Origin of the sequence: Micromonospora sp. B006, from assembly GCF_003408515.1 — a bacterium.
GTDB classification, from domain to species: domain Bacteria; phylum Actinomycetota; class Actinomycetes; order Mycobacteriales; family Micromonosporaceae; genus Micromonospora; species Micromonospora echinospora_A.
Window position 1 is genome coordinate 6,607,714 of sequence record NZ_CP030865.1, and the last position, 56,470, is coordinate 6,664,183.

Annotated in this window: 53 protein-coding genes and 3 pseudogenes (2 of these 56 running past the window's edge); 28 read left to right on the forward strand and 28 right to left on the reverse strand. The window is 74.2% G+C overall.

Annotated features, from left to right (window positions below; genetic code table 11):
- Positions 1–230 carry the 3' end of a pirin family protein gene (locus MicB006_RS29570; RefSeq protein WP_116511971.1) on the forward strand. It extends 742 nt beyond the left edge of the window, so only the last 230 of its 972 coding nucleotides appear in the window; its start codon lies beyond the left edge, outside the window; its stop codon occupies positions 228–230.
- 44 nt (positions 231–274) lie between these two features.
- Positions 275–943: a hypothetical protein gene (locus tag MicB006_RS29575; protein WP_116510540.1), complete on the forward strand. Its 669-nt coding sequence runs from the start codon at positions 275–277 to the stop codon at positions 941–943.
- 359 nt (positions 944–1,302) lie between these two features.
- Here the strand turns inward: MicB006_RS29575 and MicB006_RS29580 are convergent, their stop codons facing one another.
- Positions 1,303–1,572: a DUF2795 domain-containing protein gene (locus MicB006_RS29580; RefSeq protein ID WP_073829779.1), complete on the reverse strand. Its 270-nt coding sequence runs from the start codon at positions 1,570–1,572 to the stop codon at positions 1,303–1,305.
- A gap of 166 nt (positions 1,573–1,738) precedes the next feature.
- On the opposite strand from MicB006_RS29580, the gene MicB006_RS29585 reads away from it, so the two are divergent.
- Positions 1,739–2,146, forward strand: a complete 408-nt coding sequence (locus MicB006_RS29585; protein ID WP_116510542.1) for a DUF2267 domain-containing protein — start codon at positions 1,739–1,741, stop codon at positions 2,144–2,146.
- A gap of 15 nt (positions 2,147–2,161) precedes the next feature.
- On the opposite strand, the gene MicB006_RS29590 is transcribed toward MicB006_RS29585, so the two are convergent.
- Positions 2,162–3,337, reverse strand: coding sequence for a CaiB/BaiF CoA-transferase family protein (locus MicB006_RS29590; protein WP_116510544.1), 1,176 nt, complete (start codon positions 3,335–3,337; stop codon positions 2,162–2,164).
- A 246-nt stretch (positions 3,338–3,583) separates the two neighbouring features.
- Between MicB006_RS29590 and MicB006_RS29595 the strand changes: the two genes are divergently transcribed.
- From MicB006_RS29595 to MicB006_RS32550, 4 genes are read left to right on the forward strand one after another with little or no spacing between them, the layout of a single operon-like run.
- Positions 3,584–4,618 (forward strand): TerC family protein, encoded by a 1,035-nt coding sequence (locus tag MicB006_RS29595; protein ID WP_116510546.1) that lies wholly within the window; start codon positions 3,584–3,586, stop codon positions 4,616–4,618.
- Positions 4,619–4,668: 50 nt separating this feature from the next.
- Positions 4,669–5,268 carry a sulfite oxidase-like oxidoreductase gene (locus tag MicB006_RS29600; RefSeq protein ID WP_116510547.1) on the forward strand — a complete coding sequence of 200 codons (600 nt, stop codon included), beginning with the start codon at positions 4,669–4,671 and terminating at the stop codon, positions 5,266–5,268.
- Between the two features lie 40 nt (positions 5,269–5,308).
- Entirely contained in the window at positions 5,309–6,028 is a 720-nt protein-coding gene (locus MicB006_RS29605; RefSeq protein WP_192900350.1) for a ferredoxin reductase, read from the forward strand.
- Between the two features lie 17 nt (positions 6,029–6,045).
- Positions 6,046–6,339 (forward strand): DUF6510 family protein, encoded by a 294-nt coding sequence (locus tag MicB006_RS32550; RefSeq protein WP_225980862.1) that lies wholly within the window; start codon positions 6,046–6,048, stop codon positions 6,337–6,339.
- 75 nt (positions 6,340–6,414) lie between these two features.
- Here the strand turns inward: MicB006_RS32550 and MicB006_RS29610 are convergent.
- Positions 6,415–7,995: pseudogene (locus MicB006_RS29610) on the reverse strand (glycosyltransferase family 2 protein); the annotation flags it as partial.
- A gap of 167 nt (positions 7,996–8,162) precedes the next feature.
- Entirely contained in the window at positions 8,163–8,819 is a 657-nt protein-coding gene (locus MicB006_RS29615) for a C39 family peptidase (protein ID WP_116510549.1), read from the reverse strand.
- Between the two features lie 1,024 nt (positions 8,820–9,843).
- Between MicB006_RS29615 and MicB006_RS29625 the strand changes: the two genes are divergently transcribed.
- Entirely contained in the window at positions 9,844–10,377 is a 534-nt protein-coding gene (locus MicB006_RS29625) for a GNAT family N-acetyltransferase (RefSeq protein ID WP_116511973.1), read from the forward strand.
- Between the two features lie 62 nt (positions 10,378–10,439).
- On the opposite strand, the gene MicB006_RS29630 is transcribed toward MicB006_RS29625, so the two are convergent.
- A complete protein-coding gene (locus tag MicB006_RS29630) occupies positions 10,440–11,885 on the reverse strand; it encodes a M20/M25/M40 family metallo-hydrolase (RefSeq protein WP_116510557.1) in 1,446 nt (481 codons plus the stop codon).
- A gap of 100 nt (positions 11,886–11,985) precedes the next feature.
- On the opposite strand from MicB006_RS29630, the gene MicB006_RS29635 reads away from it, so the two are divergent.
- Complete coding sequence (locus tag MicB006_RS29635; RefSeq protein WP_116510559.1) at positions 11,986–13,284, forward strand: NAD(P)/FAD-dependent oxidoreductase; 1,299 nt, start codon at positions 11,986–11,988, stop codon at positions 13,282–13,284.
- A gap of 27 nt (positions 13,285–13,311) precedes the next feature.
- On the opposite strand, the gene MicB006_RS29640 is transcribed toward MicB006_RS29635, so the two are convergent.
- The 3 genes from MicB006_RS29640 to MicB006_RS29650 are packed head-to-tail and all read right to left on the reverse strand — an operon-like array spanning position 13,312 to position 16,262.
- Positions 13,312–14,394, reverse strand: a complete 1,083-nt coding sequence (locus MicB006_RS29640; protein WP_116510561.1) for an AI-2E family transporter — start codon at positions 14,392–14,394, stop codon at positions 13,312–13,314.
- Positions 14,395–14,433: 39 nt separating this feature from the next.
- Positions 14,434–15,264: a spermidine synthase gene (locus tag MicB006_RS29645; protein ID WP_116510563.1), complete on the reverse strand. Its 831-nt coding sequence runs from the start codon at positions 15,262–15,264 to the stop codon at positions 14,434–14,436.
- 26 nt (positions 15,265–15,290) lie between these two features.
- Positions 15,291–16,262, reverse strand: coding sequence for a DUF2267 domain-containing protein (locus tag MicB006_RS29650; protein ID WP_073829768.1), 972 nt, complete (start codon positions 16,260–16,262; stop codon positions 15,291–15,293).
- 183 nt (positions 16,263–16,445) lie between these two features.
- Here MicB006_RS29650 and MicB006_RS29655 point away from each other — a divergent pair, with 183 nt between their 5' ends.
- Entirely contained in the window at positions 16,446–16,757 is a 312-nt protein-coding gene (locus MicB006_RS29655; RefSeq protein ID WP_116510565.1) for a hypothetical protein, read from the forward strand.
- Between the two features lie 72 nt (positions 16,758–16,829).
- Here MicB006_RS29655 and MicB006_RS29660 read toward each other — a convergent pair whose 3' ends face one another.
- The gene (locus MicB006_RS29660; protein WP_225980569.1) at positions 16,830–17,177 is read right to left on the reverse strand and encodes an STAS domain-containing protein; all 348 of its coding nucleotides are present in this window, start codon (positions 17,175–17,177) and stop codon (positions 16,830–16,832) included.
- Positions 17,178–17,220: 43 nt separating this feature from the next.
- Entirely contained in the window at positions 17,221–17,565 is a 345-nt protein-coding gene (locus tag MicB006_RS29665) for an STAS domain-containing protein (RefSeq protein ID WP_116510568.1), read from the reverse strand.
- Positions 17,566–17,823: 258 nt separating this feature from the next.
- Here MicB006_RS29665 and MicB006_RS29670 point away from each other — a divergent pair, with 258 nt between their 5' ends.
- The 5 genes from MicB006_RS29670 to MicB006_RS29690 all read left to right on the forward strand — a co-directional run bounded on the left by MicB006_RS29670 (position 17,824) and on the right by MicB006_RS29690 (position 22,160).
- Positions 17,824–19,584: a PP2C family protein-serine/threonine phosphatase gene (locus MicB006_RS29670; RefSeq protein ID WP_116510570.1), complete on the forward strand. Its 1,761-nt coding sequence runs from the start codon at positions 17,824–17,826 to the stop codon at positions 19,582–19,584.
- Entirely contained in the window at positions 19,581–20,627 is a 1,047-nt protein-coding gene (locus MicB006_RS29675; RefSeq protein WP_116510572.1) for a B12-binding domain-containing protein, read from the forward strand. Before MicB006_RS29670 ends, MicB006_RS29675 begins: the two co-directional genes overlap by 4 nt.
- A gap of 76 nt (positions 20,628–20,703) precedes the next feature.
- Entirely contained in the window at positions 20,704–21,051 is a 348-nt protein-coding gene (locus MicB006_RS29680; RefSeq protein WP_116510574.1) for an STAS domain-containing protein, read from the forward strand.
- Between the two features lie 71 nt (positions 21,052–21,122).
- The gene (locus tag MicB006_RS29685; RefSeq protein ID WP_116510576.1) at positions 21,123–21,569 is read left to right on the forward strand and encodes a response regulator; all 447 of its coding nucleotides are present in this window, start codon (positions 21,123–21,125) and stop codon (positions 21,567–21,569) included.
- 117 nt (positions 21,570–21,686) lie between these two features.
- Complete coding sequence (locus tag MicB006_RS29690; RefSeq protein ID WP_116510578.1) at positions 21,687–22,160, forward strand: ATPase; 474 nt, start codon at positions 21,687–21,689, stop codon at positions 22,158–22,160.
- A gap of 10 nt (positions 22,161–22,170) precedes the next feature.
- Here the strand turns inward: MicB006_RS29690 and MicB006_RS29695 are convergent, their stop codons facing one another.
- A complete protein-coding gene (locus tag MicB006_RS29695) occupies positions 22,171–23,010 on the reverse strand; it encodes a hypothetical protein (RefSeq protein WP_192900160.1) in 840 nt (279 codons plus the stop codon).
- Between the two features lie 300 nt (positions 23,011–23,310).
- A complete protein-coding gene (locus MicB006_RS32555) occupies positions 23,311–23,838 on the reverse strand; it encodes a hypothetical protein (RefSeq protein WP_225980570.1) in 528 nt (175 codons plus the stop codon).
- Between MicB006_RS32555 and MicB006_RS32875 the strand changes: the two are divergent.
- Positions 23,740–24,313 (forward strand): annotated as a pseudogene (locus tag MicB006_RS32875) (endonuclease/exonuclease/phosphatase family protein). The gene MicB006_RS32555 and the pseudogene MicB006_RS32875 sit on opposite strands and share 99 nt — an antisense overlap.
- Positions 24,314–24,317: 4 nt before the next feature.
- Here the strand turns inward: MicB006_RS32875 and MicB006_RS29705 are convergent.
- On the reverse strand, positions 24,318–24,746 hold the full coding sequence (locus MicB006_RS29705; protein WP_013285994.1) for an OsmC family protein: 429 nt from the start codon (positions 24,744–24,746) through the stop codon (positions 24,318–24,320).
- 80 nt (positions 24,747–24,826) lie between these two features.
- Complete coding sequence (locus MicB006_RS29710; protein WP_116510582.1) at positions 24,827–25,774, reverse strand: serine/threonine-protein kinase; 948 nt, start codon at positions 25,772–25,774, stop codon at positions 24,827–24,829.
- A 130-nt stretch (positions 25,775–25,904) separates the two neighbouring features.
- Between MicB006_RS29710 and MicB006_RS29715 the strand changes: the two genes are divergently transcribed.
- Positions 25,905–26,129, forward strand: coding sequence for a hypothetical protein (locus tag MicB006_RS29715; protein WP_073829757.1), 225 nt, complete (start codon positions 25,905–25,907; stop codon positions 26,127–26,129).
- A gap of 3 nt (positions 26,130–26,132) precedes the next feature.
- Here the strand turns inward: MicB006_RS29715 and MicB006_RS29720 are convergent, their stop codons facing one another.
- Together MicB006_RS29720 and MicB006_RS29725 are read right to left on the reverse strand one after the other, a co-directional pair.
- Positions 26,133–26,930 carry an alpha/beta fold hydrolase gene (locus tag MicB006_RS29720; RefSeq protein WP_116510583.1) on the reverse strand — a complete coding sequence of 266 codons (798 nt, stop codon included), beginning with the start codon at positions 26,928–26,930 and terminating at the stop codon, positions 26,133–26,135.
- Entirely contained in the window at positions 26,927–27,820 is an 894-nt protein-coding gene (locus MicB006_RS29725) for an SDR family oxidoreductase (RefSeq protein WP_116510585.1), read from the reverse strand. Before MicB006_RS29725 ends, MicB006_RS29720 begins: the two co-directional genes overlap by 4 nt.
- A gap of 136 nt (positions 27,821–27,956) precedes the next feature.
- On the opposite strand from MicB006_RS29725, the gene MicB006_RS29730 reads away from it, so the two are divergent.
- The 5 genes from MicB006_RS29730 (at position 27,957) to MicB006_RS29750 (ending at position 34,734) form a co-directional block, all read left to right on the forward strand.
- Positions 27,957–28,703, forward strand: a complete 747-nt coding sequence (locus MicB006_RS29730) for a response regulator transcription factor (RefSeq protein ID WP_073829754.1) — start codon at positions 27,957–27,959, stop codon at positions 28,701–28,703.
- Positions 28,681–30,213 (forward strand): HAMP domain-containing sensor histidine kinase, encoded by a 1,533-nt coding sequence (locus tag MicB006_RS29735; protein ID WP_116510586.1) that lies wholly within the window; start codon positions 28,681–28,683, stop codon positions 30,211–30,213. The genes MicB006_RS29730 and MicB006_RS29735 overlap by 23 nt, the downstream gene beginning before the upstream one ends.
- Positions 30,214–30,258: 45 nt before the next feature.
- Complete coding sequence (locus MicB006_RS29740) at positions 30,259–32,682, forward strand: glycosyltransferase family 39 protein (RefSeq protein ID WP_116510588.1); 2,424 nt, start codon at positions 30,259–30,261, stop codon at positions 32,680–32,682.
- Positions 32,683–32,685: 3 nt separating this feature from the next.
- The gene (locus MicB006_RS29745) at positions 32,686–33,909 is read left to right on the forward strand and encodes a dolichyl-phosphate beta-glucosyltransferase (protein ID WP_116510590.1); all 1,224 of its coding nucleotides are present in this window, start codon (positions 32,686–32,688) and stop codon (positions 33,907–33,909) included.
- A gap of 99 nt (positions 33,910–34,008) precedes the next feature.
- Entirely contained in the window at positions 34,009–34,734 is a 726-nt protein-coding gene (locus MicB006_RS29750) for a helix-turn-helix transcriptional regulator (protein ID WP_116510592.1), read from the forward strand.
- An 11-nt stretch (positions 34,735–34,745) separates the two neighbouring features.
- Here MicB006_RS29750 and MicB006_RS29755 read toward each other — a convergent pair.
- Positions 34,746–35,148 (reverse strand): annotated as a pseudogene (locus MicB006_RS29755) (VOC family protein).
- 180 nt (positions 35,149–35,328) lie between these two features.
- Between MicB006_RS29755 and MicB006_RS32120 the strand changes: the two are divergent.
- From MicB006_RS32120 to MicB006_RS29770, 4 genes are all read left to right on the forward strand, one after another.
- Positions 35,329–35,487, forward strand: coding sequence for a hypothetical protein (locus MicB006_RS32120; RefSeq protein ID WP_184685639.1), 159 nt, complete (start codon positions 35,329–35,331; stop codon positions 35,485–35,487).
- Positions 35,484–36,899 carry a methyltransferase domain-containing protein gene (locus tag MicB006_RS29760; protein ID WP_116510593.1) on the forward strand — a complete coding sequence of 472 codons (1,416 nt, stop codon included), beginning with the start codon at positions 35,484–35,486 and terminating at the stop codon, positions 36,897–36,899. Before MicB006_RS32120 ends, MicB006_RS29760 begins: the two co-directional genes overlap by 4 nt.
- Entirely contained in the window at positions 36,892–38,955 is a 2,064-nt protein-coding gene (locus tag MicB006_RS29765; protein WP_116510595.1) for a sulfatase-like hydrolase/transferase, read from the forward strand. Before MicB006_RS29760 ends, MicB006_RS29765 begins: the two co-directional genes overlap by 8 nt.
- Positions 38,956–39,131: 176 nt before the next feature.
- Entirely contained in the window at positions 39,132–40,415 is a 1,284-nt protein-coding gene (locus MicB006_RS29770) for a citrate synthase (protein ID WP_116510596.1), read from the forward strand.
- Positions 40,416–40,593: 178 nt separating this feature from the next.
- Here the strand turns inward: MicB006_RS29770 and MicB006_RS29775 are convergent, their stop codons facing one another.
- The 11 genes from MicB006_RS29775 to MicB006_RS29820 form a co-directional block, all read right to left on the reverse strand.
- Complete coding sequence (locus MicB006_RS29775; protein WP_116510597.1) at positions 40,594–41,991, reverse strand: glycosyltransferase family 4 protein; 1,398 nt, start codon at positions 41,989–41,991, stop codon at positions 40,594–40,596.
- 60 nt (positions 41,992–42,051) lie between these two features.
- On the reverse strand, positions 42,052–42,177 hold the full coding sequence (locus tag MicB006_RS32650; RefSeq protein WP_255419514.1) for a hypothetical protein: 126 nt from the start codon (positions 42,175–42,177) through the stop codon (positions 42,052–42,054).
- An 83-nt stretch (positions 42,178–42,260) separates the two neighbouring features.
- Positions 42,261–44,210: a TOMM precursor leader peptide-binding protein gene (locus tag MicB006_RS29780; RefSeq protein WP_152037916.1), complete on the reverse strand. Its 1,950-nt coding sequence runs from the start codon at positions 44,208–44,210 to the stop codon at positions 42,261–42,263.
- Positions 44,207–46,117 (reverse strand): hypothetical protein, encoded by a 1,911-nt coding sequence (locus MicB006_RS31910; RefSeq protein WP_161565978.1) that lies wholly within the window; start codon positions 46,115–46,117, stop codon positions 44,207–44,209. The genes MicB006_RS29780 and MicB006_RS31910 overlap by 4 nt, the downstream gene beginning before the upstream one ends.
- Positions 46,114–46,995, reverse strand: a complete 882-nt coding sequence (locus MicB006_RS29790) for a TauD/TfdA family dioxygenase (RefSeq protein WP_116510600.1) — start codon at positions 46,993–46,995, stop codon at positions 46,114–46,116. The genes MicB006_RS31910 and MicB006_RS29790 overlap by 4 nt, the downstream gene beginning before the upstream one ends.
- The gene (locus MicB006_RS29795) at positions 46,988–48,601 is read right to left on the reverse strand and encodes a hypothetical protein (RefSeq protein ID WP_116510601.1); all 1,614 of its coding nucleotides are present in this window, start codon (positions 48,599–48,601) and stop codon (positions 46,988–46,990) included. The genes MicB006_RS29790 and MicB006_RS29795 overlap by 8 nt, the downstream gene beginning before the upstream one ends.
- 1 nt (position 48,602) lies before the next feature.
- A complete protein-coding gene (locus tag MicB006_RS29800; protein WP_225980572.1) occupies positions 48,603–49,391 on the reverse strand; it encodes an ABC transporter permease in 789 nt (262 codons plus the stop codon).
- 7 nt (positions 49,392–49,398) lie between these two features.
- Entirely contained in the window at positions 49,399–50,193 is a 795-nt protein-coding gene (locus MicB006_RS29805; RefSeq protein WP_116510602.1) for an ABC-2 family transporter protein, read from the reverse strand.
- Positions 50,190–51,197, reverse strand: a complete 1,008-nt coding sequence (locus MicB006_RS29810; RefSeq protein ID WP_116510604.1) for an ATP-binding cassette domain-containing protein — start codon at positions 51,195–51,197, stop codon at positions 50,190–50,192. Before MicB006_RS29810 ends, MicB006_RS29805 begins: the two co-directional genes overlap by 4 nt.
- Before the next feature lie 18 nt (positions 51,198–51,215).
- The gene (locus MicB006_RS29815; protein WP_116510605.1) at positions 51,216–52,568 is read right to left on the reverse strand and encodes a glycosyltransferase family 2 protein; all 1,353 of its coding nucleotides are present in this window, start codon (positions 52,566–52,568) and stop codon (positions 51,216–51,218) included.
- 94 nt (positions 52,569–52,662) lie between these two features.
- Positions 52,663–52,881 carry a hypothetical protein gene (locus MicB006_RS29820; RefSeq protein WP_073829738.1) on the reverse strand — a complete coding sequence of 73 codons (219 nt, stop codon included), beginning with the start codon at positions 52,879–52,881 and terminating at the stop codon, positions 52,663–52,665.
- Positions 52,882–53,425: 544 nt separating this feature from the next.
- Between MicB006_RS29820 and glgX the strand changes: the two genes are divergently transcribed.
- Together glgX and treY are read left to right on the forward strand one after the other, a co-directional pair.
- Positions 53,426–55,546: a glycogen debranching protein GlgX gene (glgX, locus tag MicB006_RS29825; RefSeq protein ID WP_116510607.1), complete on the forward strand. Its 2,121-nt coding sequence runs from the start codon at positions 53,426–53,428 to the stop codon at positions 55,544–55,546.
- Between the two features lie 3 nt (positions 55,547–55,549).
- Positions 55,550–56,470, forward strand: partial view of a malto-oligosyltrehalose synthase gene (gene treY / locus MicB006_RS29830; protein ID WP_116510608.1) — the 5' portion only. 1,380 nt of this gene lie beyond the right edge of the window; 921 of the gene's 2,301 nt are visible here — the first part of the coding sequence; the start codon lies at positions 55,550–55,552; the stop codon falls past the right edge of the window.

Below are 56,470 nucleotides of genomic sequence, written 5' to 3' on the forward strand. Positions count from 1 at the left end.
CGGGCACCCGGCTGCTGCTGCTCGGCGGCACCCCGTTCGACGAGCCGCTGGTGATGTGGTGGAACTTCGTGGGCCGCTCGCACGAGGAGGTCGTGGCCGCCCGGGAGGACTGGATGGCCGGTCGCCGCTTCGGCGTGGTCGCCGACGACGCGGCGCCGCCGCTGCCCGCGCCCGCGCTGCCCACCACCCGGCTCAAGGCTCGCGACCGCAGTGGCGGCGTACGCGGCTGACCGTCGTACCCGAATGCCGGGCCGTCGCCTGGGTAGTCGGCGGTATGCCGACAAAATCCGCCGTCCGCGACGTCGCGGACAAGAAGCGGCTCGCCCGCCGGCTCGCCGGGGACGGCCGCGGGTTCGCCGAGAGCTTCGGGTTCCGGGTGACGAACAACCCGGCCCAGTTGTTCCAGGTCCTCTACCTGTCCGTCCTGCTGGCCCGCCGGGGCGACTTCCACCGCGCGGTCGACGCGGCCACGGCGCTGCGGGACGCCGGCTGGGACACGGCGGCGCGGATGGCCCGGTCCCGCCACGAGGACCGGGTACGCGTGCTGCGCGCCGCCGGTCTCCGCGGCGACCTGGCCGGGCTCGCCGACACGCTCGGGGACCTGGCCCGCACGCTCGTCGACACGTACCGGGGCGACCTGCGTCGGCTGCGTACCGCCGCGCGCCAGGACCCGGCGGGGGAGCGGCGGTTGCTGATCGCTCTGCCCGGAGTGGACGACGAGGTGTGCGACCTGTTCCTGCGCGAGGCGCAGGCGCTGTGGCGCGAGGCGGCGCCGGTGGCCGACCGGCGAGCGCTCGCGGCGGCCCGCCGGCTCGGCCTGGGCCGCACCGCCGGCGACCTCGCGGGGTTGGCCGGCAGCGGCGAGTCGGAACGACTGTCGTGGCTGGTCGGAGCGCTGGCGCGAGTGGACCTGGAGCGCCGGTACGCCGAGGTGACCGCCTGAGCGCGGGCGTGCGCCCGGCCACAGTTTCGCGATTCTCACCCGTTCGGCTGATGTTGCGTCGTATGATGATCGTGGCAGCGATGCCCGCCCGGTTCGGGCGAACATCTCACCGCTCTGCGGTCGCGACCCGGTTCGGGCGTGAACCGCTGGGGAAAGGTGCTGCGTGGCGCCCCAGGTCGCGGTTCGTGACTTGGGGCGCTCGCCTGTCCCGGGCCTGCCGCACCACCGCGCACGAACGAACCGGTCGCGCGACCGCCCACCTGCGACGTCACGCGCCACCGTCCGCGTGCGACGGTCGCGCTCGGGCCGGGCACGCCGAGGCCGGCGGCCGTGTCGCCCGCCGGCTCTCCCCGCGGTGCTCAGATGCCGCGCAGGTGCTGCGAGACGCGCGGGTGGTCGTCCCGGGCCTGCGCCGCGCGCTGCGAGCGGCTCACCTCGGGCGCCGCGTCGATGCCGGCCGAGCGGGCCACCTCGGTGCCGTTGGCGTAGTCCACCGGGGGCAGCGCGCGCAACGCCCGCAACACGTCCGGCGGCGCGCCCTCCCGCTCCGCCTCGCGGATGACGTCGTCCTTCCCGGCCGGATAGTCCAGCGCGGACAGGTACTCCAGGACGTCCGAGTAACTCGCCATCAGTCGGGCTCCTCGCGGCAGTAGTTGGGGTCACGACCGGGCGGCGGTTACCCGTCGCGCCGCCGCTCACGCCCGCCGCCGCGGAAAACGTGCCGCCCGTGGCGGAGCCGTTTCCGCGGCGCCGTGGCGGGTAGCCGCGCTGGGCGCACCGAAGGGGGTACCACCGATGCACTACCTGACCTTCGTGGGCCGGGTCGCCCGGCTCACCGGCACCAGCGAGGACCGGGCCGCCACGCTCATCGCGGCCACGCTGGAGACGTTCGCGCAGCGGCTGACCGGTGGCGAGGTGCTGGACCTGGCCGCGCAACTGCCGAAACCGCTGCAGGGGTTGCTCAGCCCGTACCCGCGTGACGAGGCGGCCGACCGGTTCGGCGCCGCCGAGTTCGTCGCCCGGGTCGCCCGCCGCGCCGACTGCGACGAGAACACCGCCCGGGACGCGGTCCGCGCGGTGTTCACCACGCTGCGCGAGGCGATCGGCGGCGGCGAGTTCCAGGACGTCGTGGTCCAGTTTCCCCGCGACTACCGCGACATGGTGGAACCGGCGCTCGCTCCGGCGGCCACGCACCGGCGCTGACCCGGCCGGCAGCGATCAGGCGATCACACCGGCGGCGCGCAGCGCGGCGATCCGGCCGGCGTCCACCCCGGCGGCCTCGGCGAGCACCTCGTCGGTGTGCTCGCCCGGCCTCGGCGGCGGCCGCCGCACACTGGTCGGGGTGGCCGAGAAGCGCGGCGCGGGCGCGGGCTGGGTGACCCCGTCCGGCGCGACGAAGGCGTCCCGGGCGCGCAGGTGCGGATGATCCGGCGCCTCGGCCCAGTCGAGCACCGGCGCCACGCAGGCGTCCGTGCCGGCCAGCAGCTCCGTCCACTCGTCGCGGGTGCGGGTGCGGAACAGCCGCGCCCAGGCAGCCCGCAACGCCGGCCAGTTCGCCGGGTCGTCCCGGTCCAGCGCGCCGCCGTCCGGCGCGTCGTCGCCGTTCAGCGGGAAACCGGTGAGCCGGACCAGTTCGGCGTAGAACTGCGGCTCCAGCGCGCCGACCGCCACGTACCGCCCGTCGGCGCACTCGTACGTGTCGTAGAAGGGCGCGCCGCCGTCGAGCAGGTTCACCCCGCGCGGGTCCTGCCACAGTCCGATGCCACGCAGCGCGTGGATCTGGGTCGCCAGCACCGACACGCCGTCCACGATGGCGGCGTCGACGACCTGGCCGGGCGCGCCGCCGCGCACCGCGTGCAGCGCCGCGACCACGCCGAGGGCCAGCATCATGCCGCCGCCGCCGAAGTCGCCGAGCAGGTTCATCGGCGGCACCGGACGCTCACCGGCCCGGCCCACCCCGTGCAGCGCGCCGGTCAGCGCCAGGTAGTCGATGTCGTGCCCGGCGCTGTGGGCGAGCGGGCCGTCCTGCCCCCAGCCGGTCATCCGCCCGTACACCAGCTTGGGGTTGACGGCGAGGCAGTCGTCCGGGCCGAGGCCGAGCCGCTCGGTGACCCCGGGGCGGAAGCCCTCCACCAGCGCGTCCGCCCCGGCGACGAGCGCCAGCACCAGGTCGCGGCCCGCGGGCTGCTTCAGGTCCACCGCGACCGAGCGGCGGTTGCGGTTCAGCAGGTCGCCCGGGAAGGCGCCGAAGCCGCCGCCGCCGAGCCGGTCGACCCGCACCACGTCCGCGCCGAGGTCGGCCAGCATCATCGCCGCGAACGGCCCGGGCCCGATCCCGGCCAGCTCGATCACCCGTACGCCGGTCAGCGGTCCCTGATTGGTCACCCGCGTCACCCTAGGGGCCGCGATGACCTGGCGCCATGCCCGTCGTCCCCGGCACAGCTGTTGACCAGGGCAAGCATCTGTGTCCCGACTTGGCGTCCGGTCCGGCGGTGACCTAGCCTTGTGCAGGCGAGGGGAGTACTTCCCACGAATCATTCCGGTCAGTACGGCAAGCCGCCGAGGCGAGCCCCGGGTGGTTGCCCACGAAAACGTGGGTGAAGGAGACCTCGAACATGACACGGTGTTCGAGGAGGTTCCATGCCCGAATTGTCCCCCCTGGCTGCGTCCGAGCTGTCGTCGGTCGGTACGCCCACGCTCTGGGCGGTGACGATCGTCGGCGTGCTCGCGCTGCTGGTGCTGGATTTCCTGGTCACCCGCAAGCCGCACGAGGTCTCCATGCGCGAGGCCCTCGGCTGGTCGGCCTTCTACATCGCGCTGCCCCTGGCCTTCGGCGCCTGGATCTGGTCGCGCTGGGGCAGCCAGCAGGGCATCGAGTACCTCACCGGTTACCTGGTCGAGAAGTCGCTGTCGGTCGACAACCTGTTCGTCTTCATGCTGCTGCTCGCCGCGTTCGCCGTGCCCTCCGTGCTGGCCCAGCGGGTGCTGCTCTACGGCATCGCGGGCGCCCTGGTGCTGCGCGGCGTGTTCATCGCGCTCGGCGCCGCCGCGCTCAAGACGCTCGACTTCGCCTTCCTGCTCTTCGCGCTCATCCTCATCGCCACCGCGGTGAAGCTGCTGCGCGACGCCCTCAGCGGGCACGAGCAGGAGGTCGACATCAACAAGATGCGGTCGGTGCGACTGCTGCGCAAGGTCATGCCGGTGGTCGACGACTACCACGGCACCCGCATGACGATCACGCAGAACGGCCGCCGGGCGCTCACCCCGTTCGCGCTCGTCGTCGTCGCGGTGCTGGCCACCGACATCGTGTTCGCCGTCGACTCGGTGCCCGCCGTCTACGGCATCACCGAGGACCCGTACCTGGTCTTCGCCACGAACGCCTTCGCGCTGCTGGGCCTGCGGGCGCTCTACTTCGTGCTGCACGCCGCGCTGAGCCGGCTCGTGCACCTCAGCTACGGCCTGGCCGTCATCCTGGCGTTCATCGGCCTCAAGCTCGGCCTGCACTGGGCGCACGGCATCTGGGAGGGCGTGCCGGAGATCCCGACGCTCGCCTCGCTCGGCGTGATCATCGGCGTCCTGGTGATCGTCACCATCACCAGCCTCCGGGCCACCCGGGACAGCGGCGACGGCAAGCGCACAGTCGTGCACGAGGTGCAGGGCGGAGGCGGCGCCTGACTCGGTGGGAACCGCTGCCCCGGCACGGCCGGCGGTGGTACGACTGACGGGTGGGAATCGTCTCGCCGGGCTTTCAGGGCCGGCCCCGTTCGTCCGCCTCCGACCTGCCGCCGGGGCAGTACCTCACCGAGGACTTTCCCGTGCTCTCCGCCGGCCCGACGCCGCGGGTGCCGCTGGACACCTGGGAGTTCGTGCTGACCAGTGAGACCGGCGCCGAGTACCGCTGGTCCTGGGACGAGATGATGAGCCTGCCGCAGGACACGCCGACTGTGGACCTGCACTGCGTCACCCGCTGGTCCAAGCTCGGCACCGCCTGGCAGGGCGTCTCCCTGGACACGCTGCTCGACGGCGTCGACACCACCGCCCGGTACGCGCTCGCGCACTCCTACGGCGGCTACACCACGAACCTGCCGCTGGACGACCTGCGCGGCGGGCGCGCCTGGGTGGTGCACACGTACGACGGGGGGCCGCTGCCGGCCGAGCACGGCGGCCCGGCGCGGCTGCTCGTGCCGCACCTGTACCTGTGGAAGTCGGCGAAGTGGGTGCACGGCATCCGGCTGCTCGTCGACGACCGGCCCGGCTTCTGGGAGACCGCCGGCTACCACGACTACGGCGACCCGTGGCGCGAGCAGCGCTACCAGGGCGACTGAGTTGACGGCGCAGGCGCAGGGCCGCCGCGTCGCGCCGCTGATGTGGCGGGTGGCCCGGCTCGCCGAGCGGCGGATCGAGACGCCCACCGCGCAGACGCTGGTGCTGGACGTGCCCGGCTGGCCCGGGCACCTGCCCGGACAGCACGTCGACCTGCGCCTGACCGCCGAGGACGGCTACCAGGCCGCCCGGTCGTACTCGCTGGCCGGTCCCGCCGACGGCGAGCGGATCGAGGTCACAGTGCAGCGGGTGCCCGACGGGGAGGTGTCGCCGTACCTGACCGACACCTACGCCGAGGGCGACCCGATCGAGGTCCGCGGGCCGGTCGGCGGCTGGTTCGTCTGGCGTACCGACGAGACCGCGCCGGTGCTGCTGGTCGGCGGCGGCTCCGGCGTCGTGCCGCTGATGGCGATGATCCGCGCGCGCCGGGCCGCCGGCAGCCGCACCCCGTTCCGGCTCGTCTACTCGGTGCGCACCCCGGACGACGTGATCTACGCCGACGAGCTGCGCCGCCGCGCCCGCGACGACCAGGGTCTGGACGTCGCGTACGTCTACACCCGCACCGCGCCCGACGGCTGGCGCGGCGAGCCGCACCGGATCGGCCTGGCCGACGTGAACAGCCACGGCTGGCCGCCCGACCTGGAGCCGCTCTGCTACGTCTGCGGCCCCACCGGATTCGTGGAGACCGTGGCCGACCTGCTGGTGGGGCTCGGTCACCCGACCCGGCGCGTGCGGACCGAACGGTTCGGCCCGACCGGCTGACGACCCGAGGAGAGCGGATGACCGACCTGTCCTACCTGGATGGCAACATGCTCGACGGGCCGTTGCGCGAGTTGTTCGCCGTCGACCTGAGCGCCACCACCGGGCGCTGCGACAACTGCGGCATGACCGGCCCGATGGCCGGGCTGCACGTCTACTCGCACGCCCCGGGCCTGGTCGGGCGCTGTCCCACCTGCTCCGGAGTGATGGTGCGCCTGGTTCGCGCGCCGCAGCGGGCCTGGCTGGACCTGCGCGGCACCACGTACCTCCAGGTGCCCATGCCGGCCGAGCCGGGCTTCCGCGCCGCGCCCTGACGTCTGCGTCGTGGCCGGGCCACACCCCGACTCCTGCGCTGCGCTCGGGCTGCGCCCCGACTCCTGCGCCGCGGCCGGGCCGCGCCGCCGCAGCCGCCCGACGAGCTGCCCGACGGTCACCGGCACCACGGACAGGACGAGCTGACCGTTGCGCGCGTCGACGGTTGCCGCCACCGCGTACAGCCGGGCGCCGTGCCGCAGCAGGCGGGGCCGTCCGAGGGCGAGCCCCGGCGCGCGCACCGCGGCGCCGCCGCGCCCGTGGTCGCCGTCCACCTCGGCGCGTACCGGATGACGCCGGCCCCCGGCGGAGCTCGCGGCCAGGAGCCGATCGAGGGGGAACTCCGTGCGGACCGTGCGGCCGGTCGGGTCGCCGGCGTCGACCCGGGTGGCGCCCACGACCGGACCGGCCAGCAGCCGCACCGGCCCGGCCTCCGCGGCGAACCGGGGGTACGGGCTGCGCGCCGTCACCGCGAGAGTGTGCCCGTCGGCCCAGCTCACGTCGACGGCGTCCAGTCGTGCCAGCCAGTCTGCGCGTACGTCGGTGACGTCGGTCCAGCCGGCCGGCGCGCCCGGGTAGCCGGCGTGCCACCGGTCCCCGTCGAACACCGTCGCCGGCACCCCCCGGTCGGTGTCCTGCGCGATGACGGCCAGCAGCTCGTCGACCCCGCCCGCGGTCACCGCGCCCAGGCGCAGCCGGGCCTCGATGCCGAGCCGGTCCCGCAGGCCGCCGGTGACGTGCCGCCGCACCAGCCGGGCGACAGTGTCGTGCACCCGCTCCTGCGCCGCCCGGTCCAGGTGCCGGAAGTCGTCGCCGACCAGGTTCGCCAGCTCCAGCCCGACGTGGCGGCACAGCACCGCGTCCCGGCGCGGGCCGGCGGGGATCAGGTCGGCGACGAACGCGAACAGCCGCTCCACGCTGACCAGGCGCTGCTCGACCCGGCTGTGGTAGGTGATGTTGCGGGCGTCCAGGCGGCGTACCGCGTGGTAGTAGTCGTAGTCGCCCAGCACCGAGACCCGCCGGGCGTGGTAGCAGGCGGCCAGCGTGAACGGCTGGTCGCTGAGGACCGGCATGTCCTCCGGGAAGCGCAGCCCGAGCCGGTCGACCAGTTCGCGGCGGAACAGCTTCGTGTTCGCCAGCGACCAGGGCAGCGCCGAGTCGAACAGGCTCACGTCGACCGCGTTGCCGCCGGCGAACACGTCCGAGAAGACGTGCCGGCCGTTGACGCCCACCACCTTGCCGAGCACCACGTCCGAGCCGTACCGGTCGGCGGCGGCGACCAGACGTTCGAGGGCCTCCGGGCCGAGCCGGTCGTCGGAGCCGAGGAAGAAGACGTACCGGCCGGTGGCCAGGTCCAGTCCCCGGTTGCAGGGCGCGGCCGGTCCACCGGAGTTGGCCTGGTGCGCCACCCGTACCGTGCCCGGGTAGCGCGCGGCGTACCGGTCCAGCAGGCGGCCGCTGCCGTCGGTGGAGCCGTCGTCCACCGCCACGATCTCCATCCGGTCCGGCCCGATCGTCTGCCGCAGCAGCGAGTCGAGGCACTGGCGCAGGTAGCGCAGCGTGTTGTAGACCGGCACGACGACGCTCACGTCGGGGCGGCTCGTCGCGGGTGGGCGGTGCGTGGTCGGTGGGCGGTGCGTCGCCTCCTCGGCTGCCACTGCTGCTCCTTCGCGCTCGCTCGGACGATCCCGGCGCGACCCAGCGTGGTGGAGCGACCCGTCCGAGTGACGACACCCGCGTGACGGCGAGGTGGCCGGAAGGCAGCCGTTGGATACGCGCGAAAGGGCCCGACCCCGTGGTGGGGGTCGGGCCCTTCGTCATCGGGTCAGGAGCTGTAGCCGCGGCTGGCGATCCAGCGGGCGAGCTCGTCGACGTCCATCCGGTAGGAGGCCTGGGTCGGGTTGGCCGAGTCGGCGATCGTCACGATCTTCCCGCCGTCGCGGTAGCCCACCACGCTGATGTAGTGGCCGCCCTCGAAGGAGTGGGCGTTGCCGTCGGTGTCGGTGGCGGTGCCGGCGATGTTGGCCACCACGGCACGGCCGTCGTCGACGGTCTTGACCACGTCGGCGCGCAGCTTGTCGACCTTGTCGCGGTCGCGGGCCTTGTCCACGGGGATCTCGGTGGACTTGTAGACGTCCTTGCCGGTCTCCTTGTTCAGGATCGGGGTGATGTCGTTGATGGAGTTGGTGCCGGCCTCGGTGGTGCCCATCTCCTTGGCCATGGCGTGCACGTCGATGTTCTTGCCCTGCACGCTCAGCGCGTTACGGGCGGCGGCGGGGCCGCAGAAGTAGAAGTTGGGCTGCGCCTCGTAGCGCACGTCCAGCTCCCGCTCGCCGTGGCCGCTCTTGCGGTCAGCCACCAGGCTCGTGGTGCCGGTGGTGGGGGCGGCGTGGGCGGCGATGGCGGGGCCGGCGATGCCACCGGCGGTGGCGGCGATACCGGCAGCGGTCAGGACGGTCTTGCGCAGCAGAGTGGTAGCCATGATGGTTGCCTCCCTGAAGTGGGGGATACGCGGCGGGGGTGCCTCCGCGAGGGGGGAAAGTTTTGGGGGTGCCCGTGGAAGGGCTGGCACGCGGGCGGCCCGGAAGGGGCCTGCTCTGCGCGGCTCGGGGGATGTAACGACCCGCGGCCGGGGATGATTCCCACCGGCCGTGGCTGCCAGCCGGGGCGACCGGCGGCGTGGGCCTGGGGGATGTAACGATGTCCGGGCCGGGGCCATTCCCGGGGACGGCGGCGTGCCCGTCGCTCGGGGGGTGTAACGACGTCCGGGCCGGGCCGATTCCCTGACCTGGCGACCCGCTCGCGCGGGCTGGTGTTCGGCGCTCGTCCCGGTGCCCCGGGGGTCAGCCATGTACAACGCCCCGCGCCCGCCACCGATTCCACCCTGACGGTGGCACCGACCACAGCCCCGCCACCACAGCGAACCAGACAGCGACCGCCAAACGACCCGCCCCGCACATCGCGGACGGGTCCGCTAGCTTCGACCGCCTGCAAGATCGACCACACGCGCGATCTTGCACCTTGTTGCCCGACAAGCCTCGCAAAAGGTGCAGGTCTCGGGCACTAACTGCAAGATCGCGTGGGCGTGGGCGTGGGCGTGGGCGTGGGCGTGGGCGTGGGCGTGGGCGTGGCGGCTTGGGCCTGGCGGCTTGGGCGTGGGCCTGTCGGCCTGGGCTTGGGCGTTGGCGAGGCCGCGGCGTGGATGTGGGCGAGGGTCAGGGGCGCGGCCGGATGGGCGTGTGGGTCGGAGTGGGTGCTTGGCCGAGCGCGTAGGCGTGGGTGTGAGTGTTGGCGGGCGCCCTGGCGGCCCGTCGTGCCGATGGGGTGGACTGGCGGTCTTGCTGATCGGGACGAGACCGTGGTGGGGGCGAGATCTTGGTACGAAATGGCCCCTATGGGGGCGCTTTCCTTCCAAGATCTCTCGGGGTCCTGAAAAGTGGGACGGTGCTCCCGGTGAGTAGGACGGCGGGCGGCGGGACCGACCCGGATGGGGCGGGGTGGGGGCGGTGGCCGAGAGTGGAGCGGTGCGATATCTGCGCAGCGACGGCCGCGTCGCCATCCGCCGTCCCCGCCCCGCCGACGAGGCGGAATTCGTCGCCGCCGCCCGGCGCAGCCGCGACCTGCACCATCCGTGGCTGTCTGCGCCGGACGACGCGCAGCGGTACGCGGCGTACCTGCGCAAGATCCGGCGGCGGGACAGCTCCGGGTTCCTGTTCTGCGACCGGGAGAGCGGTGAGATCGCCGGGTACGCGAACATCAGCGGCATCGTGCTGGGCGCGCTGCGCGGCGGCTACCTCGGGTACGCGGCGTTCCGGCCGTACGCCGGGACCGGACACGCCTCGGCCGGAGTGCGGCTGGTGGTCGGGTACGCGTTCGGGCCGCTGGGGCTGCACCGGCTGGAGGCGAACATCCAGCCCGGCAACGAGCCGTCGAAGCGGCTGGCGCGCCGGCTCGGCTTCCGGCTGGAGGGCTTCTCCCCGGACTACCTGTTCATCGACGGCGCGTGGCGCGACCACGAACGCTGGGCGATCACCGCCTGACGACCGAGCCGCCGGACGCCGGACCCGCGAGGGCCCGGCGCCCGGGAGCATGACCGGGCAGCTCAGCTACCCGGCTTCGGGAACGCGACCGGGCTGCGGTGCCCGGCCCGGTCCACCGCCCGTACGCCGAAGAACACGTTGTCCTTGGACAGGTCGATGGTCACCTCGGTGACGTCGCCGACCGGCAGCACCTTCTGCCACTGGTCGGCGGTGGTCTCGCGCCACACCACCTCGTACCCGGCCAGGTCCGGCTCCGCGCCGCGCTGCCACCGCAGTGTGGTGTCGTTTGTCAGGTTCGTGGTCACCACCGTCACGTTCTTCGGCGTGCCCGGCGCCTGGGCCAGTGACCACAGCGTCGCGGCGTTCACCCGGGCCACCCGGGTGATGTAGTCGAAGTCGCAGAACTCCGGCAGGTCGCCGTACTGCACGCCGTCGACGACGCGCACGTCCTGGTGCTGGTGGGCGAAGTCTTCGTTGGGCTCGGTGAACCGGCCGGCCGGCCATCCCTCGCGCAGGAACGAGATGTGGTCGCTGCCGCGCAGGTAGCGGTCCCGCCGGTAGATGACCCGCACGTCCATGCCGGTGGCGGAGTTCTCGGCGACGTCGGTGACGAACCGGGCGAGCTGCCGGGACGGGGAGTCGTTCTCGCCGCCGACGGACTGCCGCACGCTCGCCTCGGCGGGGGTCTCGGCGGTCGGCACGCCCTCGGCGAACAACCGCACGGTACGCGGGTCGCGGGTGCCGTCGTCGGCGGTGCTGCTGCCGACGATGTCGTTGCTGAACATGGCCTGTACGTCGACGCCGGCCGCCTTCAACTGCGACGCCAGGTACGCCGAGCCGTACAGGCCCTGCTCCTCGGCGGCGACGGCGGCGAGCACGATGGTGGCCTCGGTGCGCCGGGTGGACAGCACCCGGGCCAGTTCCATCACCACCGCCACGCCGGAGGCGTCGTCGTCGGCGCCGGGCGCGTCGCTGACCGCGTCCATCACGTCGGTGGCCCGGGAGTCGTAGTGGCCGGTGATGACGTACACCCGCTCGGGCGTGACGTCGCCGCGCAGGGTGGCCACCACGTTGGTGATGGTGGTCGCGGTGGGGATGCGGGAGGCGGGTTGCTGCACGTACGACTGCAGTTCGACGCTCATCCGGCCGCCCGACGCGGCGGCGTACCCGGACAGTTGGGCGTAAATCCAGTCGCGGGCGGCGCCGATGCCGCGTACCGGATCGGTCTGGCTGGACAGGGTGTGGCGGGTGCCGAACGCGGCGAGCCGGCGCACGGTGGCCTCGATCCGGCGTCTGTCGATCTCGCGCAGCAGCGCGGTCAGCTCGCGGCCCGGCCGCTGCGGGCGGGCCGGGCGGCCCGGGCCCGGGGGAGCGCCGGTCGCGGCGGCGGCCGGGGCGGCGGCCAGCGGGGTGGTGACGGCGGCGGCGGTGGCCGCGGCGGAGGCGGTGAGGAAGGTACGCCGGCTTGACCTCGTGGGCCTGTCCTCGGCGTTCTCGTGGTTTCCCATCCCGGCATCCTCGCGCCGATCACGAGGAATGTCCATATAGTCGCCGATGGATGGATCATGGGTACGTTTGTCGCAGGTCTGCCCGGGAACGGCAGCAGGCATGACGAAACCACGGGTGGTGATCGTGGGGGCCGGGTTCGCCGGGTACCACGCGGCCAAGACGTTGCGCCGACTGGCCCGCGACCGGGCCGAGATCGTCCTGCTGAACACGACCGACTACTTCCTCTACCTGCCGCTGCTGCCCGAGGTGGCGGCCGGCGTGGTGGAGCCGACCCGGATCGCCGTCCCGCTGACCGGCACGCTCGACGGCGTCCGCGTGGTGATCGGCGAAGCGGACCGGGTCGACCTGCAGAACCGGTGGGTCGGTTACCGCTCCGTCGAGGGCGACCACGGGCAGATCGCGTACGACCGGCTGGTGCTCAGCGTCGGCAGCGTCAATAAGCTGCTGCCGATCCCCGGCGTGACCGAGTACGCCCACGGCTTCCGCGGGCTGCCCGAGGCGCTGTTCCTGCACGACCACGTGGTCCGGCAGATCGAGCTGGCCGAGCTGACCGACGACCCGGCCGAGCAGCGGGCCCGCTCCACGTTCGTGGTGGTCGGTGCCGGCTACACCGGTACGGAGGTGGCCGCGCACGGGCAGCTGTTCACCGACCGGCTGATGGCGCAGCGGCCGCACCTGAAGGTCCGGCCGCGCTGGATGCTGCTCGACGTCGCGCCCCGGGTGCTGCCCGAACTGGACCGGCGGATGTCGGCCGCCGCCGACCGGGTGCTGCGCAAGCGCGGCGTTGACGTGCGGATGGGCACCTCGGTCGCCGAGGCCACCCCGGACGGGGTGATGCTCACCGACGGCGAGTACGTCCCGACGTGCAGCCTCGTCTGGTGCGTCGGCGTACGCCCCGACCCGTTCGTGGCCGACCTGGGGCTGCGCACCGAGAAGGGCCGGCTGGTGGTCGACGAGTACCTCAACGTGCCCGGCTTCCCGGAGGTGTTCGCCTGCGGCGACGCCGCCGCCGTGCCCGACCCGACCCGCCCGGGACAGGTGTGCGCGATGACCGCGCAGCACGCCCAGCGGCAGGGCAAGCTGGCCGCGCACAACATCGCCGCGTCCTACGGGCAGGGCGCGCGCAAGTCGTACAAGCACCACGACCTGGGCTGGGTCGTCGACCTGGGCGGCAAGGACGCGGCGGCGAACCCGCTGAAGGTGCCGCTGGCAGGGCTGCCCGCAAAGGCCGTTACCCGGGGCTACCACCTGCTGGCGATGCCGGGTAACCGGCCCCGGGTCGCGGCGGACTGGGCGCTCGACGCGACGCTGCCCCGCCCGGCCGTGCAGCTGGGCCTGGTGCCGGCCAACGCGGTGCCGCTGGAGAGCGAGTCCCCGGAACTGGCCCGCCGCCGCTGAGCGCCGCACGCACCCGCCGGCCGGCCCTCACCCGCCGGCCGGCGGCCGTTCCGCCGGTTCGCCGTCGGCGGGCTGCGGCAGGGCCTGCCGCCCGGCCGGCACGAACTCGCGCAGCAGCACCTGCACGATGCCGGCCGCCGGGATCGCCAGCAGCGCGCCCACCAGCCCGGCCAGCTCGACCGCCAGCAGGACGCTGACCAGCACCGTCAACGGGTTCAGCCGGACCGCGCGGGCCATGATGACCGGCTGCAGCAGATGGTTCTCCACCTGCTGGTAGACCACGAAGAAGACCAGCACCACGACGCCGGCGGTGGGGGAGTGCAGGAACCCCGCGCCGGTCGCGGCGATCGCACCGAGCGTGGCGCCGACGAGCGGGATCAGGTCGAACACGGCGACCGTCAGCGCGATCACCGCGGCGAACGGCACACCGAGCAGGAACAGCACGAGGAACGTCAGAAGGCCGCAGATCACGCTGATCAGCAGGTTGCCGCTCAGGTAGCCGGTGACGATCCGGGACGAGTCGCGCCCGATGCGCCGCAGCCGCGCCGCCGGGCCGCCGCCGGTCAGCCGCAGCGTGGCGGCCACGATCCTCGGCGCCTCCAGGACCATCAGGTACGCCAACACCACCACGGTGACCAGGGCGGCGACCGCCTGGACGACGCTGCGGACCACCCCGACTGTCGGGTCGCCGAGCCGGGCGCCGAACCGGCGGAGCTGACCGGGTTCGGCGTACCGGAGCAGGTGGAAGCGCTCCAGCAGCCGCCCGAGCGGCCCCTGCCCGGCCTGCGCCTCGCGTACCAGCTCCGGCGCCCGGTCGGCGAACCGGCCCACCTCGTCCACCAGCGGCACCACGATCAGCGCGCCCATGGCGGCGAACAGCGCGAACGCGGCCAGGAAGACCAGCAGCGTGGCGAGCGCGCGGCGGCGTACCCGACGTTCCAGACGGTCCACGAGCGGTTTGAGGGCGACCGCGAAGAACACCGCCACCAGCCCCCACACCAGCACCCGCCGGGTGGCCCAGACCAGCGCCAGCCCGACCACTGTGGCGAGGACCAGACCGATCACGATCAGCGTCCGGCGCGCGGTGGACCGGTCCGTGGCGGCGCTCATCCGGCGCGGCTACCCGCGACGCCGGTGCGGAAACCCGGCTCAGCCCAGGTCGGCGTCGGTGACCGGGAGGGCGCCGGCGGCGAACTCGTCGAGAGTCGCGGCGTGCAGCACGGTTCCGGGCACCGGATCGGCGGCGACGCGGTTGGCGAGCCGGACCACCGGCAGCCGCCCGGCGGCGGGCGACGCGGCCAGCACCACGTTGCCGTACCGCCGTCCGCGCAGCATGCGCCGGTCGGCCACCAGGCAGACGTCGGCGAACACCGCCCGCAGCGTGGCCACCTGTCCCCGGGTGTGCGCCAGCGGCGGCAGGTCGGTGAGGTTGATCAGATAGAGGCCGTCCGGGCGCAGCACCCGGGCCACCTGCGCCGCGAACTCGAGCGCCGCCACCTGCGGTGGCATCCGGGCCGCCCGGTACACGTCGGCCACCACCACGTCGTACGCCCCGGACGGCGCCTCGGTGACCGCCTCCCGGGCGTCGCCGACCGCCACCACCACCTCCGGCGGCAGCGGCGGCAGCTTGCGCCGGACCAGCTCGACCACGCCCGGGTCCCGCTCGATCACCCGCTGCGCCGTGCCGGGCCGGGTGGCGGCGAGCCAGCGCGGCAGCGTGAGCGCGCCCCCGCCGAGGTGCAGCGCGGTCAGCGCCACGCCCCGAGGGGCGGCCAGGTCGATCCCGGCGGCGATCCGCCGCACGTACTCGAAGTGCAGGTACCGGGCGTCGGCGACGTCCACGTACGACTGCTCGACGCCGTCGGCCAGCAGCGTGCGCCCGGACGGGCGGGCCGGGTCCACCACGATCTCCAGCGCCTCGGCGTCGCGTTCCACGGCGGGACACGCTACCTCGCGGCCACGGGCGGCCCCGGCCCGCATGGGACCGGGGCCGTTCCGCCGCCGGGTCAGCCGGCCGCCATTCCGGCGCCGGCCTCGTCGATCGCCGCGTCCACCCGGTGCGCGAGGTCCACGTCCGCCGCGGTCACGCCGTCTACCTGCTGCGTGCGGACCGTGAGCACGGCGTTGTCCGGGTCCGGCCGCCCGATCTGCGGCGCCCGTCCGGCCTCGGCCTTGAGCTGGTCCAGCCGGTCGAGCACCCGGTCCAGGTTGCCGCCGGGCAACTCGATCGTGCGCACCAGCGACCGCCGATCGCTGGACCAGTAGGGCAGCGAGGCCAGCGCGTCACGCAGCTCCGCCTCGGTCAGCGGCGCGGTGGCCGAGGACGCGCCCACCAGGCCGCCGCCGAAGTCGGTCGGCCCGAGCAGGTCGCGCAACTCGTCCGGTACGCGCAGCGACTCGACCAGCTCCGCGTCGGCCTCGGCGAGCGCGGCGAGCGTCGCCTCGGCCTGGTAACGCGCCTGCTCCGGAGTGAGGCGGCTGTAGCGGCCGACCTCGGCCAGGAAGCCGGGCAGGTCGCGGCGGGGTTCCATGCCGTAGACCGGCACCACGTCGTGCAGGGTCAGCGGCACCGCCTCCAGCAGCCGCTCCCGTTCCGCCTCGTCCAGCGCCTGGGCCAGGGCCAGCACGGTGCCCTCCGCCGCGACCTTGGCCGTGGTGAAGTCCACCCCCGCGCGTCGGCTCACGTCGTCGACGAGGTCCCGGTAGCTCATCGAGATCCCGGGTGACGGCGCCGGGTCCGGCAGCGGGCGCTGCTGCTCCGCGACGGCGACCGGCGGCGGCGCGGGACCGCCGCGCGTGGTGTCCGGCTTGTGCCGTCCGGCCGGCGGCGGACCGGACCGGTCGTGCTGGTCCAGCGAGGTGACCTGCTTGGACGCGCTCAGGCTGGCGCCGGTCTGGCTGGGCCGTAGCCCTCGTTCGCGGGCCTGACGGGCCAGGGCCCGGCGGCGCTGGTTGTCGCCCTCCATCTGCTTGCGCATCGTCGCACCTCGTTCCTGGTCGGTTGCGCTTGCGCCGACCGCGTTCCCGGCGCTGCCGGGAAGCTAACGGGGGCCGACCCGGGCGGAGGCTTCACTCGCTGCGGGTGAGGAGCGCTCACCCCGGCGGGCGGCAGGATCGGATGGACCGGACAACTTCCGACGCACGCGGAAGGGCAGGTCGACATGAAACGGATCGTGGAGATCGTCCCCGCCCGCCCCGGGTGGTACGCCCGCTGGCGGATCGGCCCGGACGTCACCCGCTGCTACCCGGTGACCCTCTGGGCGCTGCTGGAGCACCACGACGGCACCGGGCGTGAGGTGATCGGCGTCGACTGCGTCGGGCAGTGGCCCGGCGCGGACGACGACGGGGATACCGGAGACTTCGTCCGTTACCTGTTCCAGACGCCCGATTCCGGCGCGCCGGAGGACGCCGAGGCCCCGCTCGCGGAGCCGCGCGACAGCGGTCCGCATCGGCAGGCCGCGCCCGCCGCCTGAGCCATCCTCCCGGCCCCCGGCCCCTGGTCCCAGGGCCGGGGGCCACCCCTTCCCGGAACGCCGCGCGGGCGGTCAGCCCACCTCGCGGGCGCTGCCGGTGACGCCGCGAGGCGGGGCGGCCAGCAGCTCGGCCAGGCCGGTGCGGTCCAGCAGATGCCGGATCTGGGCGTTCGTGTTCCGCAGGTGGACCGCGCCGGTGCCGGAGCGGTGGATCACCACGAGCGCGCTCAGCCCGGAGGAGTCGCAGAGGACCACGCCGGCGAAGTCGAGCTCCACCTCCTGGTAGCCGTCGCGGCGAAGCTGCGCCACCGCCTCGACGAGTTCCGGGGCGGTGTCGAAGTCCAGCTCACCGGCCAGCCGCACCCGGGCGGCGCCGGCGTCGAGCCGGTCCGCCTCGATGGTCAGCATCTGCGAGGGCACGCGTCCATGTTCCCAGCCGGGCACCGGCGGGAAACCCCCGGGGTCACGCGGAGGCGGCCGAATCCACGGCCGGCCACCCGGGCTGGTCGTCCACCGGGGAACGGTCGAGCAGGCCGGTGACGCCGGTCAGGTCGAGAATGGTCTCCAGGAACCGCGGCACCGCGCGAAGCTCGATGCGGGTGCCGGCCTGCTGGCCCTCCCGCCAGGCGTGCACGATCACGGACAGGCCGGTGCTGTCCAGGAACAGCAGGTCGGCGAAGTCGAACACGAGCGTCGCGGGACGCCCGGCGAGCAGCCGGTCGACCTCCGCGCGCAGCGGCGCCGCCGTGGCGTAGGCCAGGTCGCCGCCGACGCCGAGCACCGGGACGGCGGGGTCGGAACGATCCACGGAGATGCTCAGCGGGGTCGCCTCGGGCCGTCTGCGTTGAGGAACCACCATCACGCCTTTCCGCACGCTGCCGGTCGGGCAGGGATGCCTGGATCGTAACAACAGCGGCACCGCTCCGCTGGGCGTGCGCGAGCCGCCCGAGCAGCGTCGGTGGGGTGGCGGTCGTGGCATACCGGCGTAGTGTGGGGTGAAGCGATATGGCTACAGGCGCCGTGCGGGCGCCCCGGGGGTGCCGACGAGGAGAGTGGGGCTCAGCTGGTGACTGCTGCCGACGTCAGGGGTACCGACCCGGGCGACGGACGGATCTCCACGCCGAGTGCCGCACGGGCTCCGGCATGGTCCGCCGCCGCTGCGGCGACGACCGCCCTGCCGCCGCTGGCAGCCGACCGCGGCCCCGCCGTCCCGGACTGGTCCGAGGTCGTCGAGCACTTCCGGGAGGGCCTTGTCGTCTGCGACGCCGACGGCGTCGTGCGGCACGTCAGCCCGGTCGCGGAGCGCCTGGTCCCCGAGGTGAGCGCCGGCGAGCTGCTCGTCGCGGCGGGGGTGGACGCGCTGCGCGGCGACGGACCGGCCGAGTTCACCCACCATGGGCGGCGGCTGCGCGTACGGCCGGTCGCGCTGTCCGGTCACCGGCGCTGCTGGTACGTCGAGGACGTCACCGAGAGCGTCAGCCGGGCCGACGCGCTGCTCGCCGAGCGGGCCCGCTCGGCGTTCCTCGCCGTGGTCGGCGAGAAGCTCGGCAACCCGCTGCACCCCGACCGGGCGGCCGCCGCGGTGGTCCGCCTCGCCGTGCCGACGACGGCCGACGTGGCGGTCCTGGTGCTCGCTCCCCGCTCCGGCCGGTCCCGGTGGTGGCGGGCGGTACGCGCGGACGACCAGGCGCCAGTGGTGGACAGCGGCATGCTGCCCGCCCCGGCGCTGCCCGCGGCCATCGAGGCCGGCCTGTCCGGCGCCGAGCCGCACGAGATGGACTGGCTGGTCGAGCAGGCGGCCGAGGCGGGCTGGCTGCCCGGTCTGGACACCGCCGGCGCCGTCGCCCGGGTGGTGCCGCTGCCCGGCCGGGAGGCGCCGGCCGGCGCGCTGCTGGTGGCCCGTCGCGCGGACCGCTGGTACGACGAGGCCGACGTGGACCTGATCCGCGCGTTCGCGGCACGGGCCGGCGCGGCGCTGACCACCGCCCTGCTCTACCGCGACCAGGCCGAGGTCGCCGACACGCTGCAGGCCAGCCTGCTGCCGGTCGAGCCGGCACCCGCGGCCGGCGTGCAGTGGGGCACCGCGTACCGGCCCGCGCAGGCCGGTCTGCGCATCGGCGGCGACTTCTACGGTTCGCACCAGCTCACCGACGGCGGGTCGGTCTTCTTCCTCGGTGACGTGTCGGGCAAGGGCGTGGAGGCGGCCGTCTTCACCGGCCAGCTGCGCCAGTGCCTGCAGGCGCTGCACCGGGTCGAGACCCAGCCCGGGCGGCTGCTGAAGCTGCTCAACGACGCTCTGCTGGAGACCACCCAGGCGCACGGGCAGGGCCGGTTCGCCACCATGGTGCTCGGCGTGGCGCGCCCGCACCGCGACGGCGGCCAGACCCTGACCCTGGCCGGTGGCGGGCACCTGCCACCGCTGGTGCTGCGGGAGTCCGGTGACGTCGAGGTGGTGCCGTTGCGCGGCATGCTGATCGGCGTGGTGCCCGATCCCCGCATCGGCGAGGTCACCGTGCGCCTGGCGCCGGGGGAGACTTGCCTGTTCTACAGCGACGGGGTGACCGAGGCGCGGGGCGGCCTGCGCGGCGACGAGCAGTTCGGCGCCGAGCGGCTGTTCAACGCCGTGGCCGGCTGCCACCGGATGCCGGCGCCCGCGCTGGCCGAGCGGGTCGAGCAGGTGACCTGCGACTGGCTCGGGCACGGCGACCACGACGACATCGCGGTGCTGGCGCTGCGGGCGACCGGCCCGGCCGGGCGTACGCCCCGGCACCTGCACGCGGTGCCGGAACCGGCCGCGGCCGAGCGAACGAGGGAGGGGTCCGCGTGACAGTGCCGGTTGTCGAGGCCGATCCGGGTCACGCCTTCGCCCGTTACCTGCAGTGCCTGGCCGAGGCCGACGAGGCCGCCGCCGTGGCGGTGGCCAGAGAGCTGCTGGACGCCGGTGTGCCCGCCGAGCGGGTGCTGCTCGATCTGGTCGCCCCGGCGCAGGCCGAGGTGGGCGAACTGTGGGCGCGCAACGAGTGGAGCGTCGCCGAGGAGCACGCCGCCACGCACATCAGCGAGCGGGTGGTGGCGGCGGTGGCCGCGTACGCCGATCCCCGGCCGACCCGCGGACGGATCGTGATGGCCTGCATGGACGGCGAGTGGCACGCGCTGCCGGCCCGGCTGGTGGCCGAGGTGCTGCGGCTGCGCGGCTGGCAGGTCGTCTTCCTCGGCGCGAGTGTGCCCGCCGCCCACCTGGTCTCCTACCTGCACCGCTACGACGCGGAGGCGGTGGCGCTCGCCTGTGCCCTGCCGATGCGGCTGCCGCACGCGCATCGGATGGTGGAGGCGTGCCGCCGCTCCGACGTGCCGGTGGTGGTGGGTGGCCGGGGCTTCGGCGAGGACGGCCGCTGGGCGCGCGTGCTGGGTGTGCCGTGGGCACCGGACGCGCCGGCCGCGGCCGACCTGGTCGCCGACGAGCGGGCGCTGCGCGAGGTGCCGCCTGCCCGGCTGGACCACCTGGCCGACGACGAGTACGCCAGCCTGGTCAAGCGGCGCGGTGAGCTGATCGACAGCGCCCTGGCCGACCTGCGGGAGCGGGTGCCGTCGCTGGCTGGCTACACCCCGGCGCAGCTCGACTCCACGATCAGCGACCTGGGCTACATCGTGGACTTCCTGGCCGCCGCGCTCTATGTGGACGACGGGACGCTGTTCACCGCGTTCGTCGAGTGGCTGGTGGAGATCCTGGTCAGCCGCGGGGTGCCGGCCGGGGCGGTGGGTCTGACCCTGGAGCACTATGGACAGCAGCTGCGCGACTTCCCGCGCGCGGCCGGTTTCCTCGACCGGTCCCGGGCTCTGGTCGGCGGCCTGTCGGCGGCGGGCCGCTGACGGCGTCCGGGTGGGCCGTCCCATATACTTGCACTACTGCAAGGGTTTGCCTGCGGTGGGAGCGAGGGGGACCGTTGTGACGTTCACCGTCACGTACGCCCGGCGGGACGAGGGCGACGCCTGCCTCCGGCTGGCCGGTGAGCTCGACCTGAGCACGGCCCCCGAGCTGAACTCGGCGATCGACCGGCTGGTCGCCGAGGGGCGGCGTGAGCTGCTGCTCGACCTCGCCGAGCTGACGTTCTGCGACTCGACAGGCATCGCCGCCTTCGTCCGCGGGGACAACATCGTCGCCGCCGACGGCGGCTGGCTGCGCCTGACCGGGGCGACCGGCCGGGTGGCCCGGGTGCTCCAGGTGACCGGGCTGGCCGAGGTGCTCCGACACCCCCGTGACACCGTCGACCCGGCCGCGCCGGTCGCCTCCTGATCCGATACATTTCCCCGCCAGCAACCGGCCGCCCGGCCGGCCGCCCTCCTCGAGACAAGCAGGTAGAACGCATGGGTCAGACCAGCCCGAGCCCGGTTCGCATCCTGGTCGTGGACGACGATCCGGGTGACGTCCTGATGATCGAGGAGGCGCTCGCCGACTCCGACGTCGACAAGGTCATCGACGTGGTCGCCGACGGCCAGGAGGCGATGGAGTTCCTCCGTCGCGAGGGCCGGCACGCCGAGGCGCAGCGCCCGGACGTGATCCTGCTCGACCTGAACATGCCCCGGATGGACGGGCGGCAGGTGCTCGGCGAGGTCAAGGGTGACGAGAGCCTGCGGACCATCCCGATCGTGGTGCTCACCACCTCCAACGCCGACACCGACGTGGTCAGCAGTTACACGTTGCAGGCCAACGCGTACGTGACCAAGCCGATCGACCTGGACGACTTCAACGACGTGGTACGCCGCATCGACGAGTTCTTCGGACGGGTGGTCGTGCTCCCGAAGCACCCGTAGGGGCGGGAAGTCCGGGCGTCCGCAATCTGAACATTTTGCGCGAATGGCCGCCCTCGGCGGTGCCCGGACCGCAGGATCGGCAGTGGGGACGAACACCGGCTGCCTGGGGGGCGACGCATGAGGTTCTCGGTGGTGGAGACCGGATACGACAGGCGTCAGGTGGATTCCTGCCTCGACGAGCTCAGCCTCCGGCTGGGGCGGCTGGCGGCGCGGGCGGAGGGCGCCGCCGGGGCCGGCCGGGAGTGGGACCAGATCCGGTCGGACGCCCTGCACCTGTGCGACTTCCTGCACCGGCGGGCCGCGGCGATCGAGGGCCCGGGGACGGCCGGACCGTCGGCGGCCGAGCGGGAGGCCGCCGAGCTGCTGGCCACGGCCCGCGCCGAGCTGGAGGCCGCGCGCCAGGAGGCCCGCCGGTTGCGGGAGGAGGCGTACGCCGAGGCCCTGCGGGCCCGCCGCGAGTTCGAGGCGGCCCTGCTGGCACGACGTCGCCGCGAGTCCCGGGTCGACGAGATCCTGGCCGGCGCGCGCGGGGAGCGGGTGCCGGTGGACACCCCGACCGCCGCCGCGGCCGTGCGGCCCGGTGCCGCCTGACCGGTCCGGGTCAGGTCAGCGCCGCCACCACTGTCGCGGCCCGGTCCTCGTGCCGGGCGTACGCGTCCGGGAACGCGGACACCTGCACCGCCTGGGCGGCGGCGGTGACGCTCATGTCCGCCCAGCCGGGCACCTCGCGCAGGGCGGTGTAGAAGGCGCGGGCCGCGTACGCCGGCCGCATGAGCTGGGCGACGGTGCCCCAGCCGCTGCTGGGACGCTGCTGGAACAGCCCGACCGAGTCGTGGTCGGAGCCGCTGCCCTGGTGCGGGTGGTCGAAGGATGCCGGGAGCACGTTGCTGGCCAGGTTGTACAGGTTGCTCTCCTGCATCGCGGTGGCCACGGCCACGACGAGCGCCCGGCGGGGCATCTTCATGTCCCGCCCCACGTCCACGATGACCTTCGCGTTGTTCATCTGCCGCTGATCCAGCCCGGCGACCGGCCGCGGGTTCTTCGGGCGGGCGGGCTTGCGCGGCGGCTTCTTGGCCGACGCCGTCGGGCTCGGCGTGACGGCCGGGGCGGGCAGCGCCGGTGCGGCGACGGCCGGTGGCGCGAGGCGGGTGAAGTCGCGGGAGGCCCGCAGGTCGGCGGCGGCCCGGTCGGCGACCGCCTCGTGCACGTCCAGCCGCGCGGGCCCGGTCTCGCCGACGCCTGCCACGCCGATCAGGCCGAGGCAGCAGGTGACGCCGGTGGCCACGGCGATCCGGCCCGGTACGGAGCGGGCCGGGCCGCGCCGGGGCGGCTCCGGGGCGCGGTGACGCCCCACTCTCCGTTCGGCTGATGCCGGGTCAATCGTTCGGCGAACCGGGCGGTTGGCGGGCAACGGCTGATGATCGGGGTGGTCGGGATGCACCCGCCGAGGCTAGAAAGCTTCCGGGCCTTTGCCATCGGGGTGATTGGTGGCATGCGCCACAATCTGCCGGATTCGTGGTCGGCATTCCACGCGGTGGATCAGGAAAGGAGTGAACCGCGCGTACCCGGAAGATGCCTCATGTCGGTTTAAGCCGTGGGAACCGGTCGAAGGTGCGGGCGTGCGACGCCGCGACCCGGCCTCCACCGTTCGGCGGACGGTGGGCTGGTCGACCGGCCCGCCCGGCGCGGCGGTCCACCGACGGGCGGCATCGACCACGCCTGATGACGCGGTTGTCGTGGATCATGGCGAGGCCCCGGCGCGGTGACCCGGGCGCTCGATACGATCTCCACGGTGACCGAGCAGCAGGCCGACGAGCGCGCCCCCGGAGAGCCGCCCGGCTCCCGGAGACGGCGCGGCCTCGTCGTCATCGCCTGCGCCGTGCTGCTCGCGGCGCTCCTCGGCGGGCACCGGGCGGTGCCGAACGTGCGTGGGCTGGGCAGCCTGCTGGACAGCGCCGTCCCGCTGCTCGGCCTCGGCGTACCCCTGCTCGCGCTCGTGGCGCTGCTGCGCCGCTCCCGCCCGGCGCTGCTGGCGGTGCTGCTGCCGGCGCTGGTCTGGGCCGGCCTGTACGGGCGCGCCTGGCTGCCCCCGGCGGCCGGCGCGGCCGGTGCCTCGGTGCGGGTGGTCAGCCAGAACCTGCGCGTGGGCAACCCCGACCCGGCCGCCAGCGTGGGCGCGCTCGCGGGTGACGGTCCGGACCTGATCGGGCTCCAGGAGGTCGCCGACGGCGACCGCGTGGCGTCGGTCCTCACCGACCGGTACCCGCACCGCGCGGTGGTGTCGACGGTGGCGCTGTGGAGCCGGTGGCCGATCCGGGAGGCGCACGGCGTCGACACCGGGCTGGGCTGGGAGCGCGCGCTGCGCGCCGTGGTGGCCGCCCCCCCGGGGCGACCTGACCGTGTACGTCGTCCACCTCGGCTCCGCGCGCGCCGGGCACACCGCCACCCGGGACCAGACCGTCGCCGCGCTGGCCGACGCCGTGCGCGCCGACCCCGCCGAGCGGCTGGTGGTGCTCGGCGACCTGAACACCGCCACCACCGACCGGGTCTTCGACCCGCTGACCCGGCTGCTGCGCGACGCGCAGGCCGAGGCCGGGCAGGGATTCGGCTTCACCTGGCCGGCGGAGCTGCCGGTGACCCGCCCGGACCACGTCCTCTACCGGGGACTCACCCCCACCACGGCCGGGGTGCTGCGCACCCCCGACAGCGACCACCGGGCGGTGACCGCCGGCTTCCAGTGGTGAGCGCTCAGTGCCGGCCGTTCTCCGCCGGGGTCACAGTGAGCCGGTGCCGGCTCGGATCGCCGCTGGAGAACGGCCAGAGCCGGTCGGCGTACGCGACCAGGTCGGCCAGCTGATCCCGGGTCAGTCCCGCCGAGGAGATCTCGGCGTGCACGTCGGCCCGGTAACGGCCGTCGTCGTCCCGGCCCAGCTTCGCCTCGGCGGTCACCTGCACTGTGTGCGCCTCGTCGGTGATCTCCCCGGCCGCCTCCACCGCCGCGTGGTGCAGGCAGGAGGCGAACGCCGCGGCCAGGAGCTGCTCCGGCGTCAGACCGGTGCAGTGCGGCGCCAGCGGGGACGCCAGGGCGGAGGAGAGCCCGCCGTCATCGGTGCGTACGTGACCGCCCGCCGCGGTCGCCGTGGCCGTCTCGGCCAGCCAGGAACTCGGATCCGGCATCGCGTTCCTCCCGTCACTCACCGGACCGCGTTCCCGGACCCCGAGCAGCGAAACCGCGCCCGGTCAGGCAGTACGCGCGCTCAGCGGATCCGGCCGCTGGTCGCGGCGTCGACGGCCATCGCCTCGGCGGCCTCGGCGGCCGCCCGGCTGGTCCACGGCGACACCGGCTCCGTGCGCTGCCGGGGCAGCATCGCGCTCATCGGCACGTACACCCGGGCGTCCACCGCCTCGGCCAGCAGCAGCGCGGCCATCGGGCTGGTCGGCCGGGCCGCCGGGTCGGCGTCGAGGCAGGTGCGGCACAGCTCGGCCACCTCGGGCGGCAACCCGGGCACGTCGGGCAGCGGCCGGGGCGTCCGGCGACCCGGCGACCCGAGCAGCTGGGTGGTGCTGTCCGCCTCGTACGGCAGGTGACCGGTGAGGCAGTAGTAGAGCAGCACGCCGAGGGCGTACATGTCGGCGGCCGGGGTGGCGGGCTGCCGGTCGAGCTGCTCCGGCGCCAGATAGGCGGGCGTGCCCACGACGACGCCGTCCGGAGTGTGGTCCGGCGCGCCGGCCGCGGTGGCGATGCCGAAGTCGAGCACCTTCACCCCGCACGGGGTGAGGATCACGTTCGCGGGCTTCACGTCCCGGTGCACGATGCCGTGCGCGTGCGCGGCCGCGAGCGCGGCGCACACCTCGGCGCAGACCCGCACCGCGATCCGCCAGTCCAGCGGCCCGGAGCGCAGGTGCGCGGCGAGCGTCTCGCCCTCGGCCAGCTCCATCACGATGTACGGCACCGGCCGGCCGTCCGGCAGCGTGGCGGTGCCGAAGTCGTGCACGCTCGCCACGTTCGGGTGCACCAGCCGTGCCGCCGAGCGCGCTTCGGCCCGGATCCGCTCCACCGAGCCGGCCTCGCCGTCGAGCCGGGGCGAGATCAACTTCACCGCGACGGTCCGGTCCAGCACGCGGTCGTGCGCCCGCCAGACCTCCGACATGCCACCCAGGCCGGCTCGCTGTTCGAGCTCGTACCGCCCGCCCAGCGTCCGCATCGTCCACTCCTCGCCTCGTCCGGTGTGCCCTCCGGTCCCGCTACCCGGCCCCAGAGCTGTGCAAACCGCCGGGGGTTCCCGTCCCGGCGGGGTAGCTTCGCGGCGGGGGGTCGACACAGGGAGGGCGGCGGTGGCTTCGGTGCGCGTACGGTTCGTCGGCGGTCCGGCCGACGAGCTGACCCGGGATCTGCCCGCGGGGCCGGACGGCGGGCCGCCGCCACGGTGGGTGATGCGTCATCCCGAGGAGCCGGCCGAGGGGGTGGCCGACCACCTCTACGAACGCGACGAGCACGCCGCGCCGGGCGGCTGGACGATGCGCTACGTGCACACGTTCCCGTTCGGCGCGACCGAGTGAGGCTCAGTCCGGGCGGGCGCCTGTGGTGCCGAGGATGACCGAGGCGACCAGCTCCGGGTCGTCGTGCATCGGCACGTGCCCGCAGCCGGGCAGGTCCAGGTGCCGCGCGCCGGGCAGCCGGGTACGCGCCAGCGCGGCCTGCCGGTAGGGCAGGATCCGGTCCCGCGTACCCCAGGCGATGGTCACCGGCACTGTCGGCGCGCCCGCGTAGGCGTACCCACGCCCGGCGCGGGCGACGGCGCGGAACGCCCGCGCCTGGCGCAGCGCGCGGGCGTCGGCGAGCGCGTCGTCGAGCGCCATCCGGTTGGGCCGGGCCAGGATCATGCCCATCGCCAGCATCCGCCCCGCGGGCGCGGCGAACAGGCGGCGCAGCACCGGTTCGGGCAGCCGGGCGGCGTTGCGGTGCAGGGTGAGCACGGTCAGCGCCCAGCGCAGCTCGCGCGCGGTGCAGAAGCCGGCCGGCGACAGCGCGGTGGCGGAGGAGACCGCGCCGAGAGCGGCCAGCTCCAGCGCGATCGCCCCGCCGAGGCTGTTGCCCGCGACGTGCGGGCGCTCCAGCCCGAACCCGGCGAACAGCTCGATCATGGCGGTGGCCAGCCCGCGCATGTCGGCGGGCAGCCCGGCGGCGGGCACCGGCGAGCGGCCGAAGCCCGGCAGGTCGACGGCTATCACGTCGTGCGCCTCGGCGAGCCGGTCCAGCACCGGCCGCCAGGCGCCGCCGTGGTGACCGATGCCGTGCAGCAGCACCAGCGTGGGCCCGGCGCCGCGCCGCTCGTAGACGACCTCCACCGGCGCGGTCACGGCCGCCCCTGCGGCGTGCTGGGGCCGAAGCCCCGGCCCAGCGCCCGGGCCTGCTCCTCGATCAGCGGCACGGTGGCCCGGGCGGTGCGGCCCACCAGGCGGTCGGCAAGCGGGCTGACCAGCACCGACCGCACCGCCTGCACGCCGGCCACGGCGCGCGGCACGTACACCCGGCGGCTGCGGCGCTCGATCGCCCGCACGAACGCCTCGGCGCACTCGATGACAGTGGTGGTGCGCCGCAGCGGCCACGGCAGTTTCGCCAGCGCCGTTTCGAAGGCCGGCAGGTCGGCACGCGCCTCGCGGACCAGGTCGGTGTCCACCCACGACGGGTGGGCGGTGCCGACCGCCACGCCCCGGTGCGCCAGTTCGAGGCGGACCGCGTTGCCGAACTGCTCGACGCCCGCCTTGGAGGCGCAGTAGGCGGCCATGCCGGGCAGCGCGGCGAACGCCGCGGCCGAGGAGACGATGAGCAGGTAGCCGCCCCGGTCGACGAGCGCCGGCACGGTCGCCGCGGCGGTGCGCATCACCCCGATCAGGTTGACCTCGACGGTACGCACCAGCGCCTCGACGTCGCCGACGGCGATCGTGCCGCGGTTGGCCACGCCCGCGTTCGCGACCACCGCGTCGATTCCGCCCAGCGTCTCGACCGTCCCGTCGACCGCCGCGGCGAGGGCGGCCTGGTCGGTGACGTCGGCGGCGAACCAGACGTGCCCGGGGCCCAGCTCGGCGGCGAGCGCGGCGAGCCGGGCGGGTTCCAGCCCGACCAGTGCCAGCCGGGCGCCGCGGGCGGCCGCGAGGCGGGCGGTGTGGGCGCCGATGCCGCGGGCCGCCCCGGTCACGAGCACCACCTTGCCGGCCAGCCGGCCGGAAAAACGACCGTCGATGGACATGCCGGCAAGTTACCACCGGGTAGCCTGCGTGCGGAAGACCCGGCCGGCCCAGCCCGGATTGCCGTCGCGTGGCGCGCACAGCTGGTACACAGGATCGGGACAGCCCGGCGACAGCCGGTCCGCCCACGATGGGGGCATGGTCATGAACGCGCAGTCCGCGCAGGGTCGGATCGAGCTGCGCCGACCGGACGGCGAGCCGGTGCGGGTGCTCGTGGTCGACGACGAGCCGACGCTCACCGACCTGCTCTCCATGGCCCTGCGGTACGAGGGCTGGCAGGTCGCCACGGCCGGCAACGGGATGGCGGCGATCAGCACGGCCCGCCAGTTCCGCCCGGACGCCGTGGTGCTCGACGTGATGCTGCCCGACCTGGACGGCTTCCAGGTGCTGCGCCGCCTGCGGGAGGAGTCGCCGAGCGTGCCGGTGCTGTTCCTGACCGCCAAGGACGCCGTGGAGGAGCGCGTCGCCGGGCTCACCGTCGGCGGCGACGACTACGTCACCAAACCGTTCAGCCTGGAGGAGGTGATCGCCCGGCTGCGCGCGCTGCTGCGCCGCTCCGGCTTCGCGGTCGCCGCCCGCCAGGAGGCGGTGCTCACCGTCGGCGACCTCACCCTCGACGAGGACAGCCACGAGGTACGCCGCGGCGACGACCTGATCACGCTCACCGCCACCGAGTTCGAGCTGCTGCGCTATCTCATGCGCAACCCGCGCCGCGTGCTCAGCAAGGCGCAGATCCTCGACCGGGTCTGGAACTACGACTTCGGCGGCCAGGCCAACGTGGTCGAGCTGTACATCTCGTACCTGCGCAAGAAGATCGACGCGGGCCGGGCGCCCATGATCCACACGTTGCGTGGGGCGGGCTATGTCCTCAAGCCCGCCGAGTGACGGCCGTGGCCGGCTGCGCCGCCGCCTGGCCGGCTGGTCGCTACGCCGCCGGCTGGTGCTCTCCGTGGTGGCGCTGCTGGCGCTGGTCAGCGTCGGCATCGGCGGCCTGACCACCGTCGCGCTGCGGCACTTCCTGATCGACCAGATCGACAACCAGCTCAGCTTCGGCGACCGCCGCCCGGACGACCTCGAACGCTGGGCCCGGCGGGGCATGGATCCGCCGCGCCCGGACCAGCAGCCCACCCCGCCGGACTCCGACGAGGTGGCGCCCGCGCCCCCGGGCGGTTTCCCGCCGGGTTCGATCGCGGTCCGGGTGCCCGCCACCGCCGAACCCGTCGGCCGGATCCGGTCCGGCGACGGTGACAGCGAGGAGGTGCCCGCCGCGGACCTGACCGCGCTGGCCCGCGTACCCGCCGGTGAACGCCCGCGCACCGTCGTCGTCGGTGACCGGGGCGAGTACCGGGCGGTCGCGATGCGGTCGCCGCGCGGCGACGGCGACGTCCTGGTCCTCGCGATCCCGATGGCCCAGGTGGACGACACCGTCATGTGGATGGTCGTCGCCCAGGCCGGGGTGATCGGTGCCGGGCTGGTCATCGCCGGCGCCCTCGGCACGCTCGTCGTGCGGGCCACGCTGCGCCCGCTCAACCGCGTCGCCGCCACCGCCGCCCGGGTCACCGAACTGCCGCTGGACCGCGGCGAGGTGGCCCTGTCGGTGCGGGTGCCGGCCGCCGACACCGACCCCCGCACCGAGGTCGGGCAGGTCGGCGGCGCGCTCAACCGGATGCTCGGCCACGTCGCCGCCGCGCTCGCCGCCCGGCAGGCCAGCGAGACCCGGGTACGCCAGTTCGTCGCCGACGCCAGCCACGAGCTGCGCACCCCCCTGGCCGCCATCCGCGGGTACGCCGAGGTGGCCCGCCGGGGCCGCCAGGAGGTCCCGCCCGACGTGGCGCACGCGCTGCGCCGCGTCGAGTCGGAGAGCACCCGGATGACCAGCCTCGTCGACGACCTGCTGCTGCTGGCCCGGCTGGACTCCGGCCGCCCGCTCGCCGCCGAGCCGGTCGACCTGACCGCCATGGCGGTGAACGCGGTCAGCGACGCGCACGTCGCCGGCCCGGACCACCGCTGGCAACTCGACCTGCCCGACGAACCGCTCACCGTCACCGGCGACGCCCACCGGCTGCACCAGGTGCTGGCGAACCTGCTCGCCAACGCGCGGGTGCACACCCCGGCCGGCACCACTGTGACCGTACGGCTCGCACCCGTGCCCGGCGGCGTCGAGATGGGCGTCACCGACGACGGGCCGGGCATCCCGGAGCAGTTGCAGCCGGAGGTCTTCGAGCGCTTCGCGCGCGGCGACAGCTCCCGCTCCCGCGCGCAGGGCAGCACCGGCCTCGGCCTCGCCATCGTCGCCGCCGTGGTGGAGGCCCACCACGGCCGGGTCGACGTGGTCAGCCGGCCCGGCCACACCGCGTTCACTGTCTGGCTGCCCGGATCCACAGCCGACGCATAGGCTGCTCACGGCAGCGGGTCAGCGGGCGCTCCGAGGCTTGCCGGCATGGACAGAACCGAGAGCCTGCCGACCGCGCCCGCGGCCGGACCACCCGGAACCGTGCCCGTACCCCTGGAGAACCGCACCGGCTCCGGTCCGCGCTGGGCCCGCCCGGCCCTGCTCGGTCTGCTGGCCGCCACCGGGCTGCTCTACCTGTGGGGACTGGGCGCCTCCGGCTGGGCCAACGCGTTCTACTCGGCAGCGGTGCAGGCCGGCTCGCAGAACTGGACCGCGTTCCTGTACGGCTCGTCCGACGCGGCCAACTCGATCACGGTGGACAAGACCCCCGCCTCGCTCTGGCTGATGGCGCTGTCGGTCCGGATCTTCGGCTTGAGCAGCTGGTCGATCCTGGTGCCGCAGGCGCTGCTCGGCGTCGCCTCGGTCGGCGTGCTGTACGCGACGGTGCGCCGCTGGTACGGCCCGGCCGCCGGCCTGCTCGCCGGCGCGGTGCTCGCGCTCACCCCGGTGGCGACGCTGATGTTCCGGTTCAACAACCCGGACGCGCTGCTGGTCTTCCTGCTGGTCGCCGCCGCGTACGCGACTGTGCGCGCGGTCGAGACGGCGAGCACCCGGTGGATCGCGCTGACCGGCGTGCTCGTCGGCTTCGGCTTCCTCACCAAGATGCTCCAGGCGTTCCTGGTGATCCCGGTCTTCGCCGGGGTCTACCTGCTGACCGCGCCGACCGGCCTGGGACGGCGCATCCGCCAGCTCCTGCTGGCCGGGCTCGCCGTCGTCGTCTCGGCCGGCTGGTGGGTGGCGATCGTGGAACTGGTGCCGTCCGGCGCCCGCCCCTACGTCGGCGGCTCGCAGAACAACAGCATCCTGGAGTTGACGCTCGGCTACAACGGCCTGGGCCGGATCACCGGCGACGAGGTGGGCAGCGTCGGCGGTGGCGGCGGACGCCCCGGCGGCGGACCGTTCTCCGGACAGGCCGGTCTGCTGCGGATGTTCGACACCGAGGTGGGCGGGCAGATCTCCTGGCTGCTGCCGGCCGCGTTGATCCTGCTGGTCGCCGGGCTGTGGCTGGCCGGGCGGGCGCCGCGTACCGACCGGACCCGGGCCGGTCTGCTGCTCTGGGGCGGCTGGTTGCTGGTCACCGGCCTGATCTTCAGCTTCATGTCCGGCATCTTCCACGCGTACTACACGGTCGCCTTGGCCCCGGCGGTCGGCGCGCTGGTCGGCATCGGCGTCACAGTGCTCTGGCGGGCCCGTTCCGCCGAGGCGATGGCGCCCGCCCCGCAGGGTTCGGCTGCATCTGGCTCGGCAGCGCCGGCTCGGTGGCGTGGGTTCGCCGCCACGCTGGCCCTGGCCGCCACGCTCGCGGTCACCGCCTGGTGGTCCTGGCGGCTGCTCGGCCGCACCCCCGACTGGCACCCCTGGCTGCGCCCCACGGTCCTCGCAGTGGGCCTGACCACAGCCGTCCTCCTGGCCGCATCGGCGTTCCTCACCCGCCCCCGCCGGGCCGCCCCACCCTCTCCCGGCTCCCCACCCCCTCCCGGCTCCCTGCCCACCGCGGGCTCCCAGCCCACCCCGGTGATCAAGGGGTTTGTGTCCGGGAACGGCGTTCAGGATGACGCAAACCCCTTGGTCAACTCCGAGACGGGGGCGGCGGCGGGGCACCGGGCCGGGTTTGCCGGGCGGGTTGTGCGGTGGGTGGTGCCGGTGGTGTCCGTCGCCGGGATCGCGGTGGCGCTGGCCGGGCCGGCCGCGTACGCGATGCAGACCGCTGCCACCCCGCACAGCGGCGCCATTCCGAGCGCGGGACCGGCCGGAGCGCGCGGCTTCGGGGGGCCGGGTGGTGGACCGGGCGGGCGGATGCCGGGCGGCGGGGACGGGCAGTTCCCCGGTGGCCCGGGCGGCGGGAACGGGCAGTTCCCGGGCTTCCCGGGCGGCACCGGCTCCAACGGCACGGGTCCGGACGGCACCGGGCCGGGCGGCGGGGCGAACGCCGGTGGATTCCCCGGCTTCCCGGGCGGTGGTTCGGCCCCGGGCGCGCCCGGCGGCACCGGTCCGGAGGGGGGCATGGGACCGGACGGCCGGGGCCAGCGCGGCGGGGGCATGGGCGGCCTGCTCGACGCCCGCGAGCCGAGCGCCGAGATGACCGCTCTGCTCACCGCCGACGCCGACGACTACACCTGGGTCGCCGCCACGATCGGCTCGAACAACGCCTCCGGCTACCAGCTGGCCACCGGCCGGCCGGTCATGCCGATCGGCGGCTTCAACGGCAGCGACCCGTCGCCGACGCTCGCCGAGTTCCAGCGGTACGTCGCCGACGGGCGGATCCACTACTTCCTCGGCGGCGGCGGGTTCCGGGCCAACGGCGGCAGCAACGCCTCGGCCGAGATCGCCGCCTGGGTCGCCGGAACCTTCACCGCGAGCACCGTCGACGGCGTGACCGTGTACGACCTGAGCAGCGGAAAGCAGGGCTGAGCGGTGACCGGCACGTACGCGCCCCGGGCCGCTGTGCGGGCCCGGCCCGCCACCGGCAGCGCGGTGCTCGACGTGGTGGTCCCGGTCTACAACGAGGAGGCCGACCTGGGCCCCTGCGTCCGGCGGCTGCACGAGCACCTGACCGCGCACTTCCCGTACCCGTTCCGGATCACGGTGGCCGACAACGCCAGCGTGGACGGCACCCCGGCGGTGGCGCGGGCGCTCGCCGACGAACTGTCCGAGGTGGGGGTGCTGCGCCTGGACGAGAAGGGACGCGGGCGGGCGCTTCGCGCCGCGTGGTCGGCCTCGCCCGCGCCGGTGCTCGCGTACATGGACGTGGACCTCTCCACCGACCTGGCGGCGTTGCTGCCGCTCGTGGCGCCGCTCATCTCCGGGCACTCGGACGTGGCCATCGGCACCCGGCTGGCGCGGACCAGCCGGGTGGTCCGGGGCGCCAAGCGGGAGGTGATCTCGCGGGGCTACAACCTGCTGCTGCGCGGCACGCTCGCGGCGCGTTTCTCCGACGCGCAGTGCGGCTTCAAGGCGATCCGCGCCGACGTGGCGGCCGGGCTGCTGCCGCTGGTACGCGACACCGGCTGGTTCTTCGACACCGAGCTGCTGGTCCTGGCGCAGCGGGCCGGGCTGCGCATCCACGAGGTGCCGGTGGACTGGGTGGACGACCCGGACAGCCGCGTCGACATCGTCGCCACCGCGCTGGCCGACCTGCGGGGCATCGGGCGGCTGGGCCGCGCGCTGGTCACCGGAGCGCTGCCGCTGGCACAGTTGCGCGCCCAGCTCGGCCGCGGCCCGTTGCCGGCCCCGCCGGCGCGGGTTCCGGCCGGCCTGCCGCGTCAGCTCGCCCGGTTCGCCGCGGTGGGCGTGGCGAGCACGCTCGCGTACCTGCTGTTGTTCCTGCTGGCCCGCGGACCGCTCGGGGCGCAGCCGGCGAACCTGCTGGCACTGCTGCTCACAGCGGTGGCGAACACGGCGGCCAACCGGCGGCTCACGTTCGGTGTCAGCGGACGCCGGCACGCCGGACGGCACCATCTGCAGGGGCTGCTCGCGTTCGCGCTCGGCCTGGCCCTGACCAGCGGCTCGCTCGCCGCGCTGCACGCCACCACCGCCCCGAACCGCAGCCTGGAGCTGGTGGTGCTGGTGGCGGCGAACCTGGCCGCGACGGCCCTGCGCTTCCTCCTGCTCCGCCTGGCGATGCACCACCGCCAGTGAGCCCCCCCACCCCGTCGATCATGAGGTTGGCGGCGCGACACGCCGGACGCCGGTGGCGTCAACTTCATGATCGACGGGGAGGGCGGCAGGGTTGAGGGCGTGTACCGGGAGTGGAGGACGCCGGGGGTTCCGGGCGCGGTCCTGTGGAGCAGCGTGTCCGGCGGGAGCGAGACGCGGGTGCTGCCGGACGGGTGCGTCGACCTGCTCTGGTCCAGCCGGAGCGGGCCGCTGGTGGCCGGTCCGGACCGCACCGCGCACCTGTCGCGGTCCGCGCCGGGGGACCGGTGGATCGGACTGCGCCTGCCGCCGGGGACCGGCCCGGCCGTGTTCGGCGTGCCCGCCGAGGAGCTGCGGGACCGCCGCGTACCGCTCGCCGACCTGTGGGGCCGCGCCGCCGCCGAGGTGGCCGAGCGGGTCGAGACCGCGCTGTCCGCGCCGACCGGCAGCGACGGGACTGACGCCGCCGCTGCCGTGCTGACGCGGGTGGCCCGGGATCGGCTGCGCGAGGCCGGCGGCCCCGACCCGCTCGGCGCGCGGATCGCCGGACGCCTGTCCGCCGGGGCCACTGTCGCCGCGACCGCCGCCGAGGTCGGCCTCGGCGCGCGTGCTCTGCACCGGCGCAGCCGGACCCTGTTCGGGTACGGCCCGAAGACGCTGGCCCGCATCCTGCGGATGCGCCGCGCGCTGGACCTGGCCCGTAGCGGCGCGCCGCTCGCCGAGGTGGCGGTGCGCAGCGGGTACGCCGATCAGGCCCACCTCACCCGCGAGGTGCGGGAGCTGGCCGGGGTGCCCCCGACGCGGCTGCTCACCCCGGCCACCGCCTGACCGGCCTCCGGTCAGTCGCCCGCCGGCAGCGGGGCGAACAGGTCCACGCCGTTGCCGTCCGGGTCGTGCAGGGACCGCGTACCGCTGGCCCCAGAACGCGTCCCACGGGGGCAGCTCACCGTGGTGGCCGGCGGCGGTCAGCTCGGCGTACCAGCGGTCCACCTCGGCCGGGTCGGCGCACCGGAAGGCCAGGCTCATCCGGTTGTTGCCGCCGGACGGGTCGAAGTCGGGGTGGAAGCTGCGGATCATCTCGACCGTGTCCCAGGCCAGCCGTACGCCGTTCGGCAGCGTGACCTCCACGTGCCCTTCCGTCTCGGCGCCGGCCGGGATCGGCAGCCCCAGCCGCCGGTAGAAGTCGAGCGTGCGTGCCATGTCGGTGACCACGGCCCCGACCAGATCGAACTGCGGTGTCATGCCGCCACGGTAGGCGCGAGGGGGACCGCCCGTCTTGAACGGATCGGACGGGGGACGAGTGGCCGGTGTGGCCGCGCGTGCGGCGCCCGAGGCGTTACGGTGGGGAACAAGTCCGGCTTTGAGCATTAAAGCTCGCATACCGGGCGCGCACCGACGACCGGCGACGGAAGGAAAGCAGCCGTGAACCACCTGGCCTACCTGGACGCGGGATCGGGCAGTCTCATCGTGCAGGCGGTGGTCGGCGGCGTGGCCGGAGTGGCCGTGGCCGCCAAGCTCTACTGGCGGCGCCTGGTGTCCCGGTTCCGCCGCCAGCCCAGCGACCAGGGCCCCGCGGCGTGACGGTCCCCGACACCGGCGTCCGCGTCGAACCCGGCTCCTTCCGCGACCCCGGCAACCGGGTGTTCCACCGGGGCGAAGAGGTGCTGCGCGGGCTTGACGAGCGTTCCGCCCGCGACTGGCGGGCGCTGTCCGTCACCGACTTCTTCCGCCGCGCGGCCGAGCAGGGGCAGATCGTCGCCACCGAGGAGCTGACCCCGGTCCCTGTCGACACGTCATGGGCGGCGGTGCTGCGGCACGAACGGATCCCGTTCGTCTCGCACCCCTACGAGTGGTCGTCCGCGATGCTGCGCGACGCGGCGCTGCTGCACCTCGACGTGCTGCGCGCCGCCCTGGAGGCCGGCTTCACCACGAAGGACGGCTCGGCGTACAACGTGCAGTGGCGCGGCGCGCGACCCGTCTTCATCGACGTCGGCTCGTTCGAGGCGCTGCGCGACGGCGAGCCCTGGGCCGGCTACCGGCAGTTCTGCCAGACGCTGCTCTACCCGCTGCTGATCCAGGCCCACCTCGGGCTGGACTTCCAGCCGTTCCTGCGGGCCCGCGTCGACGGCGTCGAGGCGGACCAGATGCGCCGGCTGTTCGGCGGCGCCCGGCGCTGGCGGGCCGGTGTGCCCACTCACGTGCACCTGCACGGCGCGATGCAGGCCCGCAACTCCGCCGCGAGCACCACCGACGTCCGCGCCCAGTTGCGCGCCGCCGGCTTCTCCCGCGAGCTGGCGCTGGCCACGGTACGCGGACTGACGAAACTGGTCCGCCGCCTCGACCACCGGCCGGGTGGCAGCCACTGGTCGGACTACCAGCGCACGTGCGCGTACTCGGTGCCGGACCGGCAGGCCAAGGAGGAGTTCGTCGACCGCGCGGTGGCCGCCACCGGCGGCGGCTCGGCGCTGGACCTGGGCGCCAACGACGGCCGGTACGCCCGTATCGCCGCCCGCCACGCCGCGCACGTCGTCGCGGTCGAGCAGGACCCGGCGGTGGTCGACACGCTCTACCGCGCGCTGCGCGACGAGGGCGAGACGCGGATCCTGCCGCTGGTGATGGACCTGGCCGACCCGTCGCCCGGCGGCGGCTGGCGCGGCGTCGAGCGGGCCGCGTTCGCCGACCGGGCCCGCGCCGACGTGGTGCTGGCCCTGGCCGTCGTGCACCACCTGGCGATCGGACGCAACGTGCCGCTGCCCGAGGTGCTGAACCAGCTCACCGCGCTCACCGCCACCGGCGGCAGCCTGGTGGTCGAGTTCGTCCACCCGGACGACCCGATGGCCCGCCGCCTGCTCGCCAACAAGCCCGACGGCCTGTTCCCGAACTACCGGCGCGACGCCTTCGAGGCGTTGCTGGCCCGCCGGGGCCGGGTGGTCGCCCGCACCAAACTGCCGTCCGGCACCCGCACGCTCTACCAGGTGGTGGTGGGTGGCTGAGCGCACCCTCGCGCCACCCCGGGACCACGCGGCCGGCCCGGACCGGCGGGAACGCCCGCCCTGGTGGCGGTCCGAGGCGGCGCGGCTGGCGGAGGTGACGGCGCTGGTCGGGCTGGTGGTCACCCAGCCGCTGCTCGACGTGCTCGGCCGCAGCCCCGACTTCTTCCTGTTCCACCGCGCCTCCCGGGGCGACGTGCTGCTCCTGGTCGCCCTGATCGCGCTCGCGCCGACAGCGCTGTTCGCCCTACTGGGCGCGTTCGCGCTGCTCGGCGCGCTTGCGGTGCCCGCCGGACGCCTCGTCCGGGCCGCCGTGCACACCGCGTTCGTCGGCCTGCTGCTCGCCGCGCTGGCGGTCCAGGTCGGCCGGCACGTCACGCCGCTTCGGGGCGTACCCCTGCTTGTGGTCGCCGGTGTGGCCGGAGCCGCCGGGGCGGCCGCGCACCGGCGGTGGCGGGCGCCCCGGCGGGTGCTGCGGGTGGCCGCCGCCGGGCCGCTGGTGTTCGTCGGGTTGTTCCTGTTCGCCTCGCCGGCCTCGGCGGTGGTGCTGCCGCGCGGCGAGGGTGGCGCGGCCGGGGTGGCCGGCGCGGGCGCGCACCCGCCGGTGGTCATGATCGTGCTGGACGAGCTGCCGCTGGTGTCGCTGCTCGGCCCGGACGGCCGGATCGACGCCGCCCGCTATCCGAACTTCGCCGCGCTCGCGGCCGGGTCGACCTGGTACCGCAACGCCACCGGCGTCAGCGGCTGGACGCCCTACGCGCTGCCCGCGATGCTCACCGGGCGCTACCCCGAGCGGGGCGTGGCGCCGCACTACTCGCAGTACCCGGACAACCTGTTCACCGCGCTCGGCGGCCTGTACCGGGTCAAGGCCGAAGAGAGCATCACCCGGCTCTGCCCGCCGAGCCGCTGCGAGCAGGCCACGACCCCGGAACAAGGGCTCGGGGTGCTGGTCCGGGAGAGCGGAAAGCTGCTGGGCCGGATCGCCGCGCCGGTGGACAGCCGCGTCGACCCGGAGGACTCCTACCGCGAGCGGACCGCCGCCGAGGCCGGGCTGGACGCCGCCGAGCCGGTGCCGGACGACCCCAAGTTCCGCTGGGACACCCTCGACGACAACCAGCCGGCCCGGTTCACCTCGTTCCTGGCCGGGCTGCGCCCCGACCCCCGGCCCACGCTGCACTTCCTGCACCTGCTGATGCCGCACTCGCCGTGGGCGTACCTGCCGTCCGGGGCGCACTACGCCGCGCCCGAGGACCTGCCCAACGACGGCGCCGGCTGGGTCGACCTGGCCCGCGCCCGGCACCTGGCCCAGCTCGGCTACACCGACCGGCTGATCGGCGAGACGCTCCGGACGCTGCGCGCCACCGGCCTCTACGACCAGGCGCTGGTGGTGGTCACCGCCGACCACGGGGTGAGCTTCCGGCGGGACTGGCAGGGGCGCGGGATGGACGCCATCGACCACGCCGCGAACGAGGTGGCCTGGGTACCGATGTTCGTCAAGAAACCCGGCCAGCGCGCCGGCCGGGTGGACGACCGCAACTGGGAGCACGTGGACCTGCTGCCCACGATCGCCGACGAGACCCACATGCGGGTGCCCTGGCAGATGGACGGCCGGTCGGCCGCGGCGGCCCCGCGCGAGCGCAGCGACAAGCACTTCTACGACCACCCAGGCCAGCCGGTGACGATCACCGGCGGGGTGCCCGCCCCGCTCCCGCCCGTACCCGTCGACCCGCTCGTCGGCACCCGGGTCCCCGACATGCCGGTGGGCGGGTCCGCCACGGTGGCGAACCGGGACGCCTTCGACGCGGTCGACCCTGCGCGCGGCGGCCTGCCCGCGCTGGTCTGGGGGACGGTCCCGGACGACGTGCCCGACGGGACGCGGCTCGCCGTCGCGGTGAACGGCACGGTCGGCGCGGTGGTGCCCGTGGTGCCCCCCGACGCCGGAGGCCGGCGGTTCGCGGCGTTCCTCCCCGACGACCGGCTCTTCGCCGCCGGCCCCAACCGGCTCGACCTCTACCGGGTCGGCGACGACGGGTCGCTGCGCCGGCTCACGCTGTCGTGACGGGCCCTCCGCCGGCGCCCATGGTCGCGCTCCCAACCGGTTTCCGGACCGCCTGGCCGGGAAACAGGTGACGCACACCTCACCCCGAAACCATGACGAGCGGTGTTCTCCGCGCCGTGATTACGGTAGAAGCGAAGGCAATTCAACGAAGATCTTGCCGGCGAAGCGAGGAACAGATGACGGAAGTCAAGCTCGACCACCCCGGTGGGCAGCTGTCGATGCCGGTGCAGTCCGCGGTTGAGGGCCCCGCCGGGATCGGGGTGAGCAAGCTGCTCAAGGAAACCGGGATGACCACGTACGACCCCGGTTTCGTGAACACCGCGTCCTGCTCGTCCGCCATCACCTACATCGACGGTGATGCCGGCATCCTGCGGTACCGGGGTTACCCGATCGACCAGCTGGCCGAGAAGTCCTCCTTCCTGGAGGTCTCCTACCTGCTGATCTACGGCGAGCTGCCGACCCAGACGCAGCTCACCGAGTTCAGCGAGCGGATCCGGCGGCACTCGCTGCTGCACGAGGAGATGCGCCGGTTCTTCGACGGCTTCCCCCGTGACGCGCACCCGATGGCCGTGCTCTCCTCGGCCGTCAGCGCCATCTCCACCTTCTACCAGGACAGCCTGGACCCGTTCGACTCCGAGCACGTGGAGATGTCCACCGTGCGGCTGATGGCGAAGGTCCCGACCATCGCCTCGTACGCGTACAAGAAGTCGATCGGTCAGCCGCTGCTGTACCCGGACAACTCGCTCGGCTACGTCGAGAACTTCCTGCGGATGACCTTCGGCGTGCCGGCCGAGCCGTACGAGGTCGACCCGGTGGTGGCCCGGGTGCTGGACATGCTGTTCGTCCTGCACGCCGACCACGAGCAGAACTGCTCCACCTCCACCGTGCGGCTGGTCGGCTCCAGCAACGCCAACCTGTTCGCCTCGGTCTCCGCCGGGGTGAACGCGCTGTTCGGCCCGCTGCACGGCGGCGCCAACCAGGCCGTGCTGGAGATGCTCCAGAAGATCCAGGCCGACGGCGGCGACGTCCGCTCCTTCGTGCGGAAGGTGAAGGACAAGCAGGACGGCGTGAAGCTGATGGGCTTCGGGCACCGGGTCTACAAGAACTACGACCCGCGCGCCGCCATCGTGAAGAAGGCCGCCCAGGACGTGCTCGGCCGGATGTCCAAGCCGGACCCGCTGCTGGACCTCGCGGTGCAGCTGGAGGAGATCGCGCTCGCCGACGACTTCTTCGTGTCCCGCCGGCTCTACCCGAACGTGGACTTCTACACCGGCCTGATCTACAAGGCCATGGGCTTCCCGACCAAGATGTTCACGGTGCTGTTCGCGCTGGGCCGCCTGCCCGGCTGGATCGCGCAGTGGCGCGAGATGATCAACGACCCGGAGACCAAGATCGGTCGCCCGCGGCAGATCTACACCGGCGCCGTCGAGCGGGACTACGTCCCCGCCGACAAGCGCTGAGCGTGTAAGGAAGGGCCCCCTATTAACGCCTCCGGTAGAGGAGGGGCCCCCTTTTAACACGCGGACGACGAAGGCCGCCGACCCTGCTCGGGTCGGCGGCCCTCGTCGCGTGCACCGGGGTGGAGGGCGTTAACAAGGGGCCCTTCCTCTACCGGAGGCGTTAAGAAGGGGCCCTTCCTTACCGCAGGCCGGCGGCGGTGAGGAGGTTGCCCTCGGGGACTCGCGGGGTGGGGTGGCCGTGGGCCATGCGGTGCTGGGCCCGGGCGGCGGTGAACGCGGGGTCGCCGGCGATGGCGGCCACGTACGCGGCGGCGGTGCGGGACGCGATGGCGGCCCAGCCGTACCGCTCGTGGACCATGGCGCGGGCCCGCCGGGCGAGCGCACGGGCCCGGTCCCGGTCGGACAGCAGCGCGTGCACCGCCTCGGCGAGCCCGTCCGGGTCGTGCGGGGCGAACGTCATCCCGGTGACGCCTGGCTCGACGATCTCGGCCAGCCCGCCGGTACGGGCCACTGCCAGCGGCGCGCCCGCGGCGGCCCCCTCCAGCGCCACCATGCCGAACGGCTCGTAGATGCTCGGCACCGCGAAGCAGTCCGAGGCGGCCATCACGGCGGGCAGGTCGGTGCCGCCGAGGAAGCCGGGCATGCTGACAGTTGCGCCCAGCCCGAGGCGGTGCACCTCGGCCTCCAGTTCGGCCCGGTACGGCCCGTCGCCGACGATCACCGCGCGCAGGCCGGGGTGCCGATCGCGCAGCCGGGGCAGCCCGGCCAGCAGGTGCTGCACGCCCTTCTCGTACACCAGCCGGCCGGCGAACGTGACCAGCGGGCCGTCGGCGGCGAACCGGGCGCGGGCGGCGGCGACCGCCGACGCGGGCACCCGCCAGCGGTGCGGCTCGACACCGTTGGGCACCACGTCGACGCGGGCCGCGTCGACGCCGAACAGCGCGCCCACCTCGTCGCGCATGTAGCCGGAGCAGACGATCACCCGGCCGGACTCGCCGGCGAGCCAGTGCTCGACGCCGTGGATGGTGCGGTTCATCTCCTCCGGCAGCCAGCCCTGGTGCCGGCCCGCCTCGGTGGCGTGGATCGTGCTGACCAGCGGTACGTCCAGGTGCTCGCGCAGCGTCATCGCGGTGTGCGCGACAAGCCAGTCGTGAGCGTGGATCACGTCGTAGGCGCCGGACGAGGCGGCGCGCAGCGCGGCCCGGGTCAGCGTGTGGTTGAACGCCATGGTCCAGGCCAGCAGCGATCCGGTGGCCAGGGGGAAGGTGACCGGGTCCTCGGCGGCGCGGACGATGCGCACGCCGTCGGCGTACTCCTCCAGGGGAGCGCCCTCGGCGTGGCGGGTGACGACTGTGACCTCGTGCCCGGCGGCGGCCAGCGCGACGGACAGCGCGTGGACGTGGCGGCCGAGCCCGCCGACGAGCACCGGCGGGTACTCCCACGACAGCATCAGGATGCGCCGGGTCCGGGGCGCGGCCCCGGCCGGTGACGGCGGGGCCGGGCGGGAGGTGAGAGTGGGCCGGTGGAGCCGGTCCGTCGCGGTGGCGGGCTGAGCGCCGACCCGCAGAGTGGTCACGTCGATCTCCGTCCATGCATGGTGAGGCACGCCGGCATCGATGGCGGCGACGAGCGGTGGTCAGGAGCGACCGGACGGCCGGCCGGGCGTCGGCACCAGCTCGCCGACGACCGCCTGGGCCGGATACCGATCGCGGGCCACCGGGAGGGTGCTGACGTCGATCGGGAACCGGAACCGTCCAGTCACCCTGCCAACCTACTGCGCCGGATCCTCCCGCGCGCGGTGAGCGATCCTCGTCACTCTCCGGCGCCTCCGTACACATAAGACGGTCACGGGAACGGGTGCGGATGCGGGTTGATCTCCTCTGGGGTGAGCGGTTCGGCCCGGTGTCCGAGCCGGACCGGCAGGTCGCGCAGCCGGGGCAGGTCGACGCGCCGGTTGCGGTGACCGAACGTCATCGGCAGCAGCCCCGGGATCAGCACCTTCACGCTGGTGAGGCCGACGGCCGCCTGCTCGCGGGCGGTCTGGTCGACGACCACCACGTCCAGGCCCTCGTCGAGGTAGCGTCCGGTCACGTGCCGCAGGTCGTCGAGCAGGTCCATGGCCGGGCGGTAGCGCGCCGCCGGCGGGAACGCCTCCGCCATGGACAGGATCTCGTCGCGCTCGTACAGGAACGCGAACCGCGGCCAGGCTTCCGGACTGGCCGCCGCCAGCAGGTGGTCCTCCATGGCCCGGACCAGGTCGGGGTCGGCGACCAGGCCGGGGGCTGTGGTGTCCTCGGCGACCATCTCCCGGGTGGCCTCGGCGACGCTGGCGAGCTCCACCAGCGCGGACCACAGGGCACGCTCCGGGTCCAGGTGCGCCCCCGCACCGCAGAACGCCCGGGGACGTCCCGGCCGCACCTCGTCGTCGACGAGCATCAGCCACACCGCCGGGACGCCTTCGGGCATGGTGATGTCGAAGACGTCCAGGCGGCTGCCGGTGGTCCGCTGGATCCAGTCGACGAGCACGCGGGTCATCGGGTCGGCGGACGTCATCGGGTCCACGCGCGGCACTGGTAGCCGGGCGTACCAGGTGGACAGGAACGCGTCCCGTTCGGCGACCTCGAAGATGCCGTGCAGGATCGCCTCTTCGAGGTTCGCGCCCAGCGCGCAGCCGTTGGAACACTCCGGACCGAAACCCGTGCCGTGCGAGCCGTAGTAGGCGAAGGTCTCCGGCACCAGCACCGGGCCGTCGCGCCGGAACGAGTAGGCGTACACCCATTCCACGGGCCGGTCCGGGTCGTACGCGACCGCGTGGTCGTCGGGCGGCGCGGGCGGCAGCCCGAACTCCGTCGGCTCGACGGCCCGCCGCGGTCCGAGCTCGCGGAACGAGGCGCGGGTGACGGTACGGCGGGCGCGTGGCACGTTGCCGCCGAGCCGTTCCAGCGCCTCGGCGACGGCGACGGCCACGCTCGCCGGGTAGGTGAAGGTCCGGCCGTAGCCGGCCAGTTCACCACAGCACAACGGGCCCCCGATCGCGCCGGCGAGGACCATCGGGTGGTTGTGGTGGACGGTGATCGACGACAGCAGCCCGGTCTCCTCGTCGTGCAGCGCCGCCAGCAGCGCGAGGTGCTCGTCGGGAAGGCTGCGGGCCCGGTAGTCGCCGGGTGCCCGCTTCGGCCGGGACGTCAGCGTGAAGGTGCCGGCGGCCGGGCCGTCGTCCGGCAACGGGCCGCACACCGGGCAGCCGGGTTCGGGGACGAACCGGTGCCGCTTGACGGCCATCGAGGCCGTGATGACCTCCAGCACCGCTTCCGCGCACCGGCCGTCGCCGCCCTGCGCGACCCGGCGCAGCTCGTCGGCCACGAGCGCGGCCACAGTGGCGCGTACCGGCGGGCCGAGGACGGGCCGGGCGGGCTGCACGCTGCCGTCGTAGAGCCCCTGCCACAGCGCGGACCGGTGCGGCGTCCCGGTGGTCCGCGCCCGGCGTTGCCGCACCTGGAGGCAGTGGTGGCAGCCCGGCCGTCCGGGCCTGACGAAGGGGCCGATTCGTACGCCGCGCGGCGTGGTGTACACCGGCAGGAAGGCCCGGCCGGCGTCGGCAGCCGCCCGGGCGGCCACCTCGACGTCCTCCGGTGGCCCGTCGACGACGAAGACGTCGACGTCGGCGACCGGGGCGGCGCCCAGCGCCTGTTCCACCGCCCGGCGCAGGGCGCCGGCACCGAGGATCCGCAGGCCGTGACGCGGCGTCACGTCGGGCGAGGCGGGGACGGCCGGTGTGGTCGTGACGTCGGTCATGCCCTGCTCCCCGCTCGTGGCGACCACGCCGCCCTGATCATGAACGGCATCACCCGCTGCGCCCCGGGCAGCGAGTCGGCCGGCCGCACCAGCAGCGACCGCCCGTCCCGTGCCAGCTCGCGCAGCAGCAGCGGCAGCGCCGTGTCCCAGTCGCCGCCGCCCACGTCCGGTCCGATCTCGGCGCCGTCCGGGCGGCGTCCGGTCAGGACGGCGACCGCCGCCTGCATCGCGTTCGCCAGGGCGGTGTCCGTGTCGGTGGCGCAGCTGTGGGCGACCCATCTGTCGCCGGCGGCGACGAACACGGTCGGGGTGCTCGATCCGTCGTGCCACGCCCGCGGCTCGTGGCCGAGGAGTGCCAGTTCGTGTGCCATGACGCGGGTCGGCTCCGGCCACCGCGTCCGGTCGAGCCAGCCGCCGGGCGGTCCGCCGTCGGCAGTGGTGACCTCCGGCGGGGTCGCGGCCGCACGTCGCAGTTTCAGGATCGCCCGGCCGCGCGCCTCCGCCCAGGTGTGACCGCCCGCGACCACCACGCCGTCCGGCTGCGCGTCGACGAGAGCGCCGCGCCCGGCGTCCCACCACACCGTGGCGGCGTCGTCGGCGCAGGCCCGCGCCGCGAGCGTCTCCAGTGCCGCCGTAGCGGCGCGCAGCAGCGCCTGCTCCCGGCTGCCGCCGACGGCGGTGAGCAGCCGCGGGGCGCCGCCGGCCAGGTCCACGACCGTCGCCTCGACGCAGCTGACCGAGATCTGCGAGTGAGCGCCGGTGTCGATGGCCAGCAGCGGGCCCAGGCGCGCGTCGACCAGGAACGGCATCCGGGCGACGAACTCCTCGACGTCCACGGGCGTGCGGGCGGCCATCGCGTCGACGTGCGCGGCGAGATCGGCGTACGCAACCGGGGGCCGGCAGGAGCGGCAGCGGGGGTGCACGTCGAGCAGATGCTCGCTGGTGACAGCGGTTTCCAGGTCCACGCGGGTCATCCGGTTCGTGGCGGTGGTCTCGGCTCCCATCCGGTGGCGCAGGTACGCGAACCCGAGCGCCGCGCCGATCAGGCCGCAGACCGGCGCCGACAGCCACTCGGACGTCGTGTCCGGCTCGTCGCCGTCACCCGGGGGGAGTCCGGCGCCCTGCCGGCTGAGCAGGCCGCACTCCCAGCAGCCGCCGGTGACGCCGCCGCCGGTCGGGCCGATCCACGCCTCCTCGCCGCCGGGTACCGCGTGCAGGACGGGCACCCCGATCGCCCGGGCCGCCCGGTTCAGCCGCGTCGCCCGCCCGGCCATCGGACGGGCGGCGCAGTGCAGCACCGCGTCGTACCCCGCCAGCAGGCCGGCGAGACCTTCGTCGGTGTCGAGGGCGGCGGCCGCGTCCAGCAGCGTCAGCCCGGTCGTCGGATCCTCGGCACGACGCCGCTGCACGATCCGCCGGAAGCCGTCGCGTTCGGTGCCGGTCTCGGCGGTCTCGACCAGCGAGGCCGTACGCAGCCCGAGTTCGAACAGCGTCTGGACGAGCGCGAGCATGCCGGCGCCGGCGCCGACGAGCAGCACCCGTCCGTTGCGGAACGCCTCGAAGCGGCTCAGCGGCGCGTCGGTGACGTGCTCGGCGAACGCGATCGAGTCCCGGTAGCAGGCGAGCTCCCAGTCCCGCAACGTGTGCGGCGGCTCGCTGTCGAGGTCGCGGGCGATGCCGCGCCGCACCAGCATCCCGACCAGGTCGGTGACGAGCTGCCGCTGTGCCGCGGGGAGACCGTCGGTCAGCTCCTGCACCGTGCGGGTGCCGTCCAGGTGCGGGGCGAGCCGCTGCACGAGGCCGTACGCCGACGCGCCCGCCAGGTGCGTACTGGCGAGCCCTGTCTCCAGGTACACGCCGTCGTCGACCGGCACGTACATCAGGTCGTCGCGGAGCTTGACCCTCACGCGGCCACCTCCTTCCGCAGGTGTCCCATCCGCACCGCGACCGCGCGTCCGGCGTCGGTGAACGCCTGCCGGCCGTGCAGGTACCGGGAGTTGTCCACGACCAGCACGTCACCGGACCGCCACGGCACCGCCACAGTCAGCCGCGCGGCGACGTCAGCGGCGGTGGCCACGAGGTCCTCGGGCACCGGTGCGCCGGTGCCGGAGCGCACCCGCAGCCGCCGGTCGTGGTACTCGCCGGGCTGCGGGCGGCTGATGAACAGCGAGTTGCAGAACGCCGGCACGCCCTCGAAGAGGGTCGGTGGCGTGCACCGGGTGCCGAAGCCGACAGTCATCGCGTCCTCGTCCACGTCGATGTGGATCGACTCCCACGGCCGCAGGTACGGCTCCCACTGCCGCAGCATCCGCTCCGCCGCCGCCGGGTCGGTCGTGCCGCACATCCGCTGCCACACCGGTGTGGGCAGCGCGCTCTCCCAGCGCAGCGTCAACTCCTCGCAGGCGGCGCGGACCGCGGCGGGCAGGGCGGCCAGCAGCGCGAGACCGTCGCACAGCGTCGTGGCCCCGCCGTCGGCGGCGGGCCGCTCGCACCGGAACATCAGCAGGTCCGGGGCGCCGGGCGCGTACGACGCCTCCCGGTGCAGCGGCATGCCCTGCGTTCCCCGGGTGACTGTGGTCGTCGTCGGGTCACCGCCGATCACGTCCCGCTCGTCGTGGAACCCGCCCTGGTACGGCGACGCGGTCATCAGCGCGTCGCCGAGCGCGACGTAGTCCTCGTGCCGCCACCCGCCGCGCAGCAGCACCGCGCCGTGCTCGGCGACCGCCGCGAGCACCGTGTCCGGCGTGGGGGTGCCGACGAGCGCCGGAACGTCCTGTTCAGCCATGAGGGTTCCCTTCGGTGAGATGGGCCGCCAGCACCCCGGGACGCGGCGCGGGGGTGCCGACCAGCAGTTGCGTCAGCGGCGACGCCCCGTCCGGCAGGCCGAGCCGGGCGGCGACCGCGTCGGCGGTGAGGCCGCCCAGCGCGCGGCTCGCCGCGCCGGTCGCGGCGGCGGCGAGCCCGGCCAGGTGAAGGGCCACGCCGGCGAGCAGGTGCAGCCGGTGGAACGAGGCCGGGGAGAGCTGGTCGACGGGCCGGCTCCCGGCGTGGACCAGGTAGAGGGTCGCGCCGCGGGTGACCATCCGGCGGTCGACCCGGTGCGGGTACGCCGCCGTGTCGTCGGCCGCTCCCGGCGGCCCGGTCGGCACCAGCCGGTGGTGGTACGGCCGGTAGCGGTACGCGTCCGCCGGGATGCCGTCGACGGTCCGGGCGAGGCACCAGATCTCCGGGTACAGCGGCTGCCGGGCCAGCGCCGCCAGGGCCGGCGACCCGGCCCGGCCGGCGGCGCAGGCCAGGATGTCGGCGACCTGCCCGGCGGTCAGCCCCGGGCCGAGGTTCGCGGCGGAGGCGCGGCGGGCGGCGACCGCGACCAGGTCGAGCGGCCGGGCTGGCGGCAGGTCGAGCGCCCGGCCCGCCACCGGGCCCATCGGGAGGCGGTCCGCCGGGAGGCGCTGGGCCGGGGAGCCGTCGGCCGGGACGGGGTCGGCAGGGAGACAGCCGGCCGGGAGGCGGTCGGCCGAAGGCGGCTGGGCGGCGGCGTCCCGGTCGTACGTCGCCCGGTGCAGCGCCACCGCGCTCGGGTGGGCGGCGTCGTGGCCGAGCCGGTCGTGGTCCAGCCCGGTCGCCGGGGGCGGCCCGCCGGATGCAGGCGGTGTCCAGGGGACGTCCGCGTCCGCGGGGAACTCGATCACCGCGTAGGTGGCCTCCAACTCGGCGTCGAGTCCGAGCAGCTCACCGGCGAGCACCGGATCGAGGTCCAGGCGCGGTGTCGCGTCCACCGGCGACGTGAGCATCTGGGCCAGCAGGACACCGGAGTCGACGATGCCCAGCCGGTAGCCGAACGCTCCGTACTTGCTGGTGTTCTTCCACGGCCGGTGGGTCAGCAGCAGCGCGTGCCGGGGCGCCGCCGCGACCCCGAGGAGCCGGTCGAGCCGGGCGGCCGGGCTGCCCGGGCGCAGCAGTTCCAGGCAGTGGTGCGGCGGGTCGTAGTGGTAGACGCCGGCCGCCAGGTCGGGGGAGCCGGCCCAGGCGAGGTAGATCTCGTTGGGGTGGAACGCCCCGCCGGAGGGCACCGAGCGGCGCAGCGTGTGCCAGCCGGGCAGCAGCCGCGACGGCGTGGGCGTGTCCAGCGGGGCGCCGGTCAACGCGGACAGCCCGGCCAGCGTGATCGTCTCCGCCCGGCGTGGCGCGTACCCGAGAAGCATCGCGCTGAGCCGGTCGAGGCAGCCGTCGCCGAGCGGCACGGACCCCGGGCCGGGCCACCGCAGCGGCCGGCGGGCCACGCCCGGGTACCGCTTGCCGCGGGGCGGCAGGTACGCCGTCGGCTGCCCGGTGTCGGCCTGCACCGCCGCCAGGTACCGGCCGGCGACGCCGGCTCGCGAGGCTCCCATCTCAGCTGCCCGCGCTCTCGTACCGGCGCAACCCGGCCCGGAAGACCGCCCACGCCCCGGCCGCGCACGCCGCCGCGACGACCGGGGTGAGCGCGCCCGCCGTGGTCGAGGCGCCCTTGTCCAGCAGCGCGGCCGTCGGGAAGTAGCCGACGAACGCGACGGGTACGAGCGTCAGCAGCGAGCGCAGGCCGGTGCCGTACAGGGTCAGCGGATAGCGGGCCAGATCGCCGAGGGTGTGCACGCTCGCCGCGAGCGAACTGGACGGGCTCAGCAGCCAGAAGACGACAGCGTTGGTGGCCAGGTTGACCGCCAGCTTGACCAGCACCCCGCTGACGAGCAGCAGCGCCGCCCAGAGCACCGTCAGCGGCGTCCAGGCCAGGTCGAGGTGGACGGCCGCGGCGCCGAGCAGCGCCGCGCCGAACCCGACGTTGCCGAGACCGTTGAACCCGACCGCGTTGCCGGTGACCTGGAGCACCACCGGGTAGGGCCGGACCAGCAGGTAGTCCAGCAGGCCGAGGTTGACCAGGCCGCCGAGATGCCACGTCCCCTCGAACAGCAGGGAGCCGACGCCCTCGGCGAGCATCACCATGGCGCAGACGTACAGCACCTCCCAGCGGGTCCACCCGCCGAGCGCCGTCACCTGCCGGAACACCATGACCACGAAGACCAGCCCGGCGAGCTGACCGAGCAGTGTCGCCCCGATCGTCAGGAGCGCGTCGGCCCGGTACTCGAGCACCGCCCGCAGGTGCGCGCCGAGCAACCGGCGGTAGATCCGTGCCTCGTGCATCATCGGCCGGTCACCCGCCGTGCGCGGTGAGCCGCCGCACGCCCGCGGACCACAGCAGCCGGGCCGCGCCCCACAACACCACGACCCAGAGCAGTTGTACGCCGATCAGCGTCACCGCCTCGGCGCCACGTATCTGCCCCAGGTAGATCAGCGCCGGAGTGGAGACGATGCCGGGGAACGGGGAGAGCTGGCAGACGACCTGGAGCCAGCCCGGGAACAACGCGATCGGCACCAGCGCCCCGGAGAGGATGTTGGTGATCGCCACCCGCGACAGGCTCAGCCCGTGGAAGTTGCCGGTCCAGAAGCACAGCAGCCCGACGAGGTAGACCAGGCCGAACTTCAGCGGCACCACCGCCAGCAGGCTGAGCAGGAACAGTCCGGCCTGCCCGGCGGCGGGCAGCGCGGCGCCGCCGAACGCCGACACCAGCGTCGCCGCCATCACCGCCACCGTCAGCACCTCACCGACGACGTATCCGAGCGACAGCGCGAAACGCGAGAGCTGGTAGTCGATCGGCCGGACCAGGTCGAGCGCCACGGTGCCGTGCAGCACCGGGCCGGCGATCTGCGCGTCGGTGAAGCTCGACAGCAGCGCCCCGGTCAGGAACGCCACGACCAGGTAGCCCTTCATCTGCTCCCAGGACAACCCGCCCACCTCGCCGCCGGCCGCGCCGGCGAAGACCGCCTGCCAGACCGCGAACAGCGCCACTGTCTGCACCACGACCCCGGTGAGCTGGAGGAGGAACTCGCCCCGGTAGATCAGCAGCGTCGACCAGGACATCCGCGCCAGCGTCAGGTACGCCCTCATGCCGGCACCGACGGGCTCAGCTCGCCGGCGTACGCCCGGCGCACCACGTCCTCGATGGACGGCTCGTCGATCCGGATGTCCACCACCGGCGCCTGGCGGGCGACCACCGAGACGATCTCGCCCGCGCCGTACGCGCCGTGGTCGAACGTGACAGCGATCTGCCGCGCCGACCCGTCGTGGACCAGCCGGACGCCCGGCAGGTCGGCGTCGAGGTCGCCGTGCCAGTCGGCGCCGAGCGTCAGGTGCACGGTCCGCTGGTCGGCGACCAGCCGGCGGACGGCGTCGATCGAGCCGTCGAAGATGATCCGGCCCCCGTCGATGATCACGAGCCGGCGGCAGACCTGCTCGATGTCACCGATGTCGTGCGTGGTCATCAGCACCGTGGTCCCGCTGGCGCGCTGGGCCCGCAGGAAGTCCCGGACGGCCTGCCGGGCGACGATGTCCAGCCCGATGGTCGGCTCGTCGAGGAACACCACGGGCGGCGAGTGCAGCAGCGCGGCGGCCAGGTCGGCTCGCATCCGCTGGCCGAGCGAGAGCTGCCGGGCGACCACCGGCAGCAGCCGGCCGAGCCCGAGCAGCGCGTCGAACTCCTCCAGGCGTGCCGCGTACCGGGCCCGGGGGATGCGGTGGATGTCGCGCAGCAGGGCGAGGGAGTCGCGGACCTGCAGGTCCCACCAGAGCTGGCTGCGCTGGCCGAACAGCACGCCGATGTTGCGGGCGTTGGCGTGCCGGTCGCGGTGCGGGTCGAGGCCGCAGACGCGTACCCGCCCGGCGGTGGGGTGCAGGATGCCGGTGAGCAGCTTGACAGTCGTCGACTTCCCGGCGCCGTTGGGCCCGACGTACGCGACCGCCTCGCCGGTGGAGATCGACAGGTCGACGCCGTCGACCGCCACGTGCTCGACGTGTCGTGGCCGTACGAGATGGCGCAGCGAGCCGCGCAGGCCCGGCTGCTTGTCGGCGATCCGGAACCGCTTGGTCAGGCCACTGGCCTCGATCACTGGCATCGGTGGTGCCGTTCCCGGTCAGCCGGCCGCGACGGCGGCACGGTGGTGCGGGCGCAGCCGCAGCACCGAACCGAGGCCGTCGACCTCGGTCAGGGTGGTCTCGAACGCCGCGCCCATGACCCGGCCGAGGTAGCCCAGGCTCGCCGGATCCGGGTCGAACCGCGCCGAGAGCTCCGCGCCGGTGGAGACCAGGTGCACCTCGTCGGCGAGGCCACCGGCGACGTTGACGAACTGGCACAGGTCCTCCCAGTAGAGGTACCGCCAGAAGTCGACGCTGACCACGGCGTCCAGGCTGTCCGCGGCGACCGGCGGCCTGATCCCGACCAGGTGGAAGTTGGCCGGACCCGCCGGCGCCCCGTAGTCGTAGGTCAACGCGCCGTCGGGCAGCCCGGCCTCGGCGCTGCCGGTGCCGACCCACAGCACCCGGTCGCCGGGCAGGCGACCGGCGAGCCGCTGCACCGCCGGGCCGATCCGGCACCAGGAACGGCGTACGCAGTCGTCCATCGCCCGGCGGTAGTGCACCACCCGCTCGGCCGCGCGGGCCACGTCCACCGGCCCGGCGAACTCCCACTCCACGACCGGGTACTTGAGCGCGACCCGATCCAGGTTGTCCATGAAGTCGTTCCAGTTCTGGATGACGTTGCGGTGGTGCGGCAGGTGGTAGACGGCGGCCAGGTCGTCGTAGGCGAAGTTGTGGTTGAGCACGCCGAGGTGCGCGTGCACCCGGTAGAACAGCTCCATGTCCTCCAGGCCCCAGCGCAGGCCGAAGCCCTCGTCGAAGCCGCCCACCGCCTCGAACACGTCCCGGCGTACCGACGCGTTGTGGGTGAAGCAGAACAGCCAGCCGGCCAGCAGCCAGTCGTCGCCGGACGGTCCCTCCTCGGTTCCGAACCGCATGTCGCCGCCACCGCGCCCGCGGAGCCGGGGTACGGGCATCGTCGGCTGGTCGGCCAGCGCCGCGTGCACGTGCTCGATGCCGGTCTCGTCGCGCCGGCCCATCAGCACCGCCGGCGCGGACGGGTCGCGGTGGTGGTCGAGGTGGCGGCGCAGCAGGTCCGGCGTGGCGTACGAGTCGGCGTCGAGGAACAGCAGCAGCGGCGCGGTCGCCCGTCGCGCGGCCTCGTTGCGGGCCGCCGCCCGCCCGCCGCGCTCGGGCCGTTCGACGAAGTGCAGGCGCAGCCCCTTGCCGGCGTCGGCGATGCCGGAGTACTGGCTGCCGTCCCCACCGTCGCGGACCACGATGACCTCGAAGCGGTCCGGGTCCAGCGTCTGGCGCCGCAGCGACCGCAGCGTGAGCTCCAGGCAGGGGGCGTCCGCGTGGGTGGGGATCACCACGCTCAGCTCGACGGCTCGACCGGGTTCAACGCTCATCTGACGTACCTCTCCGCTTGTCCCACGAGCCGGGCCACCGGCCGCGCTGACGATGGGACGGAGCCGCCGGCGATCGCCGGCGGCTCCGCGATGATCAGTGGCAGTTGACGCAGCACCACTGGATCGGCCGGCCCTGGCACGCGGCGCCGCCGCAGGAGCCCTTGCCCATGGCGGACGGGTCGGTCAGCGTGATCCCGCCGGCCGTCGGCATGGCGTAGAGCCCTGCCGACGCCTCGTCACCGGCGCCCGACCAGGAGACCGCAGTGGTGTCCAGGTCGGACAGGTCGATCGACGCGTTCCTGCTTTCACCCATCGATTCATCCTCTTTTCGGATCGATGTGGACAGTGGAACGAAGCGTAGGCCGGACATGGCGGGATTGGCGCCGCGCTGATGTAACGGGGAGATAAAGCGAGGCGGAACCGTCAATTCGCGCAGGTGACGGCCGGTCAGGAACGGAAAGGTTGCGGGCGGTGACGCGGCGTAGTTCCGGATCCACTATTCGAGAAGCCCCAGTTCAGGCGGGGTCGAGCAATGAATCGCTGCATCAATTGCCCCCTTTTCTGATCGTGTGAAGTCGATGTAACGAGAAGATAAAGTGGGGGAGGGGCGTCTATGAATGCGGGTGACCCTCTATTGTGAAGTGACCTGCCTATTCCGTCGGGCCCGGCCATGAAATGCCGGGACGGGTGAGCCCGACCGTCGCAGGGTGCCCGAAACGTGACACCCGGCCCCACGAGGGCGGATTTCGGTTACCGTCCGAACGGGTGGATTGACGAGGCGTACGACGGGGCATCACCGGCGTGCGCATCGGCGGCCCCTGTCCGCTGCGCTCACGATCATGGGCCGAAGGAGCGACATGCAGGTCTGGCCGGGCGAGAGCTACCCCCTCGGCGCCACGTACGACGGGATGGGGACCAACTTCGCGATCTTCTCCGAGGTGGCGGAGAAGGTCGAGCTCTGCCTGTTCGACGAGTGGGACATCGGCACCGAGCGCCGGGTGGAGCTGCGCGAGGTCGACGCGTACGTCTGGCACGCCTACATCGGCGGCGTCGAGCCCGGCCAGCGGTACGGCTACCGGGTGCACGGCCCGTGGAACCCGGCCGAGGGGCTGCGCTGCAACCCGCACAAGCTGCTGCTCGACCCGTACGCGAAGGCGGTCGACGGGGAGGTCACCTGGCACCCGTCGGTCTACGACTACGAGGTCGGCGGCGACCCGGACCGGATGAACACCGAGGACTCGGCGCCGTACATGCCGAAGTCGGTGGTGGTGAACCCGTACTTCGACTGGGGCAACGACCGGCCGCCGCGCACCCCGTACCACCACTCGGTGATTTACGAGGCCCACGTGCGCGGGCTGACCATGCGCCATCCGGGCATCCCGGAGGAGCTGCGCGGCACATACGCGGCGATCGCCTCGCCGGTGATGATCGAGCACTTCAAGCGGCTCGGCGTGACGGCGGTGGAGCTGATGCCGGTGCACGAGTTCGTGCACGACCACCGCCTGGCCGACCTGGGGCTGCGCAACTACTGGGGCTACAACTCCATCGGTTTCTTCGCCCCGCACCACGGCTACTCCGCGCTGGGCCGCCTGGGCCAGCAGGTGCAGGAGTTCCGGGGCATGGTCAAGGCGCTGCACGCCGCCGGCATCGAGGTCATCCTCGACGTGGTCTACAACCACACCGCCGAGGGCAACCACCTCGGGCCGTCGCTGAGCTTCAAGGGCATCGACACCCCGAGCTACTACCGGCTCTCCGAGGAGGATCGGCGGTACTTCGTCGACTACACCGGCACCGGCAACAGCCTCAACGTGCGCAGCCCGCACTCACTCCAACTGATCATGGATTCGCTGCGTTACTGGGTCACCGAGATGCACGTCGACGGCTTCCGGTTCGACCTGGCGGCCACGCTGGCCCGCGAGTTCTACGAGGTGGACCGCCTGTCCACGTTCTTCGAGGTGGTGCAGCAGGACCCGGTGGTGGGCCGGGTGAAGCTCATCGCCGAGCCGTGGGACGTCGGCCCGGGCGGCTACCAGGTCGGCAACTTCCCGCCGCAGTGGACCGAGTGGAACGGCAAGTACCGCGACACCGTACGCGACTTCTGGCGCGGCGAGCCGGCCACGCTCGCCGAGTTCGCCTCCCGCATCTCCGGCTCGGCCGACCTCTACCAGGACGACGGCCGCCGCCCGTTCCACAGCATCAACTTCGTCACCTGCCACGACGGGTTCACGCTCACCGACCTGGTCTCCTACAACGACAAGCACAACGACGCGAACGGCGAGGACAACCGGGACGGGGAGAGCCACAACCGGTCCTGGAACTGCGGCGTCGAGGGGGAGACCGACGACCCGGGCGTACGCGCGCTGCGGGCCCGGCAGCGGCGCAACTTCCTGGCGACGCTGATGCTGTCCCAGGGCGTGCCGATGCTCGGCCACGGCGACGAGCTGGGCCGCACCCAGCGCGGCAACAACAACGCCTACTGCCAGGACAGCGAACTCGCCTGGGTCGACTGGGACCGGGCCGACACCGAGCTGCTGGACTTCGTCCGCCGGCTCACCGAGTTCCGCAACCGGCACCAGGTGTTCCGCCGCCGCCGGTTCTTCACCGGCCTGCCGGTGGGCGGCCGGGCCGCCGGCTCCGGGCTGCCGGACCTGGCCTGGTACACCCCGGACGGCCGGGAGATGACCGGCGAGGACTGGGGCAACGACTTCGGCCGCTCGGTGGCCCTGTTCGTCAACGGCGACGGCATCGGGGAACGCGGCCAGTACGGCCAGCGCCACCGGGACGACTCGTTCCTGCTGCTGTTCAACGCGCACGACGCGCCGCTGGACTTCACGCTGCCCGGCGAGGAGTTCGGCAGCCGGTGGGAGCTGGTGATCAGCACCGCGGAACCCGACCCGGAGAAGACGACACTGGTCGAGGCGGGCGGCACGGTCTGCGTACCGGACCGCTCGCTGCTGGTCCTGGAGAGGACGGCCTGACCCATGCCCGACACCCCCCGCTCGACCTACCGGGTCCAGGTGCGGCCCGGCTTCGACCTGGACGCCACGGCCGAGCTGGCGGGCTACCTCGCCGCGCTCGGCGTCACCCACCTCTACACCGCGCCCCTGCTCACCGCCACGCCCGGCTCCGCGCACGGCTACGACGTGGTCGACCACCGCGCGGTCAACCCGCAGCTCGGCGGCGAGGCCGCCCGGGCGCGGCTGGTCCGGGCGCTGCGCGCGGCCCGGCTGGGCCTGGTCGTGGACATCGTGCCGAACCACGCCGGCGTCGCCCGGCCGGAGGCCAACCCGGCCTGGTGGGACGTGCTGCGGCGGGGACGCGAGTCGGCGTACGCGCGCTGGTTCGACATCGACTGGGACCGGGGGCGGCTGCTGCTGCCGGTGCTCGCCGACAGCGCCGACGCGCTCGACGACCTGAAGCTCGTCGACGGGGAGCTGCGCTACCACGAGCACCGGTTCCCGGTCGCCGACGGCACCGGCGACGGGACGCCCCGCCAGGTGCACGACCGGCAGCACTACGAACTGGTGAACTGGCGGCGCGGCGACGCCGAGCTGACGTACCGCCGGTTCTTCGCCGTCTCGGACCTGGCCGGCCTGCGGGTGGAGGACCCGGAGGTCTTCGACGCCACCCACGCGGAGATCCTGCGCTGGGTCGACGCGGGGGAGGTCGACGGCATCCGGGTCGACCACCCGGACGGCCTGCGCGACCCGGCGGGCTACCTGGCCCGGTTGCGCGCCGCCGCGCCGGAGCACTGGCTCGTGGTGGAGAAGATCCTGGAGTACGGCGAGGATCTGCCGGACTGGCCGGTCGACGGCACCACCGGCTACGACGCGCTGGCCGCCGTGTCCGGGCTGTTCGTCGACCCGGACGCCGAACCGGAGTTCACCACGCTGGACGGCCGG

What these genes read in the sequence shown, in the direction of transcription:
- MicB006_RS29820 (WP_073829738.1), bottom strand. Translation starts at nt 52,881, where the DNA reads ATGGGTGAAAGCAGGAACGCGTCGATCGACCTGTCCGACCTGGACACC.
- MicB006_RS29685 (WP_116510576.1), top strand. Translation starts at nt 21,123, where the DNA reads ATGGGTCAGACCAGCCCGAGCCCGGTTCGCATCCTGGTCGTGGACGAC.
- MicB006_RS29630 (WP_116510557.1), bottom strand. Translation starts at nt 11,885, where the DNA reads ATGGGAAACCACGAGAACGCCGAGGACAGGCCCACGAGGTCAAGCCGG.
- MicB006_RS29740 (WP_116510588.1), top strand. Translation starts at nt 30,259, where the DNA reads ATGGACAGAACCGAGAGCCTGCCGACCGCGCCCGCGGCCGGACCACCC.
- MicB006_RS29580 (WP_073829779.1), bottom strand. Translation starts at nt 1,572, where the DNA reads ATGGCGAGTTACTCGGACGTCCTGGAGTACCTGTCCGCGCTGGACTAT.
- glgX (WP_116510607.1), top strand. Translation starts at nt 53,426, where the DNA reads ATGCAGGTCTGGCCGGGCGAGAGCTACCCCCTCGGCGCCACGTACGAC.
- MicB006_RS29595 (WP_116510546.1), top strand. Translation starts at nt 3,584, where the DNA reads ATGCCCGAATTGTCCCCCCTGGCTGCGTCCGAGCTGTCGTCGGTCGGT.
- MicB006_RS29810 (WP_116510604.1), bottom strand. Translation starts at nt 51,197, where the DNA reads ATGCCAGTGATCGAGGCCAGTGGCCTGACCAAGCGGTTCCGGATCGCC.
- MicB006_RS29605 (WP_192900350.1), top strand. Translation starts at nt 5,309, where the DNA reads ATGTGGCGGGTGGCCCGGCTCGCCGAGCGGCGGATCGAGACGCCCACC.
- MicB006_RS29650 (WP_073829768.1), bottom strand. Translation starts at nt 16,262, where the DNA reads ATGCGCAAGCAGATGGAGGGCGACAACCAGCGCCGCCGGGCCCTGGCC.
- MicB006_RS29635 (WP_116510559.1), top strand. Translation starts at nt 11,986, where the DNA reads ATGACGAAACCACGGGTGGTGATCGTGGGGGCCGGGTTCGCCGGGTAC.
- MicB006_RS29640 (WP_116510561.1), bottom strand. Translation starts at nt 14,394, where the DNA reads ATGAGCGCCGCCACGGACCGGTCCACCGCGCGCCGGACGCTGATCGTG.
- MicB006_RS29790 (WP_116510600.1), bottom strand. Translation starts at nt 46,995, where the DNA reads ATGGCTGAACAGGACGTTCCGGCGCTCGTCGGCACCCCCACGCCGGAC.
- MicB006_RS29690 (WP_116510578.1), top strand. Translation starts at nt 21,687, where the DNA reads ATGAGGTTCTCGGTGGTGGAGACCGGATACGACAGGCGTCAGGTGGAT.
- MicB006_RS29725 (WP_116510585.1), bottom strand. Translation starts at nt 27,820, where the DNA reads ATGTCCATCGACGGTCGTTTTTCCGGCCGGCTGGCCGGCAAGGTGGTG.
- MicB006_RS29795 (WP_116510601.1), bottom strand. Translation starts at nt 48,601, where the DNA reads ATGGGAGCCTCGCGAGCCGGCGTCGCCGGCCGGTACCTGGCGGCGGTG.
- MicB006_RS29615 (WP_116510549.1), bottom strand. Translation starts at nt 8,819, where the DNA reads ATGGCTACCACTCTGCTGCGCAAGACCGTCCTGACCGCTGCCGGTATC.
- MicB006_RS29710 (WP_116510582.1), bottom strand. Translation starts at nt 25,774, where the DNA reads ATGCGGACGCTGGGCGGGCGGTACGAGCTCGAACAGCGAGCCGGCCTG.
- MicB006_RS29815 (WP_116510605.1), bottom strand. Translation starts at nt 52,568, where the DNA reads ATGAGCGTTGAACCCGGTCGAGCCGTCGAGCTGAGCGTGGTGATCCCC.
- MicB006_RS29805 (WP_116510602.1), bottom strand. Translation starts at nt 50,193, where the DNA reads ATGAGGGCGTACCTGACGCTGGCGCGGATGTCCTGGTCGACGCTGCTG.
- MicB006_RS29730 (WP_073829754.1), top strand. Translation starts at nt 27,957, where the DNA reads ATGGTCATGAACGCGCAGTCCGCGCAGGGTCGGATCGAGCTGCGCCGA.
- MicB006_RS29705 (WP_013285994.1), bottom strand. Translation starts at nt 24,746, where the DNA reads ATGCCGGATCCGAGTTCCTGGCTGGCCGAGACGGCCACGGCGACCGCG.
- MicB006_RS29585 (WP_116510542.1), top strand. Translation starts at nt 1,739, where the DNA reads ATGCACTACCTGACCTTCGTGGGCCGGGTCGCCCGGCTCACCGGCACC.
- MicB006_RS32550 (WP_225980862.1), top strand. Translation starts at nt 6,046, where the DNA reads ATGACCGACCTGTCCTACCTGGATGGCAACATGCTCGACGGGCCGTTG.
- MicB006_RS29800 (WP_225980572.1), bottom strand. Translation starts at nt 49,391, where the DNA reads ATGATGCACGAGGCACGGATCTACCGCCGGTTGCTCGGCGCGCACCTG.
- MicB006_RS29645 (WP_116510563.1), bottom strand. Translation starts at nt 15,264, where the DNA reads ATGCGGGCCGGGGCCGCCCGTGGCCGCGAGGTAGCGTGTCCCGCCGTG.
- MicB006_RS29575 (WP_116510540.1), top strand. Translation starts at nt 275, where the DNA reads ATGCCGACAAAATCCGCCGTCCGCGACGTCGCGGACAAGAAGCGGCTC.
- MicB006_RS29780 (WP_152037916.1), bottom strand. Translation starts at nt 44,210, where the DNA reads ATGACCGACGTCACGACCACACCGGCCGTCCCCGCCTCGCCCGACGTG.
- MicB006_RS29655 (WP_116510565.1), top strand. Translation starts at nt 16,446, where the DNA reads ATGAAACGGATCGTGGAGATCGTCCCCGCCCGCCCCGGGTGGTACGCC.
- MicB006_RS29770 (WP_116510596.1), top strand. Translation starts at nt 39,132, where the DNA reads ATGACGGAAGTCAAGCTCGACCACCCCGGTGGGCAGCTGTCGATGCCG.
- MicB006_RS29735 (WP_116510586.1), top strand. Translation starts at nt 28,681, where the DNA reads ATGTCCTCAAGCCCGCCGAGTGACGGCCGTGGCCGGCTGCGCCGCCGC.